Origin of the sequence: Nonomuraea fuscirosea (assembly GCF_003001935.1) — a bacterium.
Classification (GTDB): Bacteria; Actinomycetota; Actinomycetes; order Streptosporangiales; family Streptosporangiaceae; genus Nonomuraea; species Nonomuraea fuscirosea.
On the sequence record NZ_PVNG01000025.1, the window covers coordinates 170964 to 226631 of the forward strand.

Here is a 55668-nt window from a genome sequence, read left to right on the forward strand (position 1 = left end):
TACGACCTGGCCACCGCGTAGGCGACGTCCTTGGCCGTGATGGGAGTGCCGTCCTCGTACTTCAGGCCGCTCTTGAGCTTGTACGTCCAGGTCTTGCCGTCATCGCTGGGCGTGCCGAGCCCTTCGGCCAGGTCGGGGATGACGGTGTTGCCCTCGGGGCCGGGGCCCGGCTTGTACATCGTCAGCGTCCGCCAGTAGAAGCGGCCGAAGTTGAACGAGTAGCCGTAGTAGGTGTCGCCGGGGTCGAGGCTGTCCCAGTCGGCCGAGTGGGCGGCCTTGAGGGTGCCGCCCTTCTTCGTCGACGGGTTGTACACCTGCGTCAGCGCGGCGTTGAACGCGGGTTGCGCGCCGCCGCCGGCGGCCGTCTGGGCGGGCTGCTGGGATGTTCCGCCACCGCCGCCACAGGCGGAGAGCACCAGGGCGAGCGCCGCTGTCGCGGCTCCGGCCAGTGCGTGTTTCCTTCTCATTGACTAACCCCTTGATTAGTGAGGTGGGGGATTGAGCGAAGTTCAGCGTGCACGCGGGTCGAAGGCGTCCCTCAGCCCGTCGCCGAACACGTTGAAGGCCAGGACGGTGATGAAGATCGCCAGACCCGGGAAGAGCACGAAGTGGGGCAGCGTGTAGAAGCGGACCGCCTCGGAGAGCATCCCTCCCCAGGTCGGGGTGGGCGGGTTGATGCCGACGCCCAGGAACGAGAGCGCCGCCTCGAACAGGATATTCGTCGGAATGAGCAGCGTGGCATAGACCAGGATCGGCGCCAGCAGGTTGGGCAGGACCTCGCGGAAGAGGATGTAGCCGTGGCGGGCGCCGAGGCTCTTGGCCGCGTCGACGAATTCGCGTTCGCGCAGCGACAGGGTCTGGCCGCGGACGATGCGGCCGATGCTGGGCCAGCTGAAGAAGCCGATGATGAAGATCAGCATCGCGATGCGCAGGCCGTTGCCCTCCAGGCCGAAGCCCTTGTCGGGGATGACGCCCGCCAGCGCGATGGCGAAGACCAGCAGCGGGAAGGCGAGGAAGACGTCCATGAGGCGGCCGATGACCTGGTCGACCCAGCCGCCGAAGTAGCCGGCGACCACACCCAGCGTGGTGCCGATGACGACCGAGAGCAGGGTGGCCAGGAAGCCGATGAGCAGCGAGATCCACGCGCCCGCGACGATCCGGCTGAAGATGTCGCGGCCGTTGACCGGCTCGACGCCGAGCAGGTATTCGCCGCTCATCCCGCCGAAGGCCCCCTTGGGCAGGAGCGTGCTCTGGTCGATCGCGTCCTGGTGGAACTCCAGCGGCGGGTGCCCGAACGCGGCGATGATGGGTCCGGAGAAGATCGCCACCAGGATGAGCAGCACGACGATGAGACCGCCCCCGAGGGCGATCTTGTCGCGGCGCAGCCGCATCCAGGCGATCCGGGAGAGCGAGCGGCCCTGGATGGCCTTGCCCGCTCCCGCGAGCACCGACTCCGGATGCGCTTCTGCGGCGGAACCGGAAACGTCTAGCGGTGCGGTCATGCCGAATTGCCCCCTGCTGCCCAGACGACGCTCTCTATCGCGTACTGACTTTAGACCGCGAGTCGCGACCCCAGGAGGCAGAATCTATGGCCTGAGCTGCGCTGACTAGTCCCTCAGGCCGCTATGTGGCCGATCTGTGATTGACGCGAAACTCATTCGTATCGATCTTGATGTGAATGTCTACGGCTCGTCCCGGTTACGTCTCGGAACTGTGACAGAGCCCGGGCTCAGCTGATACCGCGGCGTTTGAGGAGTTCTTCGATGTCGGAGAAGTCGTCGTCGGCCTTGGCGGCCTTGCGCGGCGCGGCCTTCGGCAGCGGCTGCGTCGTCTTCTGTCCCGCGGCCGGCTTCTGCCCCACGGCGGGAGCGGCCTGCGCCGGTGGCACGGCCTGCTCCGTCCCGGGCGTGTCGCCGCCCGTCCTCTTCTTCCTGCCCAGGCCCCTGCCCGCGGACAGCTTGCGGCCGCGCATCACGCCCGACACCACGAACAGCACCGCCGACAGGCCCGCCACGGCCACGCCGATCCACACGGTCGGGTTGAACACCAGGCTGGTCACGAAGCTCACCACGGCGCTGCCGACGGTCCAGAGCGTCTGCAGCGCGCCGGTGAGGTAGGCGGCCACAGGCAGCAACGCCCACGCCGTCATCCGCATGCCGGCCGCCGCTCCCCTGCGTCTGAAGGCCAGGAAGGCCAGGACCAGCCCGGCTATGGTCACTCCGGCGCACAGTGGCAGCCAGGCGATCGCGTTAAAGGTCTCCATCTCGCCGCCCCTTCATCGTGGCTCTGGATATCCATCCTGGCACGCGGAGGCCCTTGCGCCTCCTCCGTGAGAACCACTTTCCCCTTAGGGGAACGACTAAGAGGCCACGAGAGTTCTCAGGTCCGCGACCCTGATCTCGGTCAGGGAGGAGACGACCCGCCGTCCCGGCGCCCGCTCGATGGGCAGCAGGCTCGGCACGGCCACCACGGCGCAGCCGGCCGCCGTGGCGGCGGCCACGCCGTTCGGGGAGTCCTCCAGGACCACGCAGCGCACCGGCTCCACGCCGAGGAGCTTCGCGGCCGTCAGGTACGGCTCGGGGTCGGGCTTGGTACGGGTGACGTCGTCGGCGGTGACCACGGCGTCGAAACGGTCCCTGCCGACGCTCTTGAGCACGGCGTCGGCGATCTCGCCGAGCGAGGAGGTGACCAGGGCCACCGGCACCCCCTCGGCGCGCAGGGCGTCGAGCAGCTCGGAGGCGCCCGGCATGACGTCCACCCCGTCGGTCAGCCGGGCCACCATGCCGGTGACCATCCACTCGCGTACCGTCTCCGGCGCCACGCCGGCCCCCGACACGGCCAGCATGTAGCCGATCGTGCTCTCCATGGACCCGCCGACCAGGTGGGTCTGGTGCTCGGGCGTCCACTCGGCGCCGAGCCTGGCCATCACGCCGGTCTCGATCTCCAGCCAGACCCGCTCGCTGTCGACCAGCAGCCCGTCCATGTCGAAGAAGACCGCGTCCATCCCGCCCCCGATACGTCCGATGTCGTCACGCCCGTGTAGCCGGGCCCGTGTCCTCAGGCCCGTGTCGTCGCGCCTGTGCCGTCGCGCCTGTGCCGTCGCGCCTGAGCCGGACACGCCCGTACAGGCGCGCCCGTGCCGTTTTCCGTTCCGCGGCCGGTCAGACGTTGAAGTACTTCGCCTCGGGGTGGTGGACGACCAGCGCGGAGGTCGCCTGCTCCGGGTGGAGCTGGAACTCCTCCGACAGCGTCACCCCGATGCGCTCGGGCTCCAGCAGCTCGAACAGCTGCTGCTGGTCCTCCAGGTTGGGGCAGGCCGGGTAGCCGAAGGAGTAACGGCAGCCCTGGACGTTGACCTTGAGCATGTCGTCGAGCGACTCGTCGCCGCCGATCCCCCACTCCGAGCGGACCCGGGCGTGCCAGTATTCGGCCAGCGCCTCGGTCAGCTGCACCGACAGGCCGTGCAGCTCCAGGTAGTCGCGGTAGGCGTCCTTGGCGAACAGCTCGGCGGTGGCCTCGGAGATCTTCGATCCCATGGTGGCCACCTGGAAGCCGACGACGTCGACCTCGCCGGTGTCCTTGCCGCGGAAGAAGTCGGACAGGCACAGGTGCCGGTCGCGACGCTGGCGCGGGAAGGTGAAGCGGGTGCGCTCGGCGCCGTCGTCGCCGAGGATGATGAGCGAGTCGCCGTCGGAGACGCACGGGAAGTAGCCGTAGACGACGGCCGCCTCCAGCAGGCCCTCGGTCTGCATGCGCTCCAGCCACATGCGCAGCCGCGGCCGGCCCTCGGTCTCGACCAGCTCGTCGTAGCCGGGCCCGTCGCCGCCCCTGGTGGGCTTGAGCCCCCACTGGCCGAGGAACAGTGCCCGTTCGTCGAGGAAGGCGGCGTACTCGTTCAGCGAGATGCCCTTGACGACGCGGTCGCCGTGGAAGGGCGCCCGCGGCAGCGGGTTGTCGGCGGCCACGTCGGAGCGGGCCGGCAGCGCCTCGACGGGGGTGCGGACCAGCGTCGCGCCGGTCTTGACCCGCCGCTCGCGCAGCGGCGGCAGCGTCGCGCCGGCGACGCCACGCTTGACGGCCATGAACGCGTCCATCAGCCGCAGCCCCTCGAACGCGTCGCGGGCGTAACGCACCTCGCCCTGGAACACCTCGGCGAGGTCCTGCTCCACATAGGCGCGGGTCAGGGCGGCGCCGCCGAGCAGCACGGGATAGCGTTCGGCGAGCTTCCTGGAGTTCATCTCCTCCAGGTTCTCCTTCATGATGACGGTCGACTTCACCAGCAGCCCCGACATGCCGATGACGTCGGCCTTCTGCTCGTCGGCGGCCTCCAGGATGGCCGACACCGGCTGCTTGATGCCGAGGTTGACGACCTGGTAGCCGTTGTTGGACAGGATGATGTCCACGAGGTTCTTGCCGATGTCGTGCACGTCGCCCTTGACGGTGGCCAGCACGATGCGGCCCTTGGTCTCGCCCTCGACGCGGTCCATGTGCGGTTCGAGGTAGGCCACGGCGGTCTTCATCACCTCGGCCGACTGCAGCACGAACGGCAGCTGCATCTGCCCGGAGCCGAACAGCTCGCCGACCGTCTTCATGCCGTCGAGCAGCACGTCGTTGATGATCTCCAGGGCGGGCCGCTGCTCGAGCGCCGTGCCGAGGTCGGCCTCCAGGCCCTTCTTCTCGCCGTCGACGATGCGCCGCTTGAGCCGCTCCCACAGCGGCAGCGCGGCCAGCTCCTCGGCCTTGCCCGCGCGCATGACGGCCGCGTCGACGCCCTCGAACAGGTCCATGAACCGCTGCAGCGGGTCGTAGCCCTCGCGGCGGCGGTCGTAGACCATGTCGAGCGCGACCTGGCGCTGCTCGTCGGGGATGCGGGCCATCGGCAGGATCTTGGAGGCGTGCACGATGGCGGAGTCGAGCCCGGCGTTGACGCACTCGTTGAGGAACACCGAGTTGAGCACCATGCGGGCGGCCGGGTTGAGGCCGAAGCTGATGTTGGACAGGCCGAGCGTCGTCTGCACGCCCGGGTAGCGGCGCTTGAGCTCGCGGATGGCCTCGATGGTCTCCAGGCCGTCGCGCCTGGTCTCCTCCTGGCCCGTCGCGATGGGGAAGGTGAGGCAGTCGACGATGATGTCCTCGACGCGCATGCCCCAGTTGGTGGTCAGGTCCTCCACCAGGCGGGTGGCCACGCGCACCTTCCACTCGGCGGTGCGGGCCTGGCCCTCCTCGTCGATGGTCAGGGCGACCACGGCCGAGCCGTGCTCGCGGACGAGACGCATGATCTTCTGGAAGCGGGAGTCGGGGCCCGCGCCGTCCTCGTAGTTGACGGAGTTGACCGCGGCGCGCCCGCCCAGCATCTCGAGGCCGGCCTGCAGCACGGCGGGCTCGGTCGAGTCGAGCATGATCGGCAGCGTGGAGGCGGTGGCGAAGCGGAAGGCCAGCTCCTTCATGTCGGCGACGCCGTCGCGGCCGACGTAGTCGACGCACAGGTCGAGCATGTGGGCGCCGCCGCGGGCCTGGTCGCGCGCCGTCTCGACGCAGTCGTCCCAGCGGCCCTCCAGCATGGCCTCGCGGAAGGCCTTGGAGCCGTTGGTGTTGCAGCGCTCGCCGATGGCCAGGTAGGAGGTGTCCTGGCGGAACGGGACGCTCTGGTAGAGCGAGGAGGCGCCGGGCTCGGGGTGCGGCCGGCGGCGGGCGACCTCCTTGCCGCGCACCCGCTCGACCACCTGGCGCAGGTGCTCGGGGGTGGTGCCGCAGCAGCCGCCGACCAGGGACAGGCCGTAGTCGCCGGCGAAGGACTGGTGGGCGCCGGCCAGCTCTTCCGCGGTGAGCGGGTAGTAGGCGCCGTCGGCGGTGAGCACGGGCAGGCCGGCGTTGGGCATGCAGGACAGCTTGAGCCGCGAGTGGCGGGCGAGGTAGCGCAGGTGCTCGCTCATCTCGGCCGGGCCGGTCGCGCAGTTGAGGCCGACGACGTCGACGCCGAGCGGCTCGATCGCGGTCAGCGCGGCGCCGATCTCGGAGCCGAGCAGCATCGCGCCGTTGGTCTCGATCGTCACCTGGGCGATGATCGGCACGTCGCGGCCGGCCGCCTCGATGGCCCGCCTGGCGCCGACGACGGCGGCCTTGACCTGGAGCAGGTCCTGGCAGGTCTCGATGATCAGCGCGTCGGCGCCGCCCGCGATCAGGCCGGCCGCGTTGTCGCGGTAGGCGTCGCGCAGGCTCGCGTACGGCAGGTGACCGAGGGTCGGGAGCTTGGTGCCAGGGCCCATGGAGCCGAGCACGAAGCGGGGCTGGTCGGGCGTGGCCCAGTGGTCGGCGGCCTCGCGGGCGATCCTGGCGCCCGCCTCGGAGTATTCGAAGACGCGCTCGGGGATGTCGTATTCGCCGAGCGCGGCCAGGTTGGCGCCGAACGTGTTGGTCTCCACGCAGTCGACGCCGACCGCGAAGTAGGCGTCGTGGACGCCGCGCACGATGTCGGGACGGGTGACGTTGAGCACCTCGTTGCAGCCCTCGTGACCGTGGAAGTCGTCGAGCGTGGGGTCCTGGGCCTGCAGCATCGTGCCCATCGCCCCGTCGGCCACGACGACGCGCTGGGACAAGACTTCTCGGAAGGACGGGGAGGCGCTCATGAGGTAGAGCTTATCGGGTGCGTCTCCGGAGCCTTCCGCGAGCGGCCGCTCCCCCGCCCCCGCCGCACGTGCTCCCCCGCCTCCGCCGCGCTTTCCGGCGGGCGCCTCCCGTGCTCCCCCCGTCCTCCGCCGTACGGGCTCCGCCTGCTGCGCGGCACGATCGGGGCCGCTATTGTACGTGCTGTCAATTGTGTGATGACGTCCGGCAGGAGGCTTCATGGCCTATCGCACCGTCCTCGTCGGGACCGACGGCTCGGCCTCCTCCTTCAGGGCCGTCTCCGCCGCGGCGTCCCTGGCCGCGGCGACCGGGGCCACGCTCGTGCTGGCCTGCGCGTACCTGCCCATGCGGGAGAGCGAACGGGCCGCCGCCGCTGACCGGCTCGGCGAGCTGGCGTACAAGGTGACCGGGTCCACCCCCGCGGACGACGCCCTGCGCGCGGCCCGCGAGCACGCCGTGGCGGCGGGCGCGACCGACGTCGTGCTGACGGCGGACCAGGGGGACGCGGTGGACGTGCTCATCGCCGCGGCCGCCCGGCACCACGCCGACCTGCTCGTGGTGGGCAACCGGGGGCTCAACAGCCTGGCCGGGCGGCTGCTCGGGTCGGTGCCGTCGGCGGTGACGCACCGGGCCGCGTGCGACGTCCTCGTCGTCCACACGACCGACGGCGGCCGCTGACCGCCCGGCGGCCGTCCTCGGCCGCCTCCTCGCCTTCCGTCGTCCGCTCTCTCCGAGTCCGCCTTCGCCATGCGTCGGCGCGCGAGGGGCGGCGTCCGCTTCCGCTGTTCGCGCGTCGCGAACGGGGGCGGACGCGCCCTCGCAGGGCTGCCCGGCGGGAGTTCGCGCATCGCGAACGGCACTCAGGTACGCCGCCCGTGGGGGCCTGCAGGCGGAGGTGGCCGTGTGATGCCCTGGCGTGGCGACGGAAGACCGTGCGCGGCCCGTTCGAGCAGGCGTTTGACCTGCCGTCGCATGGGCGGGCCCGTCCCCCGCGGCCGTTGCGCCCGCGCTCCCGGGCCGGCCGGGCCGGGCGCTCCCCCGCGGCTCCCCCGGCGGCACGCGTGTCAACTGGGACGTCGGCGCGTGCGTGGAAGCCCGCGTTCGGGGGGAGATCGGTGACGTTGACGCCGGCTGACCGCATAGGCTTAGCGGGACGATGGAGAGGAGGCGACACGTGATTGAGCTCGAAGGGCTCCCCGAGCTCGTCGACCCGGTGCTCATTGCCGCGTTCGAGGGGTGGAACGACGCGGGCGAGGCCTCCAGCGGTGTGATCGCCCATCTCGAGTCCGCGTGGAAGGCCGAGCCGCTCATCGCGCTCGACCCCGACGACTACTACGACTTCCAGGTCACCAGGCCGGTGGTCGAGATGAACGACGGTCTGACCCAGTCGATCGTCTGGCCGACGACGCGGTTGCTGCGCGCCCGGCCTCCGGGCCTCGACCGTGACGTGGTGCTGCTGCGCGGCATCGAGCCCAACATGCGCTGGCGCTCGTTCTGCGCCGACATCATCTACATCTGCCGCGAGCTGGGCATCGAGATGGCGGTCATGCTGGGCGCGCTGCTCAACGACTCGCCCCACACCCGCCCGGTGCCGATCCTCGGCGGCGCCACCAACTCGGGGCTGGCCCGTTCGACCAACCTGGAGCTGAGCCGCTACGAGGGCCCGACGGGCATCGTGGGGGTGTTGCAGCACGCGTTCGGCCAGGCGCAGCTCGACGCGATCTCGCTGTGGGCGTCGGTGCCCCACTACGTCGCCCAGCCGCCCAACCCGAAGGCCACGCTGGCGCTGCTGCGCCGGCTGGAGGACGTCCTGGAGATCCCGATGCCGCTCGGCGACCTCGACGAGGAGGCCAGGGCGTGGGAGCGCGGCGTCGACGAGCTCGCCTCTCAGGACAGCGAGGTGGCCGAATACGTGAAGGAGCTGGAGGAGCGCAAGGACGCGGCCGAGTTGCCCGAGGCCAGCGGAGATGCGATCGCGGCCGAGTTCGAACGCTATCTGCGGCGCAGGGATCGCGACACTGACAGCTGAATTACAGGGATTGATTCCACCCAATCTTTGTAGTTTGGGGTAATAATCGGGAACCTGTAGAAGATTGCATCATGTTGGGCTGCAGATGGCCCGAGAGGTTCTCGTTCGCACGAATGCCTGCCAACTCGACCGCGCACGTTAGGCATGCCATGGCGACATCCCACGTTGACCCCCACCAGAGGAGCCAGGACACCCGGCGGCGCGTCCTCGAGATGGCCGTCTCGCTCCGGGAGGACCGCACCGGCGGCTCGGTGGATCATTTCCTCGCCCTGCTGCAGGATCGGCTTCCGCTCTGGCTGAGCATTCTTCATGATCTGTCCCATCGCAGCGGGAAAGGGTCGGTCTCGGACAACCTCTTTCCTGTCGCGCTGGCGGGGATCGACTACTACATAGACGTCCAGAGTGCCGCGCTGCCCGCCTTCACCTCGCCCAACGTGACCGTCCGGTTCCGGCAGGCCATCCGCGACACCGGCCTCGGGCCGCGTACGGAGACCGCGCCGCTGGCCGCGTACCTGGCGGCCGAGCAGCGGCTCGGGCGGGTGCGCGCCGACGCCGACCCGGAGGCGAGCGCCCGGCTGCTGGTCGCGGGCTGTTTCCACCGCGCCTACATCGAGATGTTCGTCGGCGCCGACGCCGGGCCCACCCGCGAGGCCAGCGCCCTCGAGATCGTCCGCGAACTACGCCTCGAACCCACCACCGCCCAGCAGCCCGCCTGACCGCGAGCCCGCCCTCGGCACCCGGCGTGGTGCCGGCCTCCCCGGGTGCGAGCGGAACCGAGGAGGCCGGGGCGCGGGGGCGACGGTGAGGCGTGTGACTCCAAGCAGGTCGGCGAAGGTACGGCGTGCGGCTTCCCAGCGTGCCGGCGAGCAGGTCGGCGAAATGGGCGTGCGGCTTCAGGCGTGTCGGCGGACGGGGCGGCGAAGGTGACGCGTGCGGCGTCGAGTGTGCCGGCGAGCCGGGTCCGCGCAGGTGAAGTGTGCGGCGTCGGGCGTGCCAGCGAAGGCGAGCGGGTCGGCGGAGGCGCAGGAGTGCCCGCGGGGAAGTCGGCGAAGCTGCGCGTGCGGCTCCAAGGGTGTCGGCGAGCGGGTCGGCGAAGGTGAGCGAGTCAGCGGAGGCGAGAGGTCGGCGGAGGCGAGGAGTGTCCGCGAGAAAGTCGGTTTAGGCGGGGCGGGCGGCTTCAAGGGTGTCGGTAAGCGGGTTGGCCGGAGCGAGACAGGCTCGCGAGTGGGTCGGCCGAGGTGCGGATTGTCGGTGGGACTCGACGTGTCGGCGAGGCGGGTCGGCGGGCGAGAGGGTCGGAGGGCGAGGCGTGCTCGCAGGCGGATCGGCGGAGAGCGTGCGGGCTGAGGTGAGACGTCACGCGTGTCGGCGGTGGAGGGGCTGGGTGCTGGGGGTCGCGGGGTCGTGGCGCGCTAGGCGCGGGGCGGGGGCCGGGTGTTCGCGGTGGGTGGGACGAGGGGTGGGAGCCGTGTGCTTGCGGCGCAGGGCCTCGTCGTAGCGATGCCAGATCAGGGCGGCCACGTCCGGGTCCGCGCCGAGCGGGTCGCTGACCAGCTCGGCACCCGAGGAGGCCAGGCGGTCGTGGAAGAAGCCGGGGGCGAGGACGTACGAGGCGATGGCGATGCGGGCGGCCGGGGTCGAGCGGAGCCGTTCGATGGCCTCCTCGATCGTGGGGGTCCCGGCCGAGGCGAAGGCGGCCGTCACCGGGCGGGCCAGGCGGACGGCGAGCTGGTGGGCGGCGGCGCGCACGTCGGCGAGGGCGGCCGGGTCCGAGGAGCCGGCGGCGCCGAGCAGGACGGCGTCCGTGGCGCGCAGGCCGGCCCGCGCCAGCTTGCGGGTCAGGGCCGAGGTGAGCAGCCGGTGCGGGCCGAGCCAGCCGGCCACCACCGCGTCCGGGCGGTGTTCGGCGATGACCTCTGGGAGGTCGATGTGCGCGTGGTAGCCGCCGGCCAGCAGCAGCGGCACCACGACCACCGGGCCGCGTACCACCGGCAGTACCTCCGCGAGGAGGGGCGAGCTGATCTCCAGGTAGGTGAGCTCCACCCGCTGCCCTGGACGGGCTCTGCGGACGGTCTCGGCCAGGGCCGACAGGGTGTGCTCCCCGGCTGAGCTGCGCGTGCCGTGCGCGGCCAGGACCAGCGCCGGCCTCACCGCCCCACCCCACCGAACACGACCCGACCGGCCCGCACGGCAACCTCGGCCCCCAGGGCACCGCCGGCCTGGCCGGCAACGCCGGTCGGTGCGGTATTGCCGACCTGCGCGGCATTGCCGACCTGCACGGCATTGCCAGCCTGCACGGCATTGCCAGCCTGCACGGCATTGCCAGCCTGCACGGCATTGCCAGCCTGCACGGCATTGCCAGCCTGCACGGCATTGCCAGCCTGCGCGGCGCTGCCGGGCTGCGCGAGGTCGCCGCCGACCAGACCAGTACCGGACCACGCGGAACCACCGGCCCACGTGGCACGACCGACCTGCGCCTCACGACCGACCTGCGCGGCACGACCGACCCGTGCGGCGCTGCCGTCCGGCGCTAGGTCGCCGCTCTCCCGGCTGGTGCGGGCGGCGTAGCAGGGCCTCGCCGGGTGCTCCAGGAGCGGAGCGGTGGCGGGTGGCAGGGGCCGGGTGGGGGACGTGGCGCCCCAGAACATGCTGATCTCCTCGTGGTCGTGTGGGGGTGGTGTCGGGAAGGCGCGGCCGGTGATCCGACTCGCGTGTGGTGGTCTCAGGGGACCGCTGATGATTCGGCTCGTGCGGGTGGTGTCGAGGGGTGCGGCAAGCGATTCGGCTCGTGCGGGTGGTGTCGAGGGGTGCGGCAAGCGATTCGGCTCGGGTAAGTGGTGGCGGAAGGTGCGACCGGCGATTCGCTCGTGCAGGACGGCGGTGTCGTCGCATGAGTCCGGCGGCCGGGTGCGAGGCTGGCCCCGGGGTGTCAAAACGGCGACCCGGTCAGGACGGTGGACGGGTGTCAGGACGGCGACCCGGTCAGGACGGTGGACGGGTGGTGGAAGGTCAGAGGCCGGTTTCGTACAGGCAGGCGAGGCGGTAGCCGCGTTTGACCACCGTCTCGACGATTCCGCCGGGCCCCAGGGCGCGGCGCAGGCGGGTGATGGCCATCTCGACGGCGTGCTCGGCCGAGTCGCGGGCCACGCTGCCGGGCAGCACCGTACGCAGGTCGGCTCGCGACACCACGTGCCCGGGCTTGTCCGCCAGGCGTTTGAGCACCGCCATCGGCGCGGGCGGCAGCGGGCGCAGTTCGCCGTCCACGACGACCGCGTGGCCGCGGATCTCCAGCCGGTGCTCGCCGGCCGTGAGCCGGGTGACGCCGTGCTCGGGCAGGTGCCTGGCCAGGGCGCGGGCGAGCGCGCCGAGCCGTGAGCGGTCGGGTTGCAGGGTGGGCACGCCGCGCGAGGTGAGCGGGTCGGCGGTGACGGGGCCCACGCAGGCGGCCACGACGGGCCCGCCGAACGCGGCCAGCAGCGCCTCCTCCAGCCCCTCCGCCCTGGCGGCGCCGAGCATGGCGTGCACGGCGGGGGCGCTGGTGAAGGCGACGGCGTCGACCGAACCGGAGATCGTCTGGGTGATGAGGCGGCGCAGGGGCGAGATGTCGCGGTACGGCAGCCAGCGGTAGACCGGGATCTCGATCACCTCGGCCCCGGCGGCCCGCAGGTCGTCCACGAACTCCTTCAGCGGCTCCCCGTGCTGCTGCACCGCGATGCGGCGCCCGCGCAGGTCCTGCTCCAGGAGGTACTCCTTGACCTCGGAGCAGGACTCGGTGGCGGGGGTCCAGTGGTCGTTGAGCCCGGCGGCGCGCACCGCTCCCCTGGCCTTGGGGCCGCGGGTGAGCAGGCGGGCGTTGGCCAGGTGCTCGCCGAGGTCGGCGGACAGGCCCCAGCCCTCGGCGGCGGCCATCCAGCCGCGGAAGCCGACGCCGGTGGTGACCACGACCTCGTCGAGCGGGGCCCGCAGGCTCTCGCGGGTGGCGGCGAGCAGGTCGGCGTCCTCGGCCAGGGGGACGAGGCGGATGGCGGGGGCGCTGACCACGCGGGCGCCGCGGCGTTCGAGCAGCGCTCCGAACTCTTCGCGCCGCCGGGTCGCGGTCACCCCGACGGTGAAGCCCGCCAGGGCGTCGGGCGCCGTCTCCGGGGAGGAGCCGCCCTCAAGAGGAGCCGCGCTCATGCCTGCACCTCCAGGTAGTCGTCGATGCCTGGCCGGGCCCCGAGCGCCCGGCCAGGCATCACAGGCGCGTGTGACGCAAGTGAGATCACCCTCCGATACTCCTTTCGCGGGGTTTCACACCTGGGTCTCTTCTGTTACCGCTGTGCTACAAGGCAGGACCTTCGCGATTGGCCGCGGGCGCGGCAGGGAAACGTTCGTGGTGACGACGCCGCCGATCGGGGAGTTACGGGTGACGGTCCGGCCTATTCGCGTGTTCGACGATCCGGTGCTGCGTTCCGTTGCGGCGCCGGTCCAGGATTTCGATCGGGAGCTGCGGCGGTTGGTGAAGTCGCTGACGGCGACGATGCGGGCGGGCTCGGGCCGCGCCGGGCTGGCGGCTCCGCAGATCGGGGAGCCGGTGCGGGTGGTGGTCTACTCCTACGACGGCAAGTCGGGCCATCTGGTCAATCCGCGGCTGGAGTTGTCACAGCGACGGGTGACGGCCGACGAGGCGTGCCTGTCCGCGCCGGGCGTGTGGTGGCCACTGGAACGTTCCTACATGGTCACAGCGCGTGGCCGTGACATGTTCGGCAAGCCCGTGACCGTGCGGGCGCTGGGCATGCTGGCCAGGGTGCTGCAGCACGAGGCCGATCATCTCGACGGGGTGCTGTTCAGCGATCATCTCGACGCGGGTGATCGCGAACGGTTCCTGGCCGAGGCCCTGCCCGCGGTCTGACACCAAGCCCGCGGCCTGAGACCCTGCCCTCCGTCTGACACCAAGCCCCGGTCCCACACCAAGCCCGGCCTGACGCCACGCCCGCGGCCGGGTAAGGAGCTCATCTCAGTGCCGCCGGCCGGCGGCCGGCTGGGTCTGCGGGCTCATCGCGCGCCGCTGGGCCGGGTCGGTGCCGCCCCAGACGCCGTACGCCTGGCTGGTCTCCAGCGCGTACTCCAGGCAGGGCTCCCGTACGGGGCACCCCCCGCACACCTGCTTGGCCCGCTCCACCTGGGAGTGGCCCGGGCCTTCCACGGAGATGGGAAAGAACAGTTCAGGATCAAGGTCGAGACAGGCCGCCCTGCGGGTCCAGCCGAGCATCGTCATCATGCTCCTCGCGCCTACCCATCGCCTCGGGCGTCATACCTCGGCGAGCAGGCGATCCCAGTCGGCCAGGAACCGGCCGAGCCCGTACCGTGACAGCGCGGCGGCCCTGGCGGCTTTGCCGGCCTGGCCCGCGCTCTCCGGGTCGGAGACGTAGGCGTGCAGCGCGTCGGCGAGCACGTGCACCTTCGTGGACAGCACGCCGGCCTCGGGCGGGACGGCCTCGATCGCCTCGGTGGCGGCCAGCGCGACCACGGGCAGGCCCAGGGTCATGGCCTCGATGAGGGCCAGGCCGAGCGAGGTCCACCGGTAGGGATGCAGGTAGACGCGCCTGCGGGCGAGCTCGGCGTGCATGACGTGCTGGGGCAGGTCCTCGTGGGTGCCGTACGGGAGCCCGTCCACCTTCATCCCGAACACGTCGAGCGGCACCCGCTCGGCGAAGCGGGGCAGCAGGTCGGTGCCAGCGACCCTGGCGCGGCGTACCGGCTCGTTGACCACGACGCCCGCCCTGGGCAGTTCGCCGGTGTAGAGGTGGCCGGGGTCGGGCACGCCGTGCTCGACGACGCGGGTCGGCGCCCGGCCGTTGTCCCAGTACAGCTCGTTGAAGTGGGTGACGTGCACGAGCGTGATGTCGTCGCGGCCGGCCAGCGGGTGGCGGGTGCGGGGCACGTCTCCGGCCGGGGTGTTGTGCTCGACGTAGACGCCGGGCACGTCGCGTCCCAGCCATTCGCGGGCCAGGTCGATCTCGTGCGGGCGCTGGTAGACGACGGCGTCCACGGGTTCGTGGCGCAGCCGGTCCCAGGGCACCTCGCGGGCGCGTTCCGGCCAGTCGTACGTGGCCGCCCGCCCCCGGCCGTCGGGACCACGCCCGGGAACGAGCGGCAGCAGATAGTCGTGCGAACCCCTGATGAACGCGCTGGTCCAGGCGCCGTGCACGTGCCAGATGAGGATCCTCACCAGCGGCTCCAGCCCATGGCCCTGGCCCAGGGCGCCGAGGCGGCCACGACGGGACCGTCGGTGTCGCTCAGCACGCGGTCCACGACGTCGGTCAGGTCGTCCGCGACCTCGGCGGCCAGCCGGATCTCCGCTTCGAGCGTCTGCGGGGTCGGCACCAGGATGCCCCTGGCCCCGGCGGCCTTGGCGGCCTCCATGTCGCGGCCGATGTCGCCCACGACGACGCAGTCGCGGGGACTCACGTCCAGCACGGCAGCGGCCCTGATCACCAGGCCGGGAGCGGGTTTGCGGCAGGTGCAGCCGTCGGTGTCGTCGTGCACGCAGATCGCCCACGCGTCGAACGGCCCCAGCAGCTCCTCCACCTTGGCGTTGACCTGATCCATCTCGTCCGGTGACAGCAGGCCCTTGGCGACGCCCGACTGGTTCGTGACCACGGCCACCGCCACGTCGGCCCGTCGCAGCCTGCCCAGTGCCTCGACCGCGCCCGGCATGGGCTCCACCAGGGCCGGGTCGCCGTTGTACGGCACGTCCCTGATCAAGGTGCCGTCCCGATCGAAGAGCACGGCGCCGGGACGTCGCTTTTCGAACACCATCCACCTCCGTCGCGTGCCGGGCAGCTACCCGGGCCCTGACCCGACAAACAACTACACAACGTGACCAACCGCCGCTGGCGGCGCTCTTTTTCGCACGTCAGAGGCATGGCCAGGTTTGAGAGTCGCTTCTCTCGGTAGCGGTTCTCGACATCGGCAGCGGGAGGACCCATGAAGTTTCTCGGCATCAACGCGATCTTCCACGACCCGGCCGCCGCGCTGGTGGCCGACGGGAGGATCGTCGCCGCGGCGGAGGAGGAGCGCTTCAGCCGGCGCAAGCACGGCAAGCGGCCGCTCGCGTTCTCCGCGTGGGAGCTGCCGGAGCAGGCGGCCGCGTGGTGCCTGCGGGAGGCGGGGCTCTCCCCCGAGGACATCGACGTCGTCGCCTACTCCTACGACCCGTCCCTGGTGACGGGGAAGCCGGAGGGCGACTGGGAGGACCTGCGCACCAGGTACGCGGTGCGCGCGCCCGCCTTCCTCGCCACGGCGCTGCCAGGGCTCGACCCCGGCCAGGTCTCGTACGTGCCGCACCACGTGGCGCACGCCGCCTCGGCCGGGCTGGCCTCCCCCTGGCGCGACTGCGCGGTCCTGGTGTGCGACGGGCGGGGCGAGAGCGTCTCGCACCTGGCGGGCGCGTACCGGGGCGGCGAGCTGGAGGTCCTGGCCGCGCAGGAGCTGCCGCACTCCCTGGGCCTGATGTACGAGGACGTCACCGAGCACCTCGGCTTCCTGCGCTCCAGCGACGAGTACAAGGTCATGGCGATGGCCTCCTACGGCGATCCCCGTCACCTGGAGGCGCTGCGCGAGGTGATCTACACGACGGGGGACGGCGGGTTCCGCGTCGAGCCGGTCGACTGGAACGTCTACGCCAAGGCGCTGCCGAAGGGCGCCGCCTGGACCTCCGACCACGCCGACCTGGCCGCCAGCGTGCAGGCCCGGCTGGAGGAGGTGCTGCTGGAGCTGGTGCGCTGGCTGTACGAGCGGACCGGCGCGCGGCGGCTGGCCCTGGCCGGCGGCGTGGCGCTCAACTGCGTGGCCAACACCAGGCTGCTGGACGAGGGGCCGTTCGCGGAGGTGTGGGTGCAGCCGGCCGCCGGCGACTCCGGCACGGCGCTCGGCGGGGCGCTGCACCTGGCGCAGGCGTACGGGGAGCCGGCCGGGCCGATGCCGGGCGCGGCGCTGGGGCGCGGCTTCACCGACGAGGAGCTCGGGGCGTGGCTGGACGTGGCGCGGGTGCCGCACACCCGCCCGGCCGACCTGGCCGCAGCGGTGGCCGCCGAGCTGGCCGCCGACCGGATCGTGGCCTGGTTCCAGGGCCGCTCGGAGTACGGGCCGCGGGCGCTGGGGCAGCGTTCGCTGCTGGCGCATCCGGGGCACGCGCGCAACACCGAGCGGCTGAACGACGTCAAGGGGCGTGAGCAGTTCCGGCCCGTCGCGCCGATGGTGCTGGAGTCGCGGGCCGCGGAGATCTTCGGGCGGGGGCCGGTGCCGTCGCCGTACATGCTGTTCGTCCACGACGTGCGGCCGGGCTGGGCCGAGCGCATCCCGGCGGTCGTGCACGTGGACGGGACCGCCCGGATCCAGACGATCTCGCCGCGTGAGCAGCCGCTGATGGCGCGGGTGCTGATCGAGTTCGAGGCGCGGACGGGGCTGCCGGTGGTGGTCAACACGAGCCTCAACACGGCCGGGCGGCCCATGGTGGACGATCCGCGCGACGCGCTGGAGTGCTTCGGCTCCGCGCCGGTGGACGTGCTGGTCCTGGGGCCTTACCTGGTGCGGCGCGGGGAGGTGTTCGGCTCGTGATCACCGTGGTGATCCCCACCATCGGTCGGGCCACGCTGCCCGCCACGCTGGCGGCCGTGGGTCCGGGCCTGCCGGTGATCGTGGTGGACGACAGGAAGGACGCGCCCGCGCCGCTCGGGCTGCCCGATCGCGTACGTGTCGTGCGGTCGGGCGGACGGGGGCCGGCGGCGGCGCGCAACGCCGGATGGCGGGCCGCGGACACGCCGTGGGTGGTGTTCCTGGACGACGACGTGCTGCCCCAGCCCGGGTGGGCCGAGGCGGTGTGGAAGGACCTGGTGGACCTGCCCGACGACGTGGGCGGCAGCCAGGGGCGCGTCGTGGTGCCGCTGCCGGCCGGGCGGCCGCCCACCGACGCCGAGCGGAACACCGCCGGGCTGGCCGGGGCGCTGTGGGTGACGGCCGACATGGCCTACCGGCGCGCCGCGCTTGAGGCTTCCCGCGGGTTCGACGAGCGCTTTCCCCGCGCGTACCGGGAGGACGCCGACCTGGCGCTGCGGATGACGCGGGCCGGATGGCGGCTGGTGCGGGGCGGGCGGGTGACGGAGCATCCGGTGCGGGCCGACGGGTTCTGGGCCAGCGTGCGCTTCCAGCGGGGCAACGCCGACGACGCGCTCATGCGGCGGCTGCACGGCCCGGCGTGGCGCGCGGCCATCGGCGGCGCGCCGGGCCGGCTGCGCACGCACGCCGCCACGACGGCGGCCGGCCTCGCGGCGCTGCTCCTCACCGCCGCCACGGCCGCCGCCGCGCCGCCTGTCCGGGCCTGGAGGCGGCCGCTCTGGAGGCGGTCACGCATCTCCACCCGGCCGCTCGGGCCTGCCCCGGCCGCTCGGGTGGTGCCGATGCTGGCGGTGGCCGCCGGGGGTGCGTGGGCGGCGCTGACCGCGGAGTTCGCGTGGCGGCGGATCGCCCCGGGGCCGCGGACGCCGGCCGAGGTGCTGCGGATGGCCGTCACCAGTGTGCTGATCCCGCCGGTCGCCGTCGCGCACCGGCTGCGGGGGGAATGGAAGGTGCGCCGATGAGACGCCCGGCCTCGGACCACACCACCCCTGACCCACCGGTCAGGACCAAGAACCCGAACCGCGGCACCGCGACCCGCGGCGCCGGCAATCGCGGCACCGCGAGCCGGAGCGCCCCAACCCGGAGTGCCGCGAACCCGAGCGCCGTAACCCCGAGCCCCGCAACTCCGAGCCCCGCGAACCCCGGCGCGCCGAGCCGGAACGGCCGGAGCCGGAGCGCTTCCGACGCGTCCGTGAGCGCCGGGACGGGCCGGGGCCGGGCGGCTCGGGACCGGGGGTGTGTGCTGGTGGCGCGGCTGGACGACGCCGGTGACGTGCTGCTGGCCGGGCCGGCGGTGCGGGCCGTGCGGACGCGGGCCCGGGAGGTGGTCTTCCTGGCCGGCCCGAACGGGCGGGCCGCGGCCGAGGTGCTGCCCGGCGTGGACCGGGTGATCACCTGGGACGCCCCGTGGATCGACCACACCCCGCCACCCGTCACCAGGAAGCTGGTCGGGGACCTCGCCGATCGGCTCGGCGGCGTGGACGAGGCGGTGCTGCTGACCTCGTTCCACCAGTCGGCGCTGCCGCTGGCGCTGCTGCTCAGGCTGGCGGGGGTGGCCAGGATCAGCGCGATCAGCAACGACTATCCGGGCTCGCTGCTCGACGTGCGCCACCAGGTGGACGAGAGCGTGGACGTGCCGGAGGCGGAGCGGATGCTGGCGGTCGCCGAGGCCGCCGGGTTCCGGCTGGAGGACGGCGACGACGGCAAACTCGCTGTTCAGCGGCCATTGCCGGATATAGCGAAATTTCTAGGGCACTGTCTAGGCGTCGGCGCCGATGCCGGCAAAGGCGCGTACGTCGTGGTGCACCCGGGGACATCGGCCCCCGCCAGGACCTGGTCCGCCGAGAGCCACCGGCGGACGGTCAAGGAGCTGGCGGAGGACGGGCACCAGGTCGTCGTGACCGGAACGGAACGTGACCTCACCGCCTTCGTGGCCGCCGACGTCGCCGTCGACCTGGGCGGCGTGACCACATTCGCGGAACTGGCCGCCGTGATCGAACGCGCCGGCGTGCTCGTGGCGGGCAACACCGGCCCCGCGCACCTGGCCGCGGCGGTCGGCACCCCGGTCGTGAGCCTGTTCTCCCCCGTCGTCCCGGCGGCGCGGTGGGCCCCGTACGGCGTGCCCACGGTGCTGCTGGGCGATCAGCGCGCGCCCTGCCGTGGCAGCAGGGCGCGCGTCTGCCCGGTACCCGGGCACCCGTGCCTGTCCCAAGTGACGAGCGAGCAGGTGGTCAAGGCAGTGAGGGAGCTGACGCAGTGAAGGTCGATCTCATCTCGGAGCACGCGGACCCGCTGGCGGCGATCGGCGGGGTGGACTCCGGCGGCCAGAACGTCCACGTCGCCAGGCTGGCGCTGGCCCTCGCCGACCGGGGGCACACGGTCGTCGTGCACACCCGGCGCTCGTCCGCGTCCCAGCCGGGCTCCGTGCGGCTGGCCGGGGGCGTCACGGTCGAGTACGTCACGGCCGGCCCCGCGCAACGCGTCCCGAAGGACGAGCTGTCCGCGTACATGCCGGAGTTCACCGAGCGGCTGGCCAGGAGCTGGGCGGTCCGGCCGCCGGACGTGGTGCACGCGCACTTCTGGATGAGCGGGCAGGCGGCGCTGCGGGCGGCCGGCGGGATCCCGGTGGTGCAGACCTTCCACGCGCTCGGCACGGTCAAGCGCCGCTGGCAGGGCGAGGCCGACACCAGCCCGGCGCACCGGATCGAGACCGAGCGCGAGATCGGCCTGCGCGCCGACGCCGTGCTGGCCACGTGCGGCGACGAGGTGCGCGAGCTGTGCGCGATGGGCATCCCCGAGCACCGGATCGCGGTCGTGCCGTGCGGGGTGGACCTGGAGGCGTTCCGCCCGGACGGGCCGGTGGCGCCGCGTACGGAACGGCCGCTCGTGCTCAGCATCGGCCGGATGGTGCCGCGCAAGGGCGTGGACACCGTGCTGCGGGCGATGCGCCAGCTGCCCGGCGCCGACCTGGTGATCGCCGGCGGCGGCCACGGCGACGAGGAGGCCGTCCGGCTGCGCGAGCTGGCCGAGGGGTACGGGATGGGCCACCGCGTGCACGTCATCGGCAGCGTGCCGCGCACGCACGTGCCCGCGCTGATGCGCTCGGCCGACGTGGTGGTGTCGGTGCCCTGGTACGAGCCGTTCGGCATGGTGCCGGTGGAGGCCATGGCGTGCGGCGTGCCGGTCGTGGCCTCGGCGGTCGGCGGTCACCTGGACACGGTCGCCGGCGCCGGCGTGCTGGTGCCGCCGCGCCGGCCGCGCGCCCTGGCCAGGGCGATCGAGGAGGTGCTCGGCGACGCCGGGCGGCGGGCGGAGCTCGGCGCGGCGGGGGCCCGCCGGGCCCGCGAGCGCTACGGCTGGCCCCGGGTGGCCGAACGCACCGAGGCCGTGTACACGCAGGTCATGGACGGAAAGGTCGGCCGGCTCGCGGCCCTGGGGGGTTGATCATGGATGCCCATCTGGAGAAGCTCTGGAACACCCTGGAGAAGGTCGACGACCACGCGGTCGCCGTCCGGGCCTGGGGCGGCCGGCTGGCCGGGGTGCTGGCCGCCGGCGGCAGGCTGCTGGCCTGCGGCAACGGCGGCTCGGCGGCCGAGGCCCAGCACCTGACGGCCGAACTCGTCGGCAGGTTCCGGCAGGACCGTCGGCCGTACGCGGCGATCCCGCTGCACGCGGACGGCTCGTCGCTGACGGCGATCGCGAACGACTTCGGCGCCGACGAGGTCTACGCCCGCCAGGTGCTCGCGCACGGGCGCGAGGGCGACGTGCTGATCTGCCTGTCCACCAGCGGCGGCAGCCCGAACGTGCTGGCCGCGGCCAGGGCGGCCCGGGTGGCCGGGATGACGGCGTGGGGCATGACGGGGCCGGGGCCGAACCCGCTGTCGGAGCTGTGCGACGAGGCCGTCGCCGTGCCCGCCGCGGAGACGGCCACCGTCCAGGAGGTGCACCTGGCGCTGATCCACCTGCTGTGCGACGCGGTGGAGGAGGCGCTGTGAGGAACGGGCCGCTCGTCGTCATCGGCGACACCCTGCTCGACGTGGACGTCGAGGGCGACGCCGAACGGCTGTGCCCCGACGCTCCCGTGCCGGTGGTGGCGGTGTCGGCGGAGCAGGCCCGTCCCGGCGGTGCCGGCCTGGCGGCGCTGCTGGCCGCCAGGGACGGCGCCGACGTCGTGCTGATCACCGCGCTCGGCGACGACGCCGACGGCCACCGGCTGTGCGGGCTGCTGTCGCGGGAGCTCGACCTGGTCGGACTGGCCCTGCGCGGCGGCACCGTACGCAAGACGCGGGTCAGGTCGGGCGGCCAGACGCTGGTCAGGCTGGACACCGGCGACGGCAGGGCGCGTCCTTCGCCCACCGCGCAGGCGGCCGAGGCGATCGCGGCGGCGGGCGCGGTGCTGGTCTCCGACTACGGCAGAGGCGTGGCCAGGATGGCCCGCGAGCTGCTGTGCGGCACCGGCGTGCCGGTGGTGTGGGACCCGCATCCGCTCGGTGAGCAGCCGATGCCGGGCTGCGCCCTGCTGACGCCGAGCGAGGCGGAGGCCAGGGCGTGGTGCCGGTCCGGCTACCACGGCCCCGACCAGGCGGCCCGCCACCTGGTACGGGAGCTGCGGGCGGCGGCGGTGGCCGTCACGACCGGCGAGCGCGGAGCCGCGCTGGCCGTCGGGGGCGGCGCGCTGACCCGGGTGCCGTGCCCGCTGCGGGCGCACGGCCGGGACGCCTGCGGGGCGGGCGACCGCCTGGCCGGCGCCGTGGCGCTGGCGCTGCTGGCCGGCGCGAGTGTCGAGGAGGCGGTCACGATCGGCGTGGCCGAGGCCTCGCGCTTCGTCGAGCGCGGCGGCGCCGCGTCCGTGCGGGTGCGGGAGCAGCGGCTCGGCGACCGGCCGCGCACGGCGCTGGAGGTGGCCGGGCTCACCCGGGCCCACGGCGGCCGGCTGATCGCCACCGGCGGCTGCTTCGACCTGCTGCACGCGGGGCACGTGAGCCTGCTGCGGCGGGCCAGGGCGCTGGGCGACGCGCTCGTCGTCTGCGTCAACTCCGACGACTCCGTACGCCGGTTGAAAGGCCCGGCCAGGCCCGTCGTGGACGTGCACGACCGGGTCGAGGTGCTGCGGGCCCTGGGCTGCGTGGACGCGGTGGTGGTGTTCGACGAGGACACCCCCGCGGCCGTCATCGAGCAGCTGCGGCCCGACGTGTGGGTGAAGGGCGGCGACTACGAGGGGGAGGCGCTGCCCGAGTCCGAGGTCCTCGGCAGGCTCGGCGCGGAGATCGTCGTGCTGAGCACGCTGCCGGGGCGTTCGACAACCAATCTGATCAGGGAGATCCAGTGAACGTATTGATCACCGGGGGCGCGTCCGGGCTCGGCCTGGCCACGGCCGAGGCCGTGGAGAAGGAGGGCTGGAAAGCGCTCGTCGTGGACGTCCGCGAGCCCGACCAGCGCTTCGAGCACGTGACGGCGGATCTGGCCGATCGCGGGGAGGCCGAGCGGGCGGTGCGCGAGCTGGCCGAGCGGGCCGGCGGCCTGGACGCCGTCGTGACGGCGGCCGGCATCGACGCGTGCGGGCGGCTGGAGGACGTGCCGGCCGCGGACTGGGAGCGGGTGATCCAGGTGAACCTGCTGGGCACGGCCGCGGTCGTCCGGGCGGCGCTGCCGTACCTGAAGCACACCCGCGGCAAGGTCGTCACCTGCGCCTCGACGCTGGGGCTGCGGCCGCTCAGCGACGCCTCGGCGTACTCGGCCTCGAAGTTCGGCGTCGTCGGCTTCACCAGGGGGCTGGCGATCGAGACGCGCGGGGAGGTGGGGGTGACCCTGCTGATTCCCGGCGGCATGCGGACGAGCTTCTTCGACGGTCGTCCGGAACAGTACAAACCGGGCCCGGAGGCCGGGCTGAACGATCCGGCGCACGTGGCCCAGGCCGTGGTGTTCGCGCTGCGGCAGCCCGCGGGTTGCGAGGTGAGAGAGCTCGTCGTCTGCCCGTCCACGGAGACGTCATGGCCCTAGAGCTGCTGGCGCTGCGCGGGCTCGGCCTGGGCGACCTGCTCACGGCCGTGCCCGCCCTGCGGGCCCTGCGCCAGGCCTTTCCCGGGCACCGCATCACGCTGGCCGCCCCGCGCGCGCTGGGCGACCTGCTGCCGCTGATCGGCGCGGTGGACGACCAGGTGGACGTGTCGGGGCCGGGTCCGGTGCCGTTCGAGCGGCCGGACATCGCGGTCAACCTGCACGGGAAGGGGCCGCAGAGCATCGAGGCGCTGCGGCGTACCGATCCCGGGCGGCTGATCGGCTTCGGCACCGGCCCGCCGTGGCAGGACGGCGTGCACGAGGTGCGGCGCTGGTGCGGCCTGCTGGAGTGGCACGGCATCCCCGCCGACCCGGCGGACCTGACGCTGGGCGTCTCCGACCGTACGGGGCCCGCGATCGTCCATCCGGGCGCCGCGTACCCGGCGCGGCGCTGGCCTCCCGAGCGGTTCGCCGAGGTGGCCGCGGCGCTGGACGACGTGGTCGTCACCGGGAACGAGGCGGAGGTGCCGCTGGCCGCGAAGGTGGCCGAGCTGGCCGGGCTGCCGCCCGAGCGGATGCTGGCCGGGCGCACCCGCCTGGCCGACCTGATCGACCTGGTCAGCAGGTCGCGGCTGGTGGTCTGCGGCGACACCGGCGTGGCCCATCTGGCCACGGCCTTCTGTGTGCCGTCGGTGGTGCTGTTCGGCCCGGTCTCCCCCGCTCTGTGGGGGCCGCCGCCGGGCTGGCGGCACGTGCCGCTGTGGGCGGGCAGGACGGGTGATCCGCACGGGGAGCGGGTGGACCCGGGCCTGTTGCGGATCGAGGTATCTGAAGTGGTCGAGGCTGCCTTGGAGGTCACGTCATGAGGGCTCTGGTCACCGGGGGCGCCGGGTTCCTCGGCTCCTATCTGTGCGAGCGGCTGCTGGACGAGGGTGCGGAGGTCGTCTGCATGGACAGCTTCCTCACCGGCGGGCCGCGCAACGTCGAGCATCTGCTGGAACGGCCGGAGTTCCGGCTCATCGAGTGCGACCTGACGGGGTACGTGCACGTCCCCGACCGGCTCGACCTCGTCCTGCACTTCGCCTCGGCCGCCTCGCCGGCCGACTACCTGCGCTATCCGATCGAGACCCTGCGGGTGGGCAGCGTCGGCACGCTGCACGCGCTGGGGCTGGCCAGGGAGAAGGGCGCCAGGTTCGTGCTCGCCTCGACCAGCGAGGTGTACGGCGATCCGCTGGAGCACCCGCAGAAGGAGACGTACTGGGGCAACGTCAACCCGGTCGGGCCGCGCAGCGTGTACGACGAGGCCAAGCGCTTCGCCGAGTCGCTGACCACGGCCTACCGCCAGTCGCGCGGCACCGACACGGGGATCGTGCGCATCTTCAACACCTACGGCCCGCGCATGCGCCCGTTCGACGGGCGGGCCATCCCGACGTTCATCCGCCAGGCGCTGACCGGGGAGCCGATCACGATCAGCGGGGACGGCTCGCAGACCCGGTCGATCTGCTTCGTCGAGGACACCGTCTCGGGGATCCTCGCCATGGCCCGCAGCGACTTCGCCGGCCCGGTCAACATCGGCAACCCGGACGAGCTGACCATGCTGGAGCTGGCCACCCTGATCAGGGATCTGACCGGGTCGTCGTCGGAGCTCAGGTTCATCGAGCGGCCGGTCGACGATCCCAAGGTCAGGCGGCCGGACACGACGCTCGCGGCCGAGCGGCTCGGCTGGCGGGCGCGGGTGCCCGCCGCCGAGGGGCTGCGGCTCACGATCGAGTGGTTCGCGGGCGAGCTGGGCGCCGTCCGGCGCCTCGATCCGGTCGAACGGGTCGAGGTCGTCTGACGCCGGCGCGTCGTCCTGGGGCGCGTCCCCTGCAGGCTGAGGCGCGGTCAGCGCTCGTTGCCGGCGCGCAGCCAGGCGAGGTAGTCGGCGACCCCGCGCTCGGTGTCGTACTCGGGCTCGAAACCGGTGTCGGCGCGCAGCCGGGTGGTGTCGAGCCAGGTGCGGCCCGCGGCCGGGTCGCGGCCCTCGGGGAGGTCGACGCCGGCGCCGGGGACGAGTTTCCTGATCGCCGCGGCGACCTCCCCGTTGGTGGTCAGGCGTCCCGAGGACACGTTGTAGGTGGGGTGCCGGAGCCGGTCGGCGGTCTGGAGCAGGGCCAGGGCGCGGCCGCAGTCCTTGACGTAGCACAGGTCGATGCCGTCGCCGGCGTGGGCGCCGCCCCGCAGCGTGGACAGGTCGGGCGCGGTGCCGTGGACGGCGGCGTGGACGAGCTGGGGCGCGGCGAAGAACGGCGACGGGTTGTGCCCGAGCGGGCCCCAGATGGCGCCGATGCGGTAGCTGACGGTCTCCAGGTCGATGACCTGGCGCAGGTGGTCGGCCAGCAGCTCGGCGATCTTCTTGAAGCCGGGGATGGGGTGGGGCGCGGTCATCGGCAGCGGCAGGTCCTCGGCCAGCGGGCCCTCCGCGACACCGGCGCCGCCGTACACGCCGATGGTGCTGGCCAGGCCGAGGCGGCGCACCTGCCATTCCTGGGCGGCCCGGTAGACGTTGAGCAGGCTCTTGATCGCCCGCTCCGCGCCCTCCAGCGGTTCGTGCCCGCCGGCCGGCCACGGCATCGAGCCGGCCAGGTGCAGGATGCCGGTGATCTTGTAGCGGTCGCCGAGGCCGAGCAGCGCGCGCTCGTCGTGGAGGTCGGCCCGCTCGACGAACAGCCGCTCGCCGGCCTCGGCCGCGAAGGCGGCGGGGACCTCGGCGGGGCGGCGCTGGACGAGCACGCAGGATTCGCCCAGGTCGAGCAGGGCGCGGGTGGTGGCCGTGCCGATGAAGCCCAGCCCGCCGGTGATGAGGATCATTGTCAGCCCTTCAAATCATCAGTGCAACTGACAATCAGGCTAGCACGGCAGAATCGCTCCTCGTACGGGAGCCGGTCGAAGGGCCGGCAACAGGTGAGGCCCGGCCGTTTCCGGCCGGGCCTTCAGGGGTGGTGGGTCAGAGCGTGTCGCCGAGGAGGGCATCGGCCAGGGGCGGTGGATCAGAGCCCGGCGCCGGGCAGGGCGCCGGAGAGGGGTGGCAGGTCAGAGCGCGACACCGAGCAGGGCGTCGGCGAGGTCTCTGACCAGGGCGGGGGCGGCGGAGTCGGAGCCGCCGGCGGTGAGGGCGCGTTCGGCCCAGGCGTCGATCGCGGCCAGCGCGCCCGGCGAGTCGAGGTCGTCGGCCAGCCGGGCGCGGACCGTCGCCAGCAGCTCGTCCGCCGGCGGCCCCGACGCCAGGGCGGTGGCCGAGCGCCACCGCGCCAGTCTGCGCTCGGCCTCGGCCATCAGCTCCGGCACGTATTCCCAGTCGGCGCGGTAGTGGTGCGCCAGCAGGACGAGCCTGATCGCCATCGGGTCGTGCTCGCGCCGCAGCCTGGAGACGAAGACGAGGTTGCCCTTCGACTTCGACATCTTCTCGCCGTCGAGCGCCACCATGCCGGCGTGGGTGTAGAACTTCGCGAACGGCCACTCGCCGGTCGCGGCGTGCCCCTCGGAGGCGCCGCACTCGTGGTGCGGGAAGATCAGGTCGGAGCCGCCGCCCGCCACGTCGTAGCCGGGCCCCAGGTGGTCGAGGGCGATCGTGGTGCACTCGATGTGCCAGCCGGGGCGGCCGCGGCCCAGCGGGGACTCCCAGGCGGGCTCCCCCGGTCGTTCGGCGCGCCACAGCAGCCAGTCGAGCGGGTCGCGCTTGCCGGGCCGCTCGGGGTCGCCGCCGCGCTCGGCGAACAGGGCGGTCATCTGCGCCTCGTCGTAGCCGGACACCTGGCCGAACTTGGGGGCGTCGGCCACGCTGAAGTAGACGTCGCCGTCGAGGTCGTAGGTGACGCCCTTGGCGCCCAGCTTGGCGATCAGGTCCGCCACCCGGCCGACGACCTCGGTGACGCCGACGTATTCGCGCGGCGGCAGGATCCGCAGCGCCTCCATGTCGCCGCGGAACAGCTCGATCTCGCGCTCGGCCAGCTCCTGCCAGTCGACGCCGGTCTGCTCCGCCCGTTCCAGCAGCGGATCGTCCACGTCCGTGGCGTTCTGCGTGTAGTGGACCTCGTGGCCGGCGTCGCGCCAGACGCGGCCCACCAGGTCGAAGGCGTGGTAGGTGTTGGCGTGGCCGAGGTGGGTGGCGTCGTAGGGGGTGATGCCGCAGACGTACATCCTGGCGGTGGGGCCGGGGTCGGTCTGCCGCACCTGCTTGGCGGAGGTGTCGTAGAGACTCAGCGGAATGCTCTCACCTGGGAGCTTTGGAACGTTCTGGGCAGACCACGATCTCATGCCTTTGAGCCTATCCGTCCCGATCGGCGGTCAGGTCGGTGAACTCGTACGTGACCTCGCCCGGCTCGATCGCGACCTCCATCACCGACAGGGAGGCGAAGAGCCGGCCGTCGGGCAGCTCGTGCCGGATGATGAGCGCGCCGCGGTCGGCGGACGGCTCCTCCTCGATCAGCGCGCGCCAGTCGTCGCTGTCACGGAAGCGGGGCAGGTAGGCGCGCACCCGCTCGCTCTCGTCGTCCAGGCCCGAGTTGACGACCATGCTGGTGCCGGCGGGCAGGTCGGAGCGGACCGGCCGCTCGCCGTCCCAGCTGAGCAGCCGCACCCGCGTCAGGTCGGCGAGCACCAGGTGGAAGGGGTCGTAGCGGGTCAGGTCGCCTTCGGGCAGCTCTCCCGTGTACGCGGCCTTGAGCGCCAGGTCGCCGCGCGAGACCTTGGTCGTCTCCTCGGCGGCCTTGCCGTGCCCGTTGAGCAGCGCCGCGGCGCGGCGGGCCGCCGGATGGACGGCCAGCCAGGTGCCGCCCGCCTTGAGGTCACGCCCGCCGATCACGCCCGGGTAGTCGGGCCAGTGCTCCCCCGGCCCCTCCCACGGGCGATCGGCGAACTCGTCGCGCACGCCCATGAGTGTCAGCCGCGGCCCGGTCTTCACGATCAGCGTGCACATGAGGCAAAGGGTAATAAACGGCTTCGCGCTCTGTTAAATGGGGGGCCAGGGTATGGCGGGCCACCCCTCCGACGGGTACGGATGCACGCCGGTGTCGAGCAGCCGCCTGACCCGCTGCCAGGTGGCCTCGACCTCGGCCAGCGTCAGCAGCTCGCGCAGCCTGCGCCCCAGGGAGCCGGACTCGAGGTCGCGCTCCAGCTTGGCCAGCACCGCCACCGCCTCGCGGGCCAGGGGCTTGCCGCGCCACTGCCACAGCACCGTGCGGAGTTTGTCCTCGGCGGAGAAGCAGACGCCGTGGTCGACCCCGTAGACGTGCCCGGTGGGCAGCGGCAGCAGGTGGCCGCCCTTGCGGTCGGCGTTGTTGACCACCGCGTCGAACACCGCCATCCGGCGCACCACCGGGTTGCGGCTCTTGACCAGCCGCATGAGGTCGATCTCGCGCTCGGTGTCGATCCACAGCTGGCACATGCCCGGCCCGAACGGCCCCTCGCGGTAGACCGTGGGCGGCACGATGCGCCAGCCGGTGGCCTGCGAGACCTCGAAGGCGGCCACCTCGCGGGCGGCGAGGGTGCCGTCGGGGAAGTCCCACAGGGGGCGCTCGCCGCGTACGGGCTTGTAGACGCAGGCGGCCGAGCGCGCGCCCAGCTTGACCGAGCAGTAGAGCGTCATGTTGGTCGCCTCGACGAGGCGGCCCGCGACCTCGATGCTCCCGTCACGGAGCAGCGTCAGCGCCTCCTCGTCCCGCATCAGCTGCGGCTGGGAGTGCTTGACGGCCGGTTCGCTCTCCGGAGCGGTCATGAAGCCGCCTCACCCCCGCGGTAGCCGTTGAGACGGACACAGACATGCCCGGCGGCGTCGAGTGGCTGCCCGCAGAGCGGGCACGGCGGCCGGCCCGCCGCGACGATCTGCAGGGCCCGCTGGGTGAAGGCGCGGGCCGCCCCCGCGCTGATGCGCACGCGCAGCACCGCGGGATCGGGCCGTTCGAGATCGTCCTCGTCGACGGCCTCCTGCGCCTCGATCACCACTTGCGCCTTCTCGGCGTCCCAGGTCAGCGCCATGGTGCCGACGCGGAAGTCCTCCGCGAGCGGCACGTCGAGCGGCGCGTCGTCGGCCAGGTCGGCCGGGGCCAGCGCCGGCACCTGGGCGGTGCCCCCGCTGAGCCGCAGCACCTCGTCGAGCAGCTCGTCCAGCCTGCCCGCGAGCGCGGCCACCTGCAGTTTCTCCAGCGCCACCGTGGTCAGTCTGCCCTCGGCCCTGGCCTGCAGATAGAAGACCCGTGCGCCTGGTTGCCCCAAGGCACCGGCGACGAACCTCTCTGGTGGGTCGTAGTCGAAGACCGGCATAGCCTGACCTTACGTGGTTCCGGGCCCGCCGCCGACGGCGGCATCGCTCCCGGTGATGTTTTCTCCCCCGTCTTTCTCCTCCGAATCCTCAGGAAGCCTCAAATCCCCCATGTCGTTAAGCCTGAGAAGAAAGGGACGCAAGGGGGCATAGCGAATGACGGTGAGAGCCGCCGGATCAGCGGTTATGCGCTGAAACTGATCGAGATGCAGGCCCAGGGCGTCCGCGACGATCGCCTTGATCACGTCTCCGTGGCTGCAGACCAGGTAGACACCCTTACTCCCGAGGCGCTGATTCCACTCCCTGACCGCCGCCACGGCCCGGTGCTGCATCACGGCCAGCGGCTCCCCCTCAGGGAACGTCGCCGCGCTCGGATGGGCCTGCACGACCTGCCACAGGGGCTCCTCGGCCAGTTCCTTCAGCGGCCGGCCGGTCCACGTGCCGTAGCCGCACTCGATGAAACGTTCGTCCGTCGAGACGTCCGTCTCCCGTCCTTCCGCTACCGCTTGCGCCGTTTCCCGGCAACGTTCGAGCGGGCTGGAGACAATGGCGTCGAGCCTGACGCTCGCGACGCGCCCGGCGAGCGCGGCGGCCTGCGCCCTACCCGCCTCGCTCAGATGCACCCCCGGGGTACGGCCGGCCAGCACCGGCCCGGTGAGGTCCGTCAGCCCGTGCCGGGCCAGAAGCAGCGTGGTCATCACGTAAGTGTCGCAGGCGTCGATCACAACGTTTCATCGGCCTGGACGGTAACCTGGCGGGATCATGGAGCAGCGCTATGTCGGCCTGAGCGGCCTGTCGGTGTCCCGGGTGGGGCTCGGCACGATGACCTGGGGGCGTGACACCGACGCGGACGAGGCCGCCGCCCAGCTCCGCACGTTCCTCGACGCGGGCGGCAACCTGGTCGACACGGCCGACGTCTACACCGGCGGCGACGCCGAGCGGCTGCTGGGCCGGATGTTGCGCGACTCCGTGCCGCGCTCGGAGCTGGTGATCTCCACCAAGGCCGTGGTGACGCCGACGGGCCGCCGGCCGCGCGACGCCTCCAGGCGTCATCTGATCGCCGCGGTGGACGACTCGCTCAACCGCCTCGGGCTCGACTACGTCGACCTGTGGCAGCTGCACACCTACGACGCCGAGGTGCCTCTGGAGGAGACCCTCGCCGCGCTCGACGCGATCGTCTCCTCCGGCCGTGCCGTCTACGCGGGCGTGTGCGACTACGCCGGCTGGCAGCTGGCCGCCGCCTCCGTCACCCAGAAGATGATCCCCGGCCGCATCCCGATCACCGCGGCCCAGGCCGAATACTCGCTGCTGGCCCGCGAGCCCGAGCGCGAGCTGCTGCCCGCCGCGGCTCATCTGGGCGTCGGCGTGCTGGCCTGGTCGCCGCTCGGGCGCGGGGTGCTGACCGGCAAATACCGCACCGGCGTCCCCGCCGACTCGCGCGCCGCGACCCCGCACTTCGCCGACTTCGTCCGCCCCTATCTGGACGAACGGTCGCGCCGGGTGGTCGAGTCCGTCATGACCGCCGCCGACGGGCTCGGCGTGTCGCCGCTGGCGGTGGCCCTGTCCTGGGTACGCGACCAGCCGGGGATCGCCTCGGCCATCGTCGGCGCCCGTACGCATGCGCAGCTCAAAGGCATCCTCCCGGCGGAGGACGTGGTGCTGCCGATAGAGATCCGAGAGGCCCTCGATGACGTGTCGTCCCTCGACTGACCGGCCGTGCCCCCATGGCCCCCAGGGCTCCGAGGCGGCCGCCGGGGAACGAGAGACCTTCTCGCGTATCACTAGTCGGTACCGAATCGCAACGTTACCCGCGAAAAGCCTGCGTCTGAGGTCCGATGTCCATAAAGATTTCCTCCAGAAGCGACGCAGGAGGGGACGGATGGGGAGCAGGACCGCGATCTCGGCTGGAGTTCTCGCGGTGGCGCTGGCGGCCGTCCCGGTGGCGGCGCCTGCCGCCTCGGCCGCGGCCCAGGACTGCACGCGCGACGGTGGCCTGCTCGCCGGGGTGACCAACACGCTGTGCGACGTCGTGGGCGCGGTCACCGGCACCGTCGACACGCTCACCGGCGGCGCCACACAGCCGCTCACCGACGGGGTGGACAAGACCACCGACGAAGTGCTCGGCCGCGTGGGCGAAGCGGTGCCCACCACGAGGTCCACGCCCGACCGGCCGGCCACGACGCCCTCGACGCCGCGGCCCAGATCCAGCAGGACGGCCGATCCCGGCCGTTCAGGGGAGGACTGCCTGCCGGTGCTGGCCTGCGCCAACCAGCAGGGCGTCGAGCGGCTCACCCCGCCGCCCACGCCGGAGCCGTCGGCCGGGCACAAGCGGCGGCCCCGCCAGGGGGCCGCGACCGCCACGGCGACCGCCTCGGCCCCGGCCCAACCGCGGGTCACCCGCCCGCAGAGCCCGCCCCCGCAGGCGCACACCGTCCGGCCCACGCCGAAGCAGGAGACGGCCCACGCCGAGGAGCCCCGGGTGGACCTGCTGTGGCCCAACCCGTTCTCGCACGAGCTCGCGGTGCCGATGCAGGATCAGCGGGTCGTACGGCCCAGCCCGCCCGCCTCCGACGTGCTGGGGACGGTGCTGACGATCGCGTTGCTGGGCTCGGCGGTGCTGGCGACCCGGATCGTGCAGCAGCGGCGGCACCGTACGGAGCCCACGGAGTCGATCCCGTTCGAGCCGGCACGGGCCGGCTCGAACGGACGGCACCGGCTGGCCTGAACCGGCCGGGCCTGAAACAGCCGGCCTCGACCAGCCGGATGGGGTGGGCGGGGTCAGCCGCCGATGGCGTGGACGCCGCCGTCGACGTGGACGATCTCGCCCGTCGTCGCGGGGAACCAGTCGGACAGCAGCGCCACGCACGCCCTGGCCGTCGGGCCGGTGTCGCCGAGGTCCCAGCCCAGCGGGGCCTTCTCCGGCCAGCTGTCCTCGAACTCGCGGAAGCCGGGGATCGACTTGGCCGCCATGGTGCGCAGCGGACCCGCCGCCACCAGGTTGACGCGGATGTTCTGCTTGCCCAGGTCGCGGGCCAGGTAGCGGTTGCAGGACTCGAGGCCGGCCTTGGCCACGCCCATCCAGTCGTAGACCGGCCAGGCCTTGGAGGCGTCGAAGTCGAGCCCGACCACCGCCCCGCCCTCCTTCATCAGCGGCAGGCAGGCCACGGCCAGCGACTTGTAGGAGTAGGTCGACACCTGCAGCGCGGTGGCGACGTCCTCCCACGAGGTGTTGAGGAAGTTGCCGCCCATCGCCGACTGCGGGGCGAAGCCGATCGAGTGCACGACGCCGTCGAGCCCGTCGACGTGCTCGCCCACCCGGGCGGCGAGCGTGTCGAGGTGGTCGGTGTTCTGGACGTCGAGCTCCAGCACCGGCGCCTGCTCGGGCAGCCGCTTGGCGATCCGCTCCACCAGGCTGAGGCGGCCGAAGCCGGTCAGGACGACCGTGGCGCCCTCTTCCTGGGCCAGTTTGGCCACCGCGAACCCGATCGAGGCGTCGGTCAGCACGCCGCTCACGAGGATCCGCTTGCCGTCGAGAAGTCCCATTGTCAGTGCCCCATTCCAAGTCCGCCGTCGACGGGGATGACCGCGCCGGTGATGTAGGAGGCGTCGTCGCCGGCCAGGAAGCGCACGACGCGCGCGATCTCCTCGGGGGCCGCCTGCCGGCCGAGGGGGATGTTGGCCACGATCGCCTCGGTGTCGAGGTCGGCCGTCATGTCGGTGGCCACGAAGCCGGGTGAGACGACGTTGACCGTGATGTTGCGCGAGCCGTATTCGCGGGCCATGGACCGGGCGAAGCCGATGAGGCCCGCCTTGGAGGCCGCGTAGTTGGTCTGCCCGGCCTGGCCGCTCAGGCCGACGACGGAGGAGACGAGGATCACCCGGCCGCGCTTGAGCCGCATCATCGGCCTGATCGCCCGCTTGGCGACGCGGTAGGCGCCGGTCAGGTTGGCGTCGATGACGTCGGTGAAGGTCTCCTCCTTCATCATCGCCAGCAGCGTGTCCTTGGTGATGCCGGCGTTGGAGACCAGGACCTCGACCGGGCCGTGCTCGGCCTCGACCTTGTCGAAGGCGGCCTCGACGTCGGCCGTGCTGGTGACGTCGCAGCGCACGCCGAACAGGCTCTCGGGCGGCTCCCCCGATCGGTAGGTGACCGCGACGGCGTCGCCTGCCGCGGCGAGTTCACGGGCGATCGCGAGGCCTATGCCGCGATTGCCCCCGGTGACGAGTACAGAGCGTGCCATGGGATCTGACGCTATCCCCTACCGGCGGGTACCGGCTTGTCCGGGTGAGACAAGATCGCAGGGTTAGGATCGTGGACATGCGCCAGATCGACCCCGATTTCCTGGAGCTGCCGCTGCGGCAGCTCGCGGACGCCGCCTTGCAACGTGCTCGTGACCTGGGCGCCGAGCACGCCGACTTCCGGCTCGAACGCGTCAGGGCGGAGACGTTGCGCCTCTACGACGCCCGGCTCGAAGGCTCGCTCGACGCCGACGACCTCGGCTACGCCGTGCGGGTCGTCAAGGGCGGCACGTGGGGCTTCGCGGCCGGCGTGCTGCTGACGCCCGAGGCCGCCGCCGGGGTGGCCGAGCAGGCGGTGCGGGTGGCCGAGGTGAGCGCGCCGATCAACCGCGAGCCGGTCGAGCTGGCGCCCGAGCCGGTCCACGCCGGCGCGGTGTGGGTGTCGGCGTACGACGTCGACCCGTTCGAGGTGCCCCAGGCCGACAAGGTGAGCCTGCTGGCCGAGTGGTCGGCCGGGCTGCTGAAGGGCGCCGACCACGTCTCGGCGCGGCTGCTGCAGGTCAAGGAGCAGAAGTTCTACGCCGACACGGCCGGCACGTCGACCACGCAGCAGCGGGTGCGGGTGCATCCGGCGCTCAACGCGATGAAGGCGTCGGAGAGCGGGTTCGACGACATGTCGACGCTGGCGCCGCCGGTCGGGCGGGGCTACGAATACCTGACCGGCACCTGGTGGGACTGGCAGGCCGAGCTGGCCAGGCTGCCCGAGCTGCTGGCGGAGAAGCTGGCCGCGCCCTCGGTCGAGGCGGGCGAGTACGACCTGGTGATCGACCCGTCCAACCTCTGGCTGACCATCCACGAGTCGATCGGCCACGCCACCGAGCTGGACCGGGCGCTCGGCTACGAGGCGGCCTACGCCGGCACCAGCTTCGCCACGTTCGACCAGCTCGGCGAGCTCGTCTACGGCTCGCCCGCGATGAACGTGACCGGCGACCGCACCGTCACCCACGGCCTGGCCACGGTCGGCTACGACGACGAGGGCGTGCAGGGGCAGAGCTTCGACATCGTCAGGGACGGCATCCTGGTGGGCTACCAGCTCGACCGGCGGATGGCGCGGCTGAAGGGGCTCGGCCGGTCCAACGGGTGCGCGTTCGCCGACTCGCCCGGTCACACGCCGATCCAGCGCATGGCGAACGTGTCGCTGGCGGCGGCGCCCGGCGGGCCCTCGACCGACGAGCTGATCGCGGGCGTCGATCGGGGCATCTACATCGTCGGCGACAAGAGCTGGTCGATCGACATGCAAAGGTACAACTTCCAGTTCACCGGGCAACGGGCGTACCGGATCACCGGCGGCCGGCTCGACGGGCAGCTCAAGGACTTCGCCTACCAGGCGACGACCACCGACTTCTGGCAGTCGATGGAGGCGGTCGGCGGGCCGCAGACGTACGTGCTCGGCGGCGCGTTCAACTGCGGCAAGGGCCAGCCGGGGCAGGTCGCGCCGGTCAGCCACGGCTGCCCGTCGGCGCTGTTCCGGGGTGTCCGGATCCTCAACACCGTGCAGGAGGGCAACAATTGAGGCCGCAGGAGATGGTGGAGAGGGCGCTGCGGCTCTCCCGCAACGACGGCTGCGTGGTGCTGGTGGACGAGGAGTCCACGGCCAACCTGCGCTTCGCGGGCAACACGCTGACCACCAACGGCGTCGCCCGTTCGGCCCGGCTGACCGTGATCTCGATCGCGGGGCAGGGCGTGGGGGTGGTGTCGCGGGCGGCCGTACGCGATGAGCAGCTCGCCGGCGTGGTGGCGGCGGCCGACGCGGCGGCGCGCGACGCGCGGCCGGCCGAGGACGCGCGCCCGCTGGTCGAGCCGGGCTCCGCCGCGCCGCACTGGGACGAGGAGGTCCGGCCGACCGACATCGGGGTGTTCGAGGCGTTCGCGCCCGCGCTCGGCGACGCGTTCGCGGCGGCCGAGTCGGGCGGCAGGAAGCTGTACGGGTTCGCCGAGCACTCGCTGACCTCGACGTTCCTCGGCACGTCCACCGGCGTGCGGCTGCGGCACGACCAGCCGACCGGCCGGCTGGAGCTCAACGCGAAGTCCGGCGACCTCAAGCGCTCGGCGTGGGCCGGCGTGTCCACCCCCGACTTCACCGACGTCGACGTCTCCGCGCTCGGCGACGGGCTGGCGCAGCGGCTGCAGTGGGCCAAGAACCGGGTGGACCTGCCCGCGGGCCGCTATGAGACGCTGCTGCCGCCGAGTGCGGTGGCCGACCTGATGATCTACCTGTACTGGTCGGCGGAGGCCAGGGACGCGCTCGACGGGCGCTCGGTGTTCGCCAAGCCCGGCGGGGGCACCCGGGTGGGCGAGGAACTGGGCGCGCTGCCGGTCTCGCTGTCGAGCGATCCCGGGGCCGAGGGCGTCTCGTGCGCGCCGTTCGTGACCGCGCACGCCTCCAGCAGGGGCAACTCGGTGTTCGACAACGGGCTGCCGCTGGGACCGACCGACTGGATCAAGGAAGGGCGGCTGGAGGCGCTGCAGCAGACGCGTTACTCGGCCGAGCTGAGCGGGCTGCCGGTGACGCCCGGGATCGACAACCTGATCATGTCGGCGCCCGGCGACGGGCGCTCGCTGGAGGAGATGATCGCCTCCACCCGGCGCGGGCTGCTGCTCACCTGCCTGTGGTACATCCGCCAGGTCGATCCGCAGACGCTGCTGGTGACCGGGCTGACCCGCGACGGCGTCTACCTGGTCGAGCACGGTGAGGTCGTGGGCGAGGTGAACAACTTCCGCTTCAACGAGAGCCCGGTCGACCTGCTGGGGCGGCTGACGGAGGTGGGGGCGAGCGGGCGCACGCTGCCGCGCGAGTGGAACGACTACTTCCAGCGGACGATCATGCCGGCGGTGCGGGTGCCCGACTTCAACATGTCCACGGTGAGCCAGGCCAGCTGACCCGCTCCCGGGGATCTCCGCACGCGCGGGCGGTCCCCTGGCGCGCCCGGTGCGGCTCGGCGGCTCGGCGCTTCCACGCGCGCCGGCCGGCCTGGCGTATCGGCGCGGTCAGCGGGGGCCGAGGAGGGCGGCCAGGGCGTGGCTGAGGGCTTCGCCGAGCGTCTTGGCGCACGTCGCGTAGCCCTCCGGCGGGCCGCCGTACGGGTCGTAGACCTCGGGGGCGGGACGCGCGTCGCGGCGTTCGGCGGCGGACTCGACGATCGCCCGCGCCCGTTCGGTCGTGTCGGAGCGGTAGCGCCGCTGGCTCGCCCCCGCCGCGAGCGCGGCGAACTCCGGCAGCGTGAACGTCCTGCGCGCCGCCGCCGCGTCGAGGCCGACCGCGGTGGCTCGGTGCGCGTTCTCCATGGTCAGCAGCAGATCTGCCGAGCTGACCAGGGCGGGCTCCAGCAGCCTGGCCCGGTGCGCGCGGCCGTCGAGGCCGAGCCGGTCGAGGGCGGCGACGGCGTGCGGGGCCATCGGATGGCCGACGAGCGCGCGCACCCCCGCGCTGCTCGTGGCCACGGGCAGGGACGCGGAATGGAGCATCGCCCGTGCGATCACCTCCGCCATGGCGGAACGGCAGATGTTGGCCGTGCACACCAGCAGGATGCGGAACTCACTGCTCACGAGCGTCAATCTAACGGCTCGGGAGCGCCCGCGGGCGGCGGTTTCGCGCGAGCGGGCCCACGGGCCGGCGGAGAGGCGCCACCGGCCCGTCAGAGGCAGGCGTGGGACCGGCGCCGGCCCATCACGGGCCGGCGGCGAGGCTGTGCCGGCCCGTCAGCGGGGGGCCGGGGTCAGGAGTCCTCCAGGCGGAAGCCGACCTTCATGCCGACCTGGAAGTGCGCGACCTCTCCCGCGTCCAGGTGACCCCGGATCTCGGTCACCTCGAACCAGTCGAGGTGCCGCAGGGTCTCGGAGGCCCTCCGCAGGCCGTTGCGGATGGCCTGGTCGACGCTCTCCCCCGAGGTGCCGACGATCTCGGTGACGCGGTACGTACGATCCGTCATCTCACATCCTCCTTACTCGAAGGCCATGATCGCATGACCCCTGCCCCGGGGCCGGGCTGCCGTGCCCGGCACGACCCTCGGGGGATACCGTGGAAGACATGAAGGGGTGGCGCAGGAAAGCAGATGTGCACCAGGTCACCGATGCCAAGCCGTCGCTCACGGCCGACATCCGCAGGCGTGAGATCAGCTATCTGATCAAGATGGGGATCCGCACGATCTGCCTGATCCTGGCGGTCGTGGTGCCGGTGCCGTGGCCGTACCGGCTGCTGTTCATCGCGGCTGCGGTCTTTTTGCCATACATAGCGGTAATCGGGGCCAATGAGAGGGGTCAGGCAGGCCCGCCGCCTACCTTTCAGTCCCCCGAAGCTAACCAAACCGAGATACCGCTGCATCGACGCGAGATCGGGTCGTGACTAAGTCTTGACGCATCCCATGGGTTGTAGGTGTACGCTTTAGCCATAGCGCTCCGGTCCCCCGTCGGAGTGCTGGTGCCGGCGTTCCGGGCCCCCGTCGGAACGCCGATGAAGCGACGCCGGGTGGTTTGCCCCCGTAACCACCCGGCGTCGCCCTTTTCTCGGCAAGTGATTTGATCAGTGCGCGCCGTGACCGCTCTTCGGTAGGGCTACTTTCCCGAAATCGTTTACACGGGCTCCCGCCTCGTTATTCACAGGAAATCTTCAGGCGGGAGCCGAGCCTGACTTCAAGAGTTCGTTCGAGTGTCAGTCATCTGTCAGCTTCGCGCCGCTGTCGCACTCCCAGTTCTTCGCCAATGTGATCAGTCTGGCCACGGCGTCCTCGGAAGCGGTGCCCGACCCCTGGGCCAGACCGAGCAGATACGCCGTCAGCGGCGCGGCCGGGCGGGCGACGCCGTGGGCGACCTCCTTGGTCAGGTCGAGGATCCGGTCGCGGTCCACGCGGGCCGGGTCGATGCCCAGCTCCTCGCAGGCCAGGGCGGTCCATTCGTTGAGCACGTGCATGTGAGCCTCCTTCAGGTGCTCCCCATTGTGTCGCACAGGTGAGCGATCCTCATGCGCCGCGGCCAGGGCCTGTCGCCCTGGCGCGTCGAGGTTCCTGGAGGCGGTCGGCGGGTGCCGGTTGCCGGGTTGCCGGTCACCGGATGGAGGTGCGGCGATCGGCGGTTGCCGGGTGGCGGTCGCCGGGTCAGCCGCCGATGGCGGACATCGGCCTGGAGGGCTGGAGGAACGACGGGTCGTCGATGCCGTGGCCCGCGCGCTTGCGTGACACGGCCACCAGCCAGCGCTCGGCCAGCTCCTCGTCCGAGGCGCCCGCCCGCATCGGGGTCTTCAGGTCCGACTCCTCGGTGGCGAACAGGCAGTTGCGCACCTGGCCGTCGGCGGTGAGCCTGACCCGGTCGCAGGCCCCGCAGAACGGCCGCGTCACCGAGCCGATCACCCCGACCCTGGCCGGGCCCCCGTCGATGAGGAAGCGTTCGGCCGGGGCGCTGCCGCGCTCCTCGAGGTCGTCGGGCGTGAGGTCGAAGGAGCCGGACAGCAGTTGCAGGATCTCGTCGGCGGTCACCATGCCCTCGCGGCTCCAGCCGTGCTGGGCGTCGAGCGGCATCTGCTCGATGAAGCGCAGCTCGTACCCCTGCTCGACGCACCAGCGCAGCAGCGGGGCGGCCTCGTGGTCGTTGACGCCGCGCATGAGGACGGCGTTGACCTTGACCGGCCGCAGGCCGGCTCCGTCTGCGGCGGCCAGCCCGGCGATCACGTCGGCGTGCCGGTCGCGGTGGGCCAGACGCTTGAACGTGGCCGCGTCGAGCGTGTCGAGGGAGACGTTGACCCGGTCGAGCCCGGCGGCGGCCAGCGGCTCGGCGAGCCGGGCCAGGCCGATGCCGTTGGTGGTCAGCGAGACCTGCGGCCTGGGGGTCAGCGCGGTGGTGCGGCCGACGATGTCGACCAGCTCGCGGCGCAGGAGGGGCTCGCCGCCGGTGTAACGCACCTCCGTGATGCCGAGCCGCTCGACGCCGATCGTCACCAGGCGGACGATCTCCCCGGCGGTCAGGAGCTGGGCGTTCGGGAGCCAGTCGAGCCCTTCCGGCGGCATGCAGTACGTACAGCGCAGATTGCACTTGTCCGTGAGGGACACCCGAAGATCCGTCGCCACCCGTCCGAACGAGTCTCGCAACATGGGGCGTCACCTCCTGTTCGTATCGCCAGAGGGCCAGACTACGGCGCGCGGTGACCTGCCCTCAAAATCCGCCACTTCAACACATTCTTCCCTAGATCGATTCCTTCCTCACGTCGGCGTGGCATGTGGGCCGGGCGGTTTCACGGGGTGGAGGCGTGCCAGGCGTCGCGGGCGTCCATCAGTTCGGCCAGGTGCCTGCGCGACCACTCGCAGCCGGCGTTCATCGGTTCGAGCAGGCTGCGGCCCAGGTCGGTGAGCTCATAGACGACGCGGGGCGGGATCTCGTCGTACGCGGTGCGGGTGAGCAGGCCGTCGCGTTCCATGGCGCGCAGCGACTCCGTGAGCACCTTCGGGGTGATGGTGCGCAGGGGCGTCTGGAGTTCGGTGAAGCGCCTCGGGCCCTGCTCCAGGCAGCGGATGATCTTCGCGGTCCACTTGTCGCCGACGCGGAACGGCCCCGCGGCCGGTGGGCAGCCGGTGAACATGTCCGGATCCAGAGGCTCTCGCATGGCGTCATCGTAGGTAACTATCGTTGCGGATAGCGACACCTCCCCCTTTACCGTCTGCGAAGGCGTCCGGGCGGTCCGGCCGCCGATCGGGAACGAGCAGAGCGGACGGAGCATGCGCGCATGAGCAGGATCGTGGTGTTCGGGGCCGGCGGTCGCGCCGGGGTGAAGGTGGCCGCGGAGGCGGCAGGACGCGGGCACGAGGTGACGGCCGTGGTACGCGACCCGGCGGCCCATCCGGAGCTGGGCGGCGACCAGGGACACGAGGTCGGCCAGGGGCTCGGTGGTGACCGGAGATCCGGTGGAGACCCAGGGCCCGGTGGTGATCGGGGATCGGGAGGCGGCCGGGTCAAGGTGGTCGCCGGGGATGTCACCGATGCCGGGAGTGTGGCGGAGGTGGCGGCGGGGCACGACGTGGCGGTTCAGGTGGCGGCGCGGCTGGACGTGCCGGCGGAGGAGTTCTACGGGGCGGCCTCGCGGGCCCTGGTGGACGGGCTGGCGCGGGCGGGGGTGAGCCGGCTGGTGGCGCTGGGCATCGGCAGCGTGCTGGAGGTCTCGCCCGGGGTCCGGCTGATGGACACGCCCGGCTTCCCTGCGGAGGCCAGGGCGTTCTCGCTGGGGCACGTCGCGCAGCTCGACGTGCTGGAGGGGTCGGCGCTCGACTGGGTGGTGATCGCGCCGCCGCCGGTGTTCCTCGACGGCGAGGCGTCGAGGACCGGGCGCTACCGGTTCGGCGACGGGCGGGTGCCGGAGGCCGTGGAGGGCGAGCCGGTGTTCTCGTACGCGGATCTGGCGGTGGCGCTGGTGGACGAGGCCACCCGGCCGGAACACCACCGGGTCCAGGTCGCCGTCTCCTACTGAGACCGTCTCCTACTGGGACCGGCCCGGCGGCACCCGCCCGCCGGACAGGCCACGACCGCGTGGGCACGCGGAAGCCCACTCTTCCGACGGGCGGTGAGCACGCGGGGACGCGGAAACCTGCCGGGTGGAGACGCGGCGCGGTGGATACGGCGAACGCGGGCCGGTGGATACGGCGAACGCCCGGCCGGGATGGCCGGGCGTTCGCGGGTCGCATGGGCTGCCGTGACTAGTGGCGGCGGCCGAGGACCTTCAGGTAGTCCGTGCCCTCGGAGGGGGCGAGGTGCCTGCTGCCCTCGAAGATCGCACGCCACGTGCCCGACGAACGGGCCCGCACCTTGATCCCGAAGTAGCCCTTGCCGCTGGTGCGGATCGTGTCCACGTGCTCCCAGCGGCCGCTGCCGTTCGGCTGGAAGAGGATGACGATCCGCTTGTAGGCCAGGCGGTGCCAGGTCTCCTGCTTCTTGCAGCGGTCGGCGTGGATCACCGACACGAAGCCGCTGATGTAGTCCTCTTCGCACCGCACGGAGAGCTTGCCCGCGACGGTGATGGGACGGCCACGCCAGGCGGGCTCAGGGTTGACGTCGAGCGAGAGGCTGGTCTCGCCGCCCGCGACATCGGGGTCCAGGCGGCCAGGGTCGTCCGCGAACGCCGGCGAGGCGGCGGTGGCCACCATCGTCGCGCCCACGGCAGCTGCCGCCAGGCCGGCGGCTAGACGTCGCATCATCAAAATCGAAATTCCTTCCCCGTCTGAAAAACGCACCCCAAGCGGGGCACATCAACGCCATTGACGCGTAAGGGTAAGGAAAAGTTGCGGTAAAGCCGATCACGATTCCGCAACGGCGAGTGCGGCGAGGTTTAGCCTGGCGACTGCTTTATGACCTATCGCGCTATTTGTCGGATTTTCGAAAGGTCGGCCGAGTAGTGCCCCGTTCCGGGGTACCGCACCCGCCATTCGCCGGTCGTGCGGCCCTCGATCGTGCCGGCGAACGCGCCGGACGCGTCCGTGGTCGTCTCCCCCACCGTCTCCCACGGCGATTTGGCGTCCGGGCGCCACAGGAGCTCCAGCCGCTGCTTGGCGAACGGGCCGAAGTCGGTCAGGCCGCGCGGGTCCACGCGGGTGAGCGAGCCGTGCAGCCGTACGCCGTCCGTGCGGGCCGACTTCTCCGCCCGTACGGAGGAGAGTTTGGTCTGCCGCCGAAGCTCGAACGAGGCGTACTGCGTGACGGTCGTCCCGTCCTTGCCCTTCGCGGTGGCCGTGATCGTCCAGGTGCCGGCCGGGTAGTAGCGGTTCAGCCTCTTGTCCGGCAGGAAGCGCCAGGTCTGCCAGCCGTCCGTCATCCGGGCCGGTGGGGCCGGAACCAGCCGCCACACGATCCGGGGCGGGATCACCGGGAACGTGTCCTCCACCCGGACGCCGACCTTGCCCCCGGCGGCGGGCGCCTGATCGGGCGCCTGGACGCCGCCGGCGACGGGCCGGTCGTTCACCGTGGTCCCCCCGCCGGGCCCGGCGTCGACGGCGGGCCGGCCGTTCGCCGCCGGCTGGCCGTTCGCGACGGGCTGGCCGTTGACGACGGGCGCCAGCGGAGCGGGGCGCGGCCGTACCAGGGCGGTCTGGGCGTCCTCCTTCGGCCCCGTGCCGCCCGGCACGGCGGTCGAGGGAGCCGAGCCCGCCAGCGGGGCCGGGCGCGGCACCGGTCCCGGGGACACGGCCGGGGACGGCCGGGCGGCGTGGACGGGCGTGAGCGCGGGATCCTGCGGCGCCTTGCCCGGCGCGAGCACCGGCGCCTGGGCCGCGTCCCTGACGGGAGTCTGGGCGTGGTCGGCGGCGGCCTCCTGCGCCGGCCCCTGAGCGGGGACTTGAGCCGATCCCTGGGCCGCGTCCTGGGCGGATTCGTGCGCGGATTCCTGAGCGGATCCCTGGGCCGCGTCCTGGTTCGGCCGCGAACCCGCGTCCTGGGCCGGCGGACGGACCGGTTCCTGGGCCGGGGGCCGTACCTGGTCCTGCCCCGGCGGGACGGCCGGCGGGGCGGCCGGCGGGCGGACGGGCGCGGGAGCCTGCGAGACGATCGGCGGCGTCACCGGGCGCGGCTGCGGCTCCCGTACGGGCGGAGCGCCGGGCTCCACCTTGACGGTGACACCGTCCTTGCCCCGCGCCCCCTTGGCGATCACGTCGATCACCAGCCGGACGGAACCGTGCGCCCCCACGACGGGATCCGATGGACGCACGGTGATGGAACGGATGGCGGGCTCGGTCGCGGCGGAGGCAGCAGGCACGGGCACCGTGAGCGACCCCGCCGCGAGCGAGACGAGAAGAAGGCTTCTGGTCATGATCGAGACGGTAGGAACCGTCCGGTAATGACCAGGACCACAACACACGCCCCGAATGGCAAAACCCGTTCTAAGGCTTCTAACCCGTATAGAGCCCTTCGATGATGTCGGCGTATTTCGCGTGGATGATCCGCCTCTTGAGCTTGAGGCTGGGGGTGAGCTCCGCGGTCTCGGCCGTCCACTCGACGCCGAGCAGCGCCCACTTCTTGACCTGCTGCACCCTGGCGAGCTTGGTGTTGGCGTCCTCCACGGCCGCCTCCACCTCCTTGAGCACGTCGGGGTGCTCGGCGAGTTCGGCGAGGGAGGCGTAGGTGATGCCGCGCGCCTGCGCCCAGCCGGGCGCCACCTCGGCGTCCAGGGTCAGCACGGCCACGGGGTAGGGCCGGCGGTCGCCGTAGGCGAGGGCCTGGCCGATGAGGCTGTGCTGCTTGAGGTGGTTCTCGATCTCGGCCGGGGAGATGTTCTCGCCGCCGGCGGTGATGATCAGTTCCTTCTTGCGGTCCACGACCCGGTAGAAGCCGTCGTCGTCGACCGTGCCGATGTCGCCGGTGTGCAGCCAGCCGTCCTCGTCGAGCAGTTCGGCGGTGGCGTCGGCGCGGTTGAGGTAGCCGCGGGTGTTGAGCGGGCTGCGGGTGAGGAGTTCGCCGTCCTCGGCGATGCGGACCTCGACGCCGGGCTCGGCCCTGCCGACGCTGCCGAGGCGGTAGCAGGCGGGGCTGTTGCCGGTGAAGGCGCCGGTCGTCTCCGTCATGCCGTACACGTCGATGACCTTGAGCCCGAGGCCGGCGTAGAAGCGCTGCACCTCGGGCGCGAGCGGCGCGGCGCCGGTGGCGGTCCACTCGGCGCGGTCGAAGCCGATCATGCCGCGGATGACGGACAGCAGGGACGCGTCGGCCTTGTCGTAGGCGGCCTGGATCTCGGGGGTGATCGTGTGGCCGTACTGGCCGGCCTCGACGTACGCGGCGCCGGCGGCCATGGCCTGGCGGACGGCGGTCTGCTGCTCCTCCGGCTGGGTGGCGAGCACGGCGAGCAGGCGGGCCATCATCTTCTCCCACACGCGCGGCACGCCGAAGAACATCATCGGCCTGACCTGCCCGAGCGTGCTGCCGAGGTTGGCCAGGTCGGTGCAGAAGTGCACGTGGGACGCCTTGACCAGGGGCAGGTAGAGGCTGAGGATGCGCTCGGCGATGTGGGCGTAGGTGAGGTAGGAGATCTGGGTGCCGCGCACGGGCAGCGAGGTCAGGCGGTCGGTGGCGGCGACCTCGTAGAAGATGTTGGTGTGGGTGAGCGGCACGCCCTTGGGGGTGCCGGTGGTGCCGGAGGTGTACAGGACGGTGGCCACGTCGTCCTGGGTGACCGCGCGCCAGCGCGCCTCGACCGTGCCGGGGTCGGCGGCCAGCCGTTCGCGGCCGAGGGCTAAGAAGTCGGCCCAGGACATGAACCGGTCGCCCTCCGGCGCGTCCTCCACCATGATGATCTTGCGCAGGCCGTCCAGCCGGTCCAGTGCCGGTTCCCAGCGGGCCAGGTCGGCGGGGCCGCCGAGGACGGCGAAACGGGCGCCCACGTCGTTGGCCACGAACTCGATCTGCTCGGAGGCGAACGTCGAGTAGACCGTGCAGCCCACGCCGCCCGCGTGCACCGCCCCGAGATCGGCCAGGACGTGCTCGCTGCGGTTGACCATCATGAGGGCCACGGCCTCACCGGGTTCGAGGCCCAGGGCGGCGAACCCGGCCGCGATCTCCAGGATCCGCTCACGGGCCTGGCCGTAGGTCAGCGTGCGCCAGCCGTCACCCTCGGGATCGGAGTAGGCGGGTGCGTCATGGTGCTGCTCGGCCGCCTGTGTCAGTTGCTCACAGACGGTACGGCCGGTGATCTGCCGCTCGATCTCGGCCCGGACGTCGAGGACTTCGGCCATGGACCCGCCTCCAGTCAGTATTCACTTGCATGAAGTGGGATGCATCGCACCACACCGCCCGGGACACCGGCAAGACCTAAAGGAGAAAGATCTGCGTCCTCGTTCACGTAGAGTGATCGAATGGACGCACAAGGTGGTCATCCGGAGGTGCGCACCGGCGGCAGGACGTTCTTCGGGCACCCCTGGGGGCTGGCCACGCTGTTCTGCACCGAGATGTGGGAGCGCTTCTCCTGGTACGGCCTGCGCGCGATCCTGGCCACGTTCATGGCCGCCTCGCCGGCGCATCAGGGCCTGGGCCTGTCGCAGGAGACGGCCCAGGCGGTCGTGGGGGTCTACGGGGCGCTGATCTACCTGGTGGCGCTGCCGGGCGGCTGGATCGCCGACCGGATTCTCGGGGCGCGCAGGTCGGTGTTCTGGGGCGGGTTCGTCATCATGCTGGGCCACATCAGCATGGCGGTGCCGGTGACCTCGCCGGTCTTCGTCTGGCTGGGACTGCTGCTGATCATCACGGGCACCGGCCTGCTCAAGCCGAACATCTCCGTCATGGTCGGCCGCCTCTACCCCGAGGGCGACGACGGGCGCAGGGACGCCGGGTTCTCGCTGTTCTATCTGGGGATCAACCTGGGCGCCTTCTTCGCCCCCATCGTGGTGGGCGGGCTGGCCGCCGGCGACCGCTGGCACCTGGGGTTCGGCGCGGCGGCGGTGGGGATGGCGCTCGGCCTGATCCAGTACGTGTGGGGCGGGCGTCATCTGCGCGGCGTCGGCGAGCGCCCGGGGGTGCGGCTGTCGCCCGGTGAGCGGCGCCGTTTCACCGTCCTCGCGGCCCTCGGGACGGCGGTCGCACTCGTCGCGCTGGGGGCGTGGGCGGCGACCGGGACGCTCACGGTCGACCGGCTCACCGTGGTGATCACGGCGCTCATCCTCGTCGTGCCGGTCGCCTACTTCGCGTACATCCTGCTGGGCAGCCACGACCTGACCGCGGACGAGCGGATCAGGATGAAGGCCTACATCTGGCTGTTCGTGGCCGCGGCGCTGTTCTGGATGATCTACGACCTGGCGCCGAGCAAGCTGCTGTTCTTCGCCGCCGACCACACCGACCTGTCGCTGTTCGGCGTGCCGATCCAGGCCGCCACGACGCAGTCGTTCAACCCGCTGTTCATCATGATCTTCGTGCCGGTGTTCGCGGTGCTGTGGGTGCGGCTGGGCACGCGGGTGAGCACGCCGCAGAAGTTCGGCTTCGCGCTGGTCATGGTGGGGCTGAGCTTCGTGGTCATGGCCGTGGCGGCGGCGCTGGCCGGGGCCGGGCGGGTGTCGGTGTGGTGGCTGGTGCTGGTCTACCTCGTCCAGGTGTTCGGCGAGTTGTCGCTGAGCCCGGTCGGGCTGTCGGTGACGGCCAAGCTCGCGCCGGAGGCGTTCAAGGGGCAGATGCTGGGCGTCTGGTTCATCGCGGTGTCGGTGGGCGACGCGGTCGGCGGGCAGACGGGGCGGCTCGGCCGGGTGCTGTCGGAACCGGCGTACTACCTGGTGCTGGCGGCGATGGCGATCGTGGCCGGGGTGGCGCTGTTCCTGTTCACCCGGAGGCTGCGGGCGATGATGGCCGAGCATCATGAGCCCGGCATGCGATAGACATTCGTCCCGTGTCCGAAATTCTGGATCTCGCCGGCATCTTCGTCTTCGCCCTGTCCGGGGCGCTGATGGGCGTACGCAAGCGGCTCGACGTGGTGGGGATGGGCGTGCTGGCCGGGATGACCGCGCTGGGGGGCGGGGTCGTGCGCGACCTCATCCTCAACGTGCGGCCCATCGCCTTCCAGAGCCTCGGCTACGTGCTGGTGCCGGTGGTCGCCACGGTGATCGTCTTCTTCTGGCATCCGCACGTGGCCCGGGTGATGCCGGCCATCCTGGTGCTGGACGCGGCCGGGCTCGGCCTGTTCTGCGCGGTCGGCACGGAGAAGGCCCTGGAATACGGGCTCAACCCGCTGCACGCGGCGCTCCTCGGGGTCGTGACGGCGGTGGGCGGGGGCATGCTGCGCGATGTACTGGCCGGGGAGATCCCGACCCTCCTGTACGACCGGCAGCTGTACGCGGTGCCGGCGATGCTCGGCTCGGCGTGCATGGCGGGCCTGTACGCCGGCCTGGGCCTGCACGGCTGGCCCGCCACCCTGGCCGCCGCCGTCCTCGCCTTCGTCCTGCGCATCGCCGCCATGCGCCGCAACTGGCGCGCCCCGCTGGCCCGGGGCCTCAGCGAGTGAGAACGCGCCATCGCGGTGTATCCGCTCACACCATCGTGACGAGGGGGTCCGGGGAGCGGGGTGGGCCGATGGGGCCGTGGTCTCTCGCGGCGCGCAGGCGGGGGACCGCGTCCGTGAGGAAGGCGGGTGGCTGGGTGAAGGGCAGGCGGAGGTGGCCTTCCAGGGTGCCCTCCAGGCCGAACCAGGGGCCGGGCGCCAGGCGCAGGCCGTGATGGGCGGCCGCCTCGGCCAGGGCGGTCGAGCCGCCGCCGTTCAGGCGGACCCAGAGCGTCCCGCCGCCGCGCGGCAGCTCGTACGTCCACTCCGGCAGGTGCTCGCGCAGCCCCGAGACCAGCGCGTCGCGTGAGGCGCGCAGCGTGCGGCGGCGCTCGGCGCGGGTCTCCTCCAGGAGGCCGAACAGGCGCGCCACGACGAGCTGCTCCAGCACCGGGCTGGCGATGTCCACGGTCGAGCGGAACATGGCCAGGCGGCGGGCCAGCGCGGCCGTGGTGCGGATCCAGCCGATGCGCAGCCCGCCCCACCACAGCTTGGAGGCCGACCCGATGCTGATCACCCGGCTGTCGGTGTCGAAGGCGGCCATGGGGGCGGTTCTGGGCACCTCGTCCAGCGCCAGCTCGGCCCAGGTCTCGTCCACGAGCAGGAGCGTGTCGGACCGGCGGGCGGCCCCGGCGACGGCGGCGCGGACGGGGTCCTCCATGAGGGCGCCGGTCGGGTTGTGGAAGTCGGGCATGAGGTAGGCCAGGCGCGCCCCCGACTGCCGCATGGCTCCGCAGAGCAGGTCCTGCGGCCAGCCCTCGTGGGAGATCCCGACCGGGACGATGCGGGCGCCGCGCCGGCGGGCCGCGTCCACGGCGTGCGGGTACGTGGGCGACTCCACCAGCACGGCGTCCCCGGGACCGACGAGCAGGCCGACGACGAGCTGGATGGCGTGCTGGGAGCCGGTGGTGACGACGATCTGCTCCGGCCGGGTGGCCACGCCCCTCGCGGTGTAGCGGGCGGCGATGCGTTCCCTGAGCACGGGCAGGCCCATGGGGTCGTAGCCGTTGCCCATACCGTAGCGGGGCAGGTCCTCGACCGCGCCCGCCATGGCGCCGGCCAGCGCCGTGGGGGCGGGCGGGGCGGCGGTGTGCAGCTGGAGCAGGCCGTCGCCGCCGGTGCCGAGCCACGGGTTGTCGCGGGTGGTGGCCGGGTCGGGCAGGGCGGTCCAGCTGCCCGAGCCCTGGCGGCTCTCCAGGTAGCCGTCCGCGCGCAGCAGGTCGTACGCGGAGGTCACGGTGGTGCGGCTGACCTTGAGCGTCTCGGCGAGGTGGCGTTCGGCGGGCATGCGCACGCGTACGGGGATCTGACCGTCCATGATCAGGCCGCGGACGGAGTCGGCGAGGGCGCGGTAGTACGGGCGCGCGGCCGGATCGGCCGTGACGAGCCGGGCCACCTGCGGCGCTGACAGATACCTCATAAGGCCACTTTTCGTGATTGGCCCTGTTTTGGCAAGGCGGAGGATGCCACTGTGGGTCCATCATGAGCGAAGCCACCGTCCCCGTACCGAGTTCCCTGCCCGTCCGTCTCGTCCGCCTCTACGGCGGCCTGGCCCTCTACGGCCTGGCCACCGCGCTGCTGCTGGAGTCGGGGCTGGGCAACAACCCGTGGGGCGTCTTCCACCAGGGCCTGAGCCTGCTGACCGGCATGTCGCTCGGAACGGCCATCATCGTGGTGGGCGCCCTGGTCATGCTGCTGTGGATCCCGCTGCGGCAGAAGCCGGGCTTCGGGACCGTCAGCAACGTCATCTTCATCGGCCTGTTCGCCGACGCCTCGATGTACGTCCTGCCCACCCCCGGGCACCTCGTGGCCGAGGTCTTCTACCTGACCACAGGGGTCGTCACGCTCGCGCTGGCCACCGTCCTCTACATCGGGGCCGGGCTCGGCCCCGGCCCCCGTGACGGCATCATGACCGGGCTGATGCGGCTGGGCCTGTCGGTACGGACCTCGCGCCTGCTCATCGAGGTCACGGTGCTGATCGCCGGCTGGCTGCTCGGCGGCACGGCCGGGATGGGGACGCTGGTGTTCGCGCTGGCCATCGGGCCGTTGACGCAGCTGTTCACCCGCTGGTTCCCTCTGACGTGATCCCGCGGCCAGGCCGGACTTGACGCGACAGGATCGGCCTGGTCCCGGGATCACCCCGGCACGAGTAGCGTCTAAGCATGCGGATCGAGGATTACGCCCTGATCGGAGACATGCAGTCGGCCGCGCTCGTGGGGAGAGACGGTTCGATCGACTGGCTCTGCCTGCCGAGGTTCGACTCCCCCTCATGTTTCGCGGCGCTGCTCGGCAGCGAACGCAACGGGCACTGGTGGCTCGGGCCGACCGGCAGGAAGCCGGCCACCAGGCGCCGTTACCGTCCTGACACGCTCATCCTGGAGAGCGAGTGGGACACCCCGACGGGCACGGTCCGCGTGATCGACTTCATGCCGCCGCGCGACCGCAACCCCGACGTGGTGCGCATCGTCGAGGGCGTCTCCGGCTCCGTGGAGGTCTCCACGCAGCTGCGGGTCCGCTTCGACTACGGCCGCATCGTGCCCTGGGTACGCCGGACGAACGGGCATCTGCAGGCGATCGGCGGCCCCGACTCGGTGTGGCTGCACTCCCCCGTGCCGCTCAAGGGCGGCGACTACGCCCACCGGGCCACGTTCACCGTCAAAGAGGGCGAACGGCTGCCGTTCGTCTTCACCTGGCATCCCTCGCACGAGCAGATGCCGCCGCAGATCCACTGCGAGGACCAGCTGACCGACACCGAGGCGTACTGGACCGACTGGGTGTCGAAGTGCACCTATCAGGGCCCGCACCGGGAGGCCGTGGTCCGGTCGCTGATCACGCTCAAGGGGCTGACCTACGCCCCGACGGGCGGCATCGTGGCCGCGCCGACCACGTCCCTGCCCGAGGACATCGGCGGCGTGCGCAACTGGGACTACCGCTTCTGCTGGCTGCGCGACGCGACGCTGACGCTGGACGCGCTGATCAGCTCCGGCTATCTGGAGGAGGCGGCCGACTGGCGGGCGTGGCTGCTGCGCGCCATCGCCGGGCGCCCGCAGGACCTGCAGATCATGTACGGCGTCGCCGGCGAGCGCCGCCTGCCCGAGCTGCGCCTCGACTGGCTCGACGGCTACGAGGACTCGCGCCCGGTGCGCATCGGCAATGAGGCGGTCAGGCAGCTGCAGCTCGACGTCTACGGCGAGGTGATGAACTGCCTCTACGTCTCCCGCAAGAGCGGCCTGTCGCCCGACGAACGGGGCTGGACCATCCAGCGCCAGCTGCTCGACTACGTGGAGGACCACTGGCAGGAGCCGGACGAGGGCCTGTGGGAGGTGCGCGGCCCGAGACGCCACTTCGTGCACTCGAAGGTGATGTGCTGGGCGGCGCTCGACCGGGCCGTCAAATACGTCGAGAACTTCGGCCGCAGCGGCCCGGTCGACAAGTGGCGCACGCTGCGTGACGTCGTGCACGCCGAGATCTGCGACAAGGGCTTCGACAAGGAGCGCAACACCTTCACGCAGTCGTACGGCTCCTCCGAGCTGGACGCGGCGCTGCTGATGATCCCCATCGTGGGCTTCCTGCCCGCCGACGATCCCCGCGTCGTGGGCACGGTCGCGGCGATCGAGAAGGAGCTGATGTCCGACGGGTTCGTGCTGCGCTATCCGCTGGCCGAGGACAACAACGTCGACGGCCTGGCGGGCGGCGAGGGCGCGTTCCTGGCGTGCAGTTTCTGGCTGGTGGAGGTGATGGCGATGCAGGGGCGCAAGGAGGAGGCCGAGGAGCTGTTCGAGCGGCTGCTGGCGCTGCGCAACGACGTCGGCCTGCTGGCCGAGGAGTACGACACCCGCTACGACCGCCTGGTCGGCAACTTCCCCCAGGCGTTCAGCCACGTCCCCCTGGTGCACGCCGCCCGCGCGTTGTCGTCGTGACGCCCACCCCGCCCTTCCCCCGCACACCTGCTTAAAACGTGTCAAGCCCTGAGTTCAGCCGCTTCCCCAGACCTTGACGAGCCCTACGGGAGCAAATTACGGTCCGGGCAAACGGCTGAACGTAAAACGTTTTTTACGTGAAGGGCACAAGCATGAAAGCAGGAGCTGTCAGGTGAGCGAGCCGGCGCCGGTCCTGGCGCTGGTCGAGGTGAGCAAGGCGTTCGGCGCGGTGCGAGCGCTTACGGGCGTGAGCCTGGAACTGCGCGCGGGCGAGGTGCACGCCCTGGCGGGCGAGAACGGGGCGGGCAAGTCCACCCTGGTCAAGACGTTCGCCGGCGTGCACAGGCCGGACTCGGGCCGGATCCTGCTCGACGGCGAGCCGGTCGTCTTCCACGGGCCGGCCGACGCCCAGCACGCCGGCATCGCGGTCATCTACCAGGAGCCGACGCTCTTCCCCGACCTGTCGGTGGCGGAGAACATCTTCATGGGCCGGCAGCCGCGCGCCGCGCTCGGCCGGATCGACCGCAGGACGATGCACGCGCGGGCCGCCGAGCTGTTCGCCCGGCTGGGCGTCACCCTCGACCCGCGCCGGCCCGCCCGCGGCCTGTCCATCGCCGACCAGCAGGTGGTGGAGATCGCCAAGGCCATCTCGCGGGACGCGAAGGTGCAGATCATGGACGAGCCGACCGCCGCGCTCACCGCGCAGGAGACGGCGCGGCTGTTCACGGTGGTCAGGGCGCTGCGGGAGCACGGCTGCGCGCTGCTGTTCATCTCGCACCGGCTGGAGGAGATCTTCGAGCTGTGCCAGCGGGTCACGACGCTGCGCGACGGGCGGCTGGTGGCCAGTGAGCCGGTCGCCGGCCTGACGGCGGACGACCTGGTCAACCGGATGGTCGGCCGGGAGCTCGACCTCTATCCCAAGCAGGACGTCGCCCCCGGCGAGGTGGTGCTGAGGGTGTCGCGGCTGACCCGCGAGGGCGCGTTCGCCGACGTGTCCTTCGAGGTGCGGCGCGGCGAGATCGTCGCGCTGGCCGGGCTGGTCGGCGCGGGCCGCACCGAGGTGGCGCGGGCGGTCTTCGGGATCGACCGGCCGGACGCGGGCGAGGTCGTGGTGGACGGGCGGCGGCTGCGGCCCGCCAGCCCCATCGCGGCGATGGCCGCCGGGCTCGCCCTCGTGCCGGAGGACCGCCGCCAGCAGGGCCTGATCATGGAGATGTCCATCGAGCGGAACCTGGGGCTGACCCGCCTGCGCGCGCTGCGCCGCGGGCCGTTCATCTCCCGGGCGCTCGAACGCGCCCACGCCCGTGACTGGGCGGTGCGCTTCCAGCTCAAGTACGGCAGGACCGACGACGCGGCCGGCGTGCTGTCGGGCGGCAACCAGCAGAAGCTGGTGCTGGCCAAGTGGCTGTCCACCGAGCCGGCCGTGCTGATCGTGGACGAGCCGACCCGGGGGATCGACGTCGGCACCAAGGCCGAGGTGCACCGGCTGCTGTCGGAGCTGGCCGCGCAGGGGCTGGCCGTGCTCATGATCTCCTCCGACCTGCCCGAGGTGCTGGCCATGGCCGACCGGATCCTCGTCATGCACGAGGGCCGGCTGACCGCCGAGCTCCCCGGGGGCGAGGCCACCGAGGAGTCGGTCATGACCGCCGCCACCGGGCGGCGGGGAAAGGACGCCGCATGACCCCGCTCATCAGCACGTCTTCGGAGGACCCTGTATGACGGCGCTCACCACCGCACCGCCGGAGGTCCGGGCATGACGGCGCTCAGCACCGCACCGCCCGAGGTCCGGGCATGACGGCGCTCACCACCGCGCCGTCCGCGCGGGCGAAGGCGGGGCGCGAGCGGAGCCTGCTCGACCTGGTGCTGCGGGCCAGGGAGCTGAGCATCCTCGGCGTCCTCGTCGTGCTGGTGGCCGTCACCGCCGCGATCAACCCGGGCTTCCTGTCCGCGCAGGGCGTCGAGGACATCTTCCTCAACGCCTCGATCCTGGCGCTGCTGGCCATCGGGCAGACGTTCGTCGTCATCACCCGCAACATCGACCTGTCGGTCGGCTCGGTCGTCGGGCTGGTCGCGTTCGTCACCGGCGACCTCGTCTCGGCGCAGGGCGGCAGCATGACGCTCGCGATCCTGGCCGGCCTGGCCATCGGCGGGGCGTGCGGGCTGGTCAACGGCCTGCTGGTCAGCCTGTGCGGGGTGCCGGCGCTGGTCGTCACCCTGGGCACGCTGTACGTGATCCAGGGCCTCGACCACTTCGTCGCCCACGGCAGGCAGATCAACGCCGCCGACGTGCCGCAGGCGCTGCTGGACCTGGGCAGCGGGAACGTGCTCGGCGTGCCGTACCTACCGATGATCGCGGTGCTGGTGATGCTGGCCGTCGGCTACTACCTGCGCTCCTACCCCTCGGGCCGGGAGTTCTACGCGATCGGCTCCAGCCCCGAGGCCGCCCGGCTGGCGGGGGTGCCGATCCGGCGCAGGGTGCTGACCGCGTACGTGGTGAGCGGGCTGCTCGCCGGCGCCGGCGGGGTGCTCTGGCTGGCCAGGTTCGGCACCGTGATCGCCGACAACGCGCACGGCTGGGAGCTGAAGGTGGTCAGCGCCGTCGTCGTCGGCGGCGTGGCCATCGTGGGCGGCGTCGGCACCGTGTACGGCGCCGCGCTCGGCGCGCTGCTGCTCACCACGATCGGCAGCGTGCTGGTCGTGCTGAAGGTCAACTCGTTCTGGCAGGACGCGCTGATCGGCGCCCTGCTGTTGCTGGCCATCAGCGTGGACCGGCTGCTCGCGCTGCGGATGACCAGGATCCTGCGCAGGAGGAACGCCCGCCATGCCACGTGAGACCCGGGACCTGGGCCGCTTCGTCCGGTGGGACGTCGTCGTCACCGCGCTGCTCGTCGTGGTCTTCTTCGGCGGCCTCGGCGCCGACGCGAACTTCGGCAACGCCGACAACCTGTCCTTCGCCCTGAACGACCTGAGCGAGATCGCCCTGATCGCGCTGCCGATGACGCTGCTGGTGGTGTGCGGGCAGGTCGATCTGTCGGTCGCGTCGGTGCTCGGGCTGGCCAGCGCCATGACCGGATACCTGTGGGACGCCGGGATGCCGTTCGAGACGATCGTGCCGCTGGTGCTGGTCACCGGGGTGGCGTGCGGGCTGGTCAACGGGCTGCTGGTGACCCGGCTGGGGCTGCCGTCGCTGGCCGTCACCATCGGCACGCTGACGCTCTATCGCGGGCTGGCGTACGTGGTGCTCGGCACCGGCGCGGTCTCTCAGTTCCCGCCGTCGTACTCGGCGTTCGCCGGGAACGTGCCGGGCACGCCGATCCCGTACCCGGTGGCGCTGTTCGCGGTGCTGGCCGTGCTGACGGGGCTGGCGCTGCACGCGACCGGGTTCGGGCGTTCGCTGTTCGCCATCGGCAGCTCCGAGGACACGGCGTTCTTCGCCGGCATCCGGGTCAAGCGGATCAAGCTGCTGCTGTTCACGCTGTCCGGGGTGGTGGCGGCGTTCGCCGGGATCGTGTTCACACTGCGCTACGGCAGCGCCCGCGCGGACAACGGCGCCGGTCTGGAACTGACGGTCATCGCCGCCGTGCTGCTCGGCGGCGTGGACTTCGACGGCGGCAAGGGCACGCTCGGCGGGGTGATCGCCGGAGTGCTGCTCATCGGGGTGCTGCGCAACCTGCTCATGCTCAACGACGTCACCACCGAGATCCAGGCCGTCGTCACGGGCCTGCTGCTGATCGTCTCGGTGCTGGACCATCCGACGGTGCGCAGGTTCGCCGAACTGGCTCGACGACGAAGCATTCTGCGCGACCTTCGTCCGCGGACTCACCCCCCACGAGGCGCTCACCCGCCTCGGCGTTGACGTGTTCGACGG

54 protein-coding genes (1 of these 54 cut by a window edge) are annotated in these 55668 nt (G+C 72.3%); 26 read left to right on the forward strand and 28 right to left on the reverse strand.

The features are described from left to right. The 5 genes from B0I32_RS44810 to metH form a co-directional block, all read right to left on the reverse strand. Positions 1–467, reverse strand: partial view of an ABC transporter substrate-binding protein gene (locus B0I32_RS44810; RefSeq protein WP_181308466.1) — the 5' portion only. The gene continues 1297 nt to the left of window position 1, outside the view; only the first 467 of its 1764 coding nucleotides appear in the window; it begins with the start codon at positions 465–467; the stop codon falls past the left edge of the window. A gap of 42 nt (positions 468–509) precedes the next feature. Beyond that, complete coding sequence (locus tag B0I32_RS44815; protein WP_106250124.1) at positions 510–1502, reverse strand: ABC transporter permease; 993 nt, start codon at positions 1500–1502, stop codon at positions 510–512. Positions 1503–1729: 227 nt separating this feature from the next. Then, positions 1730–2263 carry a cellulose synthase gene (locus B0I32_RS44820; protein ID WP_106250125.1) on the reverse strand — a complete coding sequence of 178 codons (534 nt, stop codon included), beginning with the start codon at positions 2261–2263 and terminating at the stop codon, positions 1730–1732. A 96-nt stretch (positions 2264–2359) separates the two neighbouring features. Beyond that, entirely contained in the window at positions 2360–3004 is a 645-nt protein-coding gene (locus tag B0I32_RS44825) for an HAD family hydrolase (RefSeq protein ID WP_106250127.1), read from the reverse strand. Positions 3005–3161: 157 nt separating this feature from the next. Then, entirely contained in the window at positions 3162–6626 is a 3465-nt protein-coding gene (gene metH, locus B0I32_RS44830) for a methionine synthase (protein WP_106250129.1), read from the reverse strand. A 217-nt stretch (positions 6627–6843) separates the two neighbouring features. On the opposite strand from metH, the gene B0I32_RS44835 reads away from it, so the two are divergent. The 3 genes from B0I32_RS44835 (at position 6844) to B0I32_RS44845 (ending at position 9369) form a co-directional block, all read left to right on the forward strand. Further along, complete coding sequence (locus tag B0I32_RS44835; protein ID WP_106250130.1) at positions 6844–7302, forward strand: universal stress protein; 459 nt, start codon at positions 6844–6846, stop codon at positions 7300–7302. A gap of 496 nt (positions 7303–7798) precedes the next feature. Then, positions 7799–8653 carry a PAC2 family protein gene (locus B0I32_RS44840; protein ID WP_106250132.1) on the forward strand — a complete coding sequence of 285 codons (855 nt, stop codon included), beginning with the start codon at positions 7799–7801 and terminating at the stop codon, positions 8651–8653. Positions 8654–8865: 212 nt separating this feature from the next. Then, positions 8866–9369: a TetR/AcrR family transcriptional regulator C-terminal domain-containing protein gene (locus B0I32_RS44845; protein WP_106250134.1), complete on the forward strand. Its 504-nt coding sequence runs from the start codon at positions 8866–8868 to the stop codon at positions 9367–9369. A 640-nt stretch (positions 9370–10009) separates the two neighbouring features. Here the strand turns inward: B0I32_RS44845 and B0I32_RS44850 are convergent. The 3 genes from B0I32_RS44850 to B0I32_RS44860 form a co-directional block, all read right to left on the reverse strand. Beyond that, positions 10010–10804, reverse strand: a complete 795-nt coding sequence (locus B0I32_RS44850) for a sirohydrochlorin chelatase (protein ID WP_106250135.1) — start codon at positions 10802–10804, stop codon at positions 10010–10012. Beyond that, on the reverse strand, positions 10801–11301 hold the full coding sequence (locus tag B0I32_RS44855) for a hypothetical protein (protein WP_106250137.1): 501 nt from the start codon (positions 11299–11301) through the stop codon (positions 10801–10803). Before B0I32_RS44855 ends, B0I32_RS44850 begins: the two co-directional genes overlap by 4 nt. Before the next feature lie 361 nt (positions 11302–11662). Continuing rightward, positions 11663–12829 carry a uroporphyrinogen-III synthase gene (locus B0I32_RS44860; RefSeq protein ID WP_106250139.1) on the reverse strand — a complete coding sequence of 389 codons (1167 nt, stop codon included), beginning with the start codon at positions 12827–12829 and terminating at the stop codon, positions 11663–11665. Between the two features lie 196 nt (positions 12830–13025). Between B0I32_RS44860 and B0I32_RS44865 the strand changes: the two genes are divergently transcribed. Next, positions 13026–13544, forward strand: a complete 519-nt coding sequence (locus tag B0I32_RS44865; RefSeq protein ID WP_245956457.1) for a peptide deformylase — start codon at positions 13026–13028, stop codon at positions 13542–13544. A 105-nt stretch (positions 13545–13649) separates the two neighbouring features. On the opposite strand, the gene B0I32_RS44870 is transcribed toward B0I32_RS44865, so the two are convergent. The 3 genes from B0I32_RS44870 to B0I32_RS44880 are packed head-to-tail and all read right to left on the reverse strand — an operon-like array spanning position 13650 to position 15454. Then, positions 13650–13913, reverse strand: coding sequence for a WhiB family transcriptional regulator (locus tag B0I32_RS44870; protein WP_425438143.1), 264 nt, complete (start codon positions 13911–13913; stop codon positions 13650–13652). A gap of 30 nt (positions 13914–13943) precedes the next feature. Further along, complete coding sequence (locus B0I32_RS44875) at positions 13944–14864, reverse strand: glycosyltransferase (protein ID WP_106250140.1); 921 nt, start codon at positions 14862–14864, stop codon at positions 13944–13946. After that, positions 14861–15454, reverse strand: a complete 594-nt coding sequence (locus tag B0I32_RS44880) for a D-glycero-alpha-D-manno-heptose-1,7-bisphosphate 7-phosphatase (protein WP_181308468.1) — start codon at positions 15452–15454, stop codon at positions 14861–14863. The genes B0I32_RS44875 and B0I32_RS44880 overlap by 4 nt, the downstream gene beginning before the upstream one ends. A 168-nt stretch (positions 15455–15622) precedes the next feature. On the opposite strand from B0I32_RS44880, the gene B0I32_RS44885 reads away from it, so the two are divergent. From B0I32_RS44885 to B0I32_RS44925, 9 genes are all read left to right on the forward strand, one after another. Further along, a complete protein-coding gene (locus B0I32_RS44885; protein ID WP_106250142.1) occupies positions 15623–17254 on the forward strand; it encodes a carbamoyltransferase family protein in 1632 nt (543 codons plus the stop codon). Continuing rightward, the gene (locus B0I32_RS44890) at positions 17251–18273 is read left to right on the forward strand and encodes a glycosyltransferase family 2 protein (RefSeq protein WP_106250143.1); all 1023 of its coding nucleotides are present in this window, start codon (positions 17251–17253) and stop codon (positions 18271–18273) included. The genes B0I32_RS44885 and B0I32_RS44890 overlap by 4 nt, the downstream gene beginning before the upstream one ends. Positions 18274–18551: 278 nt before the next feature. After that, the gene (locus B0I32_RS44895) at positions 18552–19571 is read left to right on the forward strand and encodes a glycosyltransferase family 9 protein (protein ID WP_245956463.1); all 1020 of its coding nucleotides are present in this window, start codon (positions 18552–18554) and stop codon (positions 19569–19571) included. Next, positions 19568–20755, forward strand: a complete 1188-nt coding sequence (locus B0I32_RS44900) for a glycosyltransferase (RefSeq protein WP_106250145.1) — start codon at positions 19568–19570, stop codon at positions 20753–20755. Before B0I32_RS44895 ends, B0I32_RS44900 begins: the two co-directional genes overlap by 4 nt. 2 nt (positions 20756–20757) lie before the next feature. After that, positions 20758–21306, forward strand: a complete 549-nt coding sequence (locus tag B0I32_RS44905; protein ID WP_106250146.1) for a D-sedoheptulose-7-phosphate isomerase — start codon at positions 20758–20760, stop codon at positions 21304–21306. After that, on the forward strand, positions 21303–22640 hold the full coding sequence (rfaE2, locus tag B0I32_RS44910) for a D-glycero-beta-D-manno-heptose 1-phosphate adenylyltransferase (RefSeq protein ID WP_106250148.1): 1338 nt from the start codon (positions 21303–21305) through the stop codon (positions 22638–22640). Before B0I32_RS44905 ends, rfaE2 begins: the two co-directional genes overlap by 4 nt. After that, the gene (locus tag B0I32_RS44915; RefSeq protein WP_106250150.1) at positions 22637–23311 is read left to right on the forward strand and encodes an SDR family oxidoreductase; all 675 of its coding nucleotides are present in this window, start codon (positions 22637–22639) and stop codon (positions 23309–23311) included. Before rfaE2 ends, B0I32_RS44915 begins: the two co-directional genes overlap by 4 nt. Continuing rightward, on the forward strand, positions 23302–24174 hold the full coding sequence (locus B0I32_RS44920) for a glycosyltransferase family 9 protein (protein WP_106250151.1): 873 nt from the start codon (positions 23302–23304) through the stop codon (positions 24172–24174). Before B0I32_RS44915 ends, B0I32_RS44920 begins: the two co-directional genes overlap by 10 nt. Beyond that, the gene (locus tag B0I32_RS44925; RefSeq protein ID WP_106250153.1) at positions 24171–25145 is read left to right on the forward strand and encodes a UDP-glucuronic acid decarboxylase family protein; all 975 of its coding nucleotides are present in this window, start codon (positions 24171–24173) and stop codon (positions 25143–25145) included. Before B0I32_RS44920 ends, B0I32_RS44925 begins: the two co-directional genes overlap by 4 nt. Positions 25146–25192: 47 nt before the next feature. Here the strand turns inward: B0I32_RS44925 and B0I32_RS44930 are convergent, their stop codons facing one another. From B0I32_RS44930 to B0I32_RS44955, 6 genes are all read right to left on the reverse strand, one after another. Next, positions 25193–26158, reverse strand: coding sequence for an NAD-dependent epimerase/dehydratase family protein (locus B0I32_RS44930; RefSeq protein WP_106250155.1), 966 nt, complete (start codon positions 26156–26158; stop codon positions 25193–25195). A 222-nt stretch (positions 26159–26380) separates the two neighbouring features. Then, positions 26381–27604, reverse strand: a complete 1224-nt coding sequence (mshC, locus tag B0I32_RS44935) for a cysteine--1-D-myo-inosityl 2-amino-2-deoxy-alpha-D-glucopyranoside ligase (protein ID WP_106250156.1) — start codon at positions 27602–27604, stop codon at positions 26381–26383. A gap of 10 nt (positions 27605–27614) precedes the next feature. Then, positions 27615–28265, reverse strand: coding sequence for an NRDE family protein (locus B0I32_RS44940; RefSeq protein ID WP_106250158.1), 651 nt, complete (start codon positions 28263–28265; stop codon positions 27615–27617). Between the two features lie 33 nt (positions 28266–28298). Then, a complete protein-coding gene (locus B0I32_RS44945) occupies positions 28299–29063 on the reverse strand; it encodes an SCO1664 family protein (RefSeq protein WP_106250159.1) in 765 nt (254 codons plus the stop codon). Further along, positions 29060–29608, reverse strand: coding sequence for a DUF3090 domain-containing protein (locus B0I32_RS44950; RefSeq protein ID WP_106250161.1), 549 nt, complete (start codon positions 29606–29608; stop codon positions 29060–29062). The genes B0I32_RS44945 and B0I32_RS44950 overlap by 4 nt, the downstream gene beginning before the upstream one ends. A 9-nt stretch (positions 29609–29617) precedes the next feature. Next, a complete protein-coding gene (locus tag B0I32_RS44955; protein WP_106250243.1) occupies positions 29618–30304 on the reverse strand; it encodes an MSMEG_4193 family putative phosphomutase in 687 nt (228 codons plus the stop codon). Between the two features lie 64 nt (positions 30305–30368). On the opposite strand from B0I32_RS44955, the gene B0I32_RS44960 reads away from it, so the two are divergent. Next, the gene (locus tag B0I32_RS44960; RefSeq protein WP_106250162.1) at positions 30369–31316 is read left to right on the forward strand and encodes an aldo/keto reductase; all 948 of its coding nucleotides are present in this window, start codon (positions 30369–30371) and stop codon (positions 31314–31316) included. Between the two features lie 169 nt (positions 31317–31485). Further along, on the forward strand, positions 31486–32331 hold the full coding sequence (locus B0I32_RS44965; protein WP_146178545.1) for a hypothetical protein: 846 nt from the start codon (positions 31486–31488) through the stop codon (positions 32329–32331). Between the two features lie 53 nt (positions 32332–32384). Here the strand turns inward: B0I32_RS44965 and fabI are convergent, their stop codons facing one another. Both fabI and fabG read right to left on the reverse strand, forming a co-directional pair. Then, positions 32385–33149, reverse strand: a complete 765-nt coding sequence (gene fabI / locus B0I32_RS44970; RefSeq protein WP_106250165.1) for an enoyl-ACP reductase FabI — start codon at positions 33147–33149, stop codon at positions 32385–32387. Positions 33150–33151: 2 nt separating this feature from the next. Further along, positions 33152–33847 (reverse strand): 3-oxoacyl-ACP reductase FabG, encoded by a 696-nt coding sequence (fabG, locus tag B0I32_RS44975; RefSeq protein WP_106250167.1) that lies wholly within the window; start codon positions 33845–33847, stop codon positions 33152–33154. A gap of 77 nt (positions 33848–33924) precedes the next feature. Here fabG and B0I32_RS44980 point away from each other — a divergent pair, with 77 nt between their 5' ends. Further along, positions 33925–35418 (forward strand): TldD/PmbA family protein, encoded by a 1494-nt coding sequence (locus B0I32_RS44980; RefSeq protein WP_106250168.1) that lies wholly within the window; start codon positions 33925–33927, stop codon positions 35416–35418. Next, entirely contained in the window at positions 35415–36785 is a 1371-nt protein-coding gene (locus B0I32_RS44985) for a metallopeptidase TldD-related protein (protein WP_245956460.1), read from the forward strand. The genes B0I32_RS44980 and B0I32_RS44985 overlap by 4 nt, the downstream gene beginning before the upstream one ends. Before the next feature lie 108 nt (positions 36786–36893). Here the strand turns inward: B0I32_RS44985 and B0I32_RS44990 are convergent, their stop codons facing one another. After that, positions 36894–37451, reverse strand: coding sequence for an arsenate reductase/protein-tyrosine-phosphatase family protein (locus B0I32_RS44990; RefSeq protein WP_106250172.1), 558 nt, complete (start codon positions 37449–37451; stop codon positions 36894–36896). A 170-nt stretch (positions 37452–37621) separates the two neighbouring features. Beyond that, entirely contained in the window at positions 37622–37834 is a 213-nt protein-coding gene (locus B0I32_RS44995; protein ID WP_106250173.1) for a dodecin, read from the reverse strand. A gap of 98 nt (positions 37835–37932) precedes the next feature. Here B0I32_RS44995 and B0I32_RS45000 point away from each other — a divergent pair, with 98 nt between their 5' ends. After that, entirely contained in the window at positions 37933–38247 is a 315-nt protein-coding gene (locus tag B0I32_RS45000) for a DUF3099 domain-containing protein (RefSeq protein WP_106250175.1), read from the forward strand. 306 nt (positions 38248–38553) lie between these two features. Here B0I32_RS45000 and B0I32_RS45005 read toward each other — a convergent pair whose 3' ends face one another. The 3 genes from B0I32_RS45005 to B0I32_RS45015 all read right to left on the reverse strand — a co-directional run bounded on the left by B0I32_RS45005 (position 38554) and on the right by B0I32_RS45015 (position 40494). After that, positions 38554–38811 (reverse strand): DUF6457 domain-containing protein, encoded by a 258-nt coding sequence (locus B0I32_RS45005; protein WP_106250177.1) that lies wholly within the window; start codon positions 38809–38811, stop codon positions 38554–38556. A 184-nt stretch (positions 38812–38995) separates the two neighbouring features. After that, positions 38996–39985: a GTP 3',8-cyclase MoaA gene (moaA, locus tag B0I32_RS45010; RefSeq protein ID WP_106250179.1), complete on the reverse strand. Its 990-nt coding sequence runs from the start codon at positions 39983–39985 to the stop codon at positions 38996–38998. A 140-nt stretch (positions 39986–40125) separates the two neighbouring features. Continuing rightward, positions 40126–40494: a winged helix-turn-helix transcriptional regulator gene (locus tag B0I32_RS45015; protein WP_181308470.1), complete on the reverse strand. Its 369-nt coding sequence runs from the start codon at positions 40492–40494 to the stop codon at positions 40126–40128. Positions 40495–40614: 120 nt separating this feature from the next. On the opposite strand from B0I32_RS45015, the gene B0I32_RS45020 reads away from it, so the two are divergent. Then, on the forward strand, positions 40615–41352 hold the full coding sequence (locus B0I32_RS45020) for an NAD(P)-dependent oxidoreductase (RefSeq protein ID WP_181308472.1): 738 nt from the start codon (positions 40615–40617) through the stop codon (positions 41350–41352). 226 nt (positions 41353–41578) lie between these two features. Here the strand turns inward: B0I32_RS45020 and B0I32_RS45025 are convergent, their stop codons facing one another. The 3 genes from B0I32_RS45025 to B0I32_RS45035 all read right to left on the reverse strand — a co-directional run bounded on the left by B0I32_RS45025 (position 41579) and on the right by B0I32_RS45035 (position 45595). Further along, positions 41579–42076: a hypothetical protein gene (locus tag B0I32_RS45025; protein WP_146178546.1), complete on the reverse strand. Its 498-nt coding sequence runs from the start codon at positions 42074–42076 to the stop codon at positions 41579–41581. A gap of 155 nt (positions 42077–42231) precedes the next feature. Next, entirely contained in the window at positions 42232–43680 is a 1449-nt protein-coding gene (locus tag B0I32_RS45030) for a hypothetical protein (RefSeq protein ID WP_106250183.1), read from the reverse strand. Between the two features lie 79 nt (positions 43681–43759). Then, a complete protein-coding gene (locus tag B0I32_RS45035; protein WP_106250185.1) occupies positions 43760–45595 on the reverse strand; it encodes an AMP-dependent synthetase/ligase in 1836 nt (611 codons plus the stop codon). A 120-nt stretch (positions 45596–45715) separates the two neighbouring features. Here B0I32_RS45035 and B0I32_RS45040 point away from each other — a divergent pair, with 120 nt between their 5' ends. Together B0I32_RS45040 and B0I32_RS45045 are read left to right on the forward strand one after the other, a co-directional pair. Further along, on the forward strand, positions 45716–47221 hold the full coding sequence (locus tag B0I32_RS45040) for a peptide MFS transporter (RefSeq protein WP_106250187.1): 1506 nt from the start codon (positions 45716–45718) through the stop codon (positions 47219–47221). An 11-nt stretch (positions 47222–47232) separates the two neighbouring features. After that, a complete protein-coding gene (locus tag B0I32_RS45045) occupies positions 47233–47844 on the forward strand; it encodes a trimeric intracellular cation channel family protein (protein WP_106250188.1) in 612 nt (203 codons plus the stop codon). Positions 47845–47869: 25 nt separating this feature from the next. Here the strand turns inward: B0I32_RS45045 and yczR are convergent, their stop codons facing one another. Then, a complete protein-coding gene (yczR, locus tag B0I32_RS45050) occupies positions 47870–49300 on the reverse strand; it encodes a MocR-like transcription factor YczR (protein ID WP_106250190.1) in 1431 nt (476 codons plus the stop codon). A gap of 62 nt (positions 49301–49362) precedes the next feature. Here yczR and yczE point away from each other — a divergent pair, with 62 nt between their 5' ends. From yczE to B0I32_RS45075, 5 genes are all read left to right on the forward strand, one after another. Then, a complete protein-coding gene (gene yczE, locus B0I32_RS45055; protein ID WP_106250192.1) occupies positions 49363–49965 on the forward strand; it encodes a membrane protein YczE in 603 nt (200 codons plus the stop codon). A 77-nt stretch (positions 49966–50042) separates the two neighbouring features. Continuing rightward, positions 50043–51800, forward strand: a complete 1758-nt coding sequence (locus B0I32_RS45060; protein WP_106250194.1) for a glycoside hydrolase family 15 protein — start codon at positions 50043–50045, stop codon at positions 51798–51800. A gap of 172 nt (positions 51801–51972) precedes the next feature. Continuing rightward, on the forward strand, positions 51973–53481 hold the full coding sequence (locus tag B0I32_RS45065) for a sugar ABC transporter ATP-binding protein (RefSeq protein WP_106250195.1): 1509 nt from the start codon (positions 51973–51975) through the stop codon (positions 53479–53481). Positions 53482–53591: 110 nt separating this feature from the next. Further along, on the forward strand, positions 53592–54632 hold the full coding sequence (locus B0I32_RS45070; protein ID WP_106250197.1) for an ABC transporter permease: 1041 nt from the start codon (positions 53592–53594) through the stop codon (positions 54630–54632). Beyond that, positions 54622–55656: an ABC transporter permease gene (locus B0I32_RS45075; RefSeq protein ID WP_106250199.1), complete on the forward strand. Its 1035-nt coding sequence runs from the start codon at positions 54622–54624 to the stop codon at positions 55654–55656. Before B0I32_RS45070 ends, B0I32_RS45075 begins: the two co-directional genes overlap by 11 nt. Positions 55657–55668 lie beyond the last annotated feature (12 nt).

Coding starts and splice junctions, on each gene's coding strand:
- B0I32_RS45020 (WP_181308472.1), top strand. CDS start 40,615: ATGAGCAGGATCGTGGTGTTCGGGGCCGGCGGTCGCGCCGGGGTGAAG.
- B0I32_RS44955 (WP_106250243.1), bottom strand. CDS start 30,304: ATGACCACGCTGCTTCTGGCCCGGCACGGGCTGACGGACCTCACCGGG.
- B0I32_RS44925 (WP_106250153.1), top strand. CDS start 24,171: ATGAGGGCTCTGGTCACCGGGGGCGCCGGGTTCCTCGGCTCCTATCTG.
- B0I32_RS44860 (WP_106250139.1), bottom strand. CDS start 12,829: ATGAGCGCGGCTCCTCTTGAGGGCGGCTCCTCCCCGGAGACGGCGCCC.
- B0I32_RS44965 (WP_146178545.1), top strand. CDS start 31,486: ATGGGGAGCAGGACCGCGATCTCGGCTGGAGTTCTCGCGGTGGCGCTG.
- B0I32_RS44880 (WP_181308468.1), bottom strand. CDS start 15,454: ATGGTGTTCGAAAAGCGACGTCCCGGCGCCGTGCTCTTCGATCGGGAC.
- B0I32_RS44825 (WP_106250127.1), bottom strand. CDS start 3,004: ATGGACGCGGTCTTCTTCGACATGGACGGGCTGCTGGTCGACAGCGAG.
- mshC (WP_106250156.1), bottom strand. CDS start 27,604: ATGAGATCGTGGTCTGCCCAGAACGTTCCAAAGCTCCCAGGTGAGAGC.
- B0I32_RS44940 (WP_106250158.1), bottom strand. CDS start 28,265: ATGTGCACGCTGATCGTGAAGACCGGGCCGCGGCTGACACTCATGGGC.
- B0I32_RS44905 (WP_106250146.1), top strand. CDS start 20,758: ATGGATGCCCATCTGGAGAAGCTCTGGAACACCCTGGAGAAGGTCGAC.
- B0I32_RS44950 (WP_106250161.1), bottom strand. CDS start 29,608: ATGCCGGTCTTCGACTACGACCCACCAGAGAGGTTCGTCGCCGGTGCC.
- B0I32_RS44835 (WP_106250130.1), top strand. CDS start 6,844: ATGGCCTATCGCACCGTCCTCGTCGGGACCGACGGCTCGGCCTCCTCC.
- B0I32_RS44920 (WP_106250151.1), top strand. CDS start 23,302: ATGGCCCTAGAGCTGCTGGCGCTGCGCGGGCTCGGCCTGGGCGACCTG.
- B0I32_RS44980 (WP_106250168.1), top strand. CDS start 33,925: ATGCGCCAGATCGACCCCGATTTCCTGGAGCTGCCGCTGCGGCAGCTC.
- fabI (WP_106250165.1), bottom strand. CDS start 33,149: ATGGGACTTCTCGACGGCAAGCGGATCCTCGTGAGCGGCGTGCTGACC.
- B0I32_RS44960 (WP_106250162.1), top strand. CDS start 30,369: ATGGAGCAGCGCTATGTCGGCCTGAGCGGCCTGTCGGTGTCCCGGGTG.
- fabG (WP_106250167.1), bottom strand. CDS start 33,847: ATGGCACGCTCTGTACTCGTCACCGGGGGCAATCGCGGCATAGGCCTC.
- B0I32_RS45060 (WP_106250194.1), top strand. CDS start 50,043: ATGCGGATCGAGGATTACGCCCTGATCGGAGACATGCAGTCGGCCGCG.
- B0I32_RS44885 (WP_106250142.1), top strand. CDS start 15,623: ATGAAGTTTCTCGGCATCAACGCGATCTTCCACGACCCGGCCGCCGCG.
- B0I32_RS45035 (WP_106250185.1), bottom strand. CDS start 45,595: ATGGCCGAAGTCCTCGACGTCCGGGCCGAGATCGAGCGGCAGATCACC.
- B0I32_RS45005 (WP_106250177.1), bottom strand. CDS start 38,811: ATGCACGTGCTCAACGAATGGACCGCCCTGGCCTGCGAGGAGCTGGGC.
- B0I32_RS44945 (WP_106250159.1), bottom strand. CDS start 29,063: ATGACCGCTCCGGAGAGCGAACCGGCCGTCAAGCACTCCCAGCCGCAG.
- yczE (WP_106250192.1), top strand. CDS start 49,363: ATGAGCGAAGCCACCGTCCCCGTACCGAGTTCCCTGCCCGTCCGTCTC.
- B0I32_RS44845 (WP_106250134.1), top strand. CDS start 8,866: ATGGCCGTCTCGCTCCGGGAGGACCGCACCGGCGGCTCGGTGGATCAT.
- B0I32_RS44855 (WP_106250137.1), bottom strand. CDS start 11,301: ATGTTCTGGGGCGCCACGTCCCCCACCCGGCCCCTGCCACCCGCCACC.
- B0I32_RS44995 (WP_106250173.1), bottom strand. CDS start 37,834: ATGACGGATCGTACGTACCGCGTCACCGAGATCGTCGGCACCTCGGGG.
- B0I32_RS45030 (WP_106250183.1), bottom strand. CDS start 43,680: ATGACCAGAAGCCTTCTTCTCGTCTCGCTCGCGGCGGGGTCGCTCACG.
- moaA (WP_106250179.1), bottom strand. CDS start 39,985: ATGTTGCGAGACTCGTTCGGACGGGTGGCGACGGATCTTCGGGTGTCC.
- B0I32_RS44820 (WP_106250125.1), bottom strand. CDS start 2,263: ATGGAGACCTTTAACGCGATCGCCTGGCTGCCACTGTGCGCCGGAGTG.
- B0I32_RS45040 (WP_106250187.1), top strand. CDS start 45,716: ATGGACGCACAAGGTGGTCATCCGGAGGTGCGCACCGGCGGCAGGACG.
- B0I32_RS44930 (WP_106250155.1), bottom strand. CDS start 26,158: ATGATCCTCATCACCGGCGGGCTGGGCTTCATCGGCACGGCCACCACC.
- B0I32_RS45075 (WP_106250199.1), top strand. CDS start 54,622: ATGCCACGTGAGACCCGGGACCTGGGCCGCTTCGTCCGGTGGGACGTC.
- yczR (WP_106250190.1), bottom strand. CDS start 49,300: ATGAGGTATCTGTCAGCGCCGCAGGTGGCCCGGCTCGTCACGGCCGAT.
- B0I32_RS44870 (WP_425438143.1), bottom strand. CDS start 13,913: ATGATGACGATGCTCGGCTGGACCCGCAGGGCGGCCTGTCTCGACCTT.
- B0I32_RS45070 (WP_106250197.1), top strand. CDS start 53,592: ATGACGGCGCTCACCACCGCGCCGTCCGCGCGGGCGAAGGCGGGGCGC.
- B0I32_RS44815 (WP_106250124.1), bottom strand. CDS start 1,502: ATGACCGCACCGCTAGACGTTTCCGGTTCCGCCGCAGAAGCGCATCCG.
- B0I32_RS45015 (WP_181308470.1), bottom strand. CDS start 40,494: ATGCGAGAGCCTCTGGATCCGGACATGTTCACCGGCTGCCCACCGGCC.
- B0I32_RS45025 (WP_146178546.1), bottom strand. CDS start 42,076: ATGATGCGACGTCTAGCCGCCGGCCTGGCGGCAGCTGCCGTGGGCGCG.
- B0I32_RS45000 (WP_106250175.1), top strand. CDS start 37,933: ATGAAGGGGTGGCGCAGGAAAGCAGATGTGCACCAGGTCACCGATGCC.
- metH (WP_106250129.1), bottom strand. CDS start 6,626: ATGAGCGCCTCCCCGTCCTTCCGAGAAGTCTTGTCCCAGCGCGTCGTC.